Origin of the sequence: Salinisphaera sp. S4-8 (genome assembly GCF_040361235.1) — a bacterium.
Taxonomy (GTDB): Bacteria; Pseudomonadota; Gammaproteobacteria; order Nevskiales; family Salinisphaeraceae; genus Salinisphaera.
This window is the reverse complement of record NZ_APNF01000010.1, coordinates 1-57,671: the sequence shown is the minus strand read 5'-3', so window position 1 is coordinate 57,671 and position 57,671 is coordinate 1. Positions and strand designations below refer to the sequence as shown.

The window sequence follows — 57,671 nt, the reverse complement described above, 5'->3', positions numbered from 1 at the left end:
CGGACAGCGCATGCAATGCAGCGCGCGTGGCACCGATTGCACAGGCACTGATCGTGGATTGATCGCGCACGGCGCAGCCCTTGTCCTGCGGGCGTTTGCGGCCGTCATGCGCAGCCTGTCCACAGGCTTGTCCCAAGATTATGTGGGTAAAACCGACGCCGGGACGTGGGTGCGGGGCGGTATGCAGACGGGCACGCCGCGCCCGATTCGCTGCGCTGACTGCACAGCGGCGGCTTGATCAATTATTGCGCAAAAGGCTTGAATCGCCCGCGCCTTGGGCCGTTCACGCAACTGCAAACGGGTTGTCCACAGGGTTGTCAAAAGCCGGTGTGCACAAAGCGCCCCGACATGCGCGCCGGCCTCAGCCGCCCAGAGGCCAGATCCAGGGCACGAGCGCAATCGTGACCAAGCCGACCAGCAGTGTCAGCGGTGCGCCCAGGCGGAGAAAGTCGGTAAAACGATAGCCGCCGGGGCCATAGACCATCAGATTGGTTTGATAACCGATCGGGGTGAGAAAGCTTGCCGAGGCGGCCACGACGACCACGATGGCATAGGGCATGGGCGACTGCGACGCGCCCTGGGCCAGGGTGACCGCGATCGGAAACATGATCACCGCAGCGGCGTTGTTGGTCACGATCGAAGAGATCAACACCGTACTCACGAACAGGCCGGTGAGCGCGGCATAGCTGGAGCTGCCGGCCAGACCGACAAAGCCATGTGCGATGGCTTCGGCCAGACCGGTTTGCTGTACGGCTGCGCCGATGCCGATGGCCGCGCCGATCGCGACCAGCAACGGCCAGTCCAGCATCTTGCGCGCCGAGCTCAGCGAACAGCAACCTGTGAGCACCATCAGCACCGCGCCGGCCAGAGCGCCGTGCAGGATATCGACAATGCCGATCGCCACCGCGATCACCAGCAGGGCCAGGATCGCGATCGCGGCGTAGGCACGCTGGTGCTGGGGTGGGTGTGAATCCTCGATTGTGCTGACCAGGAAGAAATCCCGCGAGTGACGCTGCTGGGCGGCAAACGAAGGCCGTGCTTCGAGCAACAGCGTATCGCCCGGCTGGAGCACGATATCGCCGATCTTGCGCTTGATACGGGCGCCGTCACGGGCCACCGCGAGCACCACCGCATTGTACTGGCCACGAAAGCCGCCCTCGCGAATGGTCTTGCCGACCAGCGGGCAGCTGTGCGAAACCACGGCTTCGATGAGCACGCGCGCACGCCGTGGCGTATCGAGTTTGAATATCTGTTCGGTCGCCGGCACCAGACCACGGGTCTTGTGCAGATGCACCACAGAATCCACGATGCCCACGAACACCAGCCGGTCCTCGCCCTGTAGCGGTTCACGCGGCGATACCGCCGGCATGATATGACCGTCGCGCTCGATCTCGGCCAGATACATGCCCGGTAGCTGGCGCAGCCCGGCTTCTTCGATGGTCTGGCCTTCCAGTGGCCCGCCGGCGGCGACCATCATCTCCACGCTGTATTCGCGCGGGTTGTCCATGCGATCGAGCGCGGGCGTACGATCGGGCAGCAACCAGCGCCCGGCGCCGATCATCAAGGCCGAGCCCAGCACGGTAATCGGCACGCCGACCCAGGCCAGTTCGAACATGCCCAGCCCGTCGTCCAGACCCTGTTGTACGAGCAGGCTATTGATCAACAGATTGGTGCTGGTGCCGATCAGCGTACAGGTGCCGCCGAGAATCGCGGCGAAGCTCAATGGCATCATCAGCTGCGATACGGCCATGCCGTGCTTGCGACACCAGTCCGATACGGCCGGTATGAGCGCGGCCACCACCGGCGTGTTGTTCAAAAACGCGCTCAATACCGCAGTGGGCGCGATCAGCTGGGTCTGGGCATGGGCGATCGAGCGCGGTTTCTTGAGCACCCGCGCGGCCAGCATCTGGGTGGCGCCGGTATCACGCAAACCCGCGACCACGACATACAGCGCAGCGATGGTGATCACCCCCGGATTGGCAAAGCCGGCAAACGCGGATTCGGTATCGATCACGCCGGACAGCAGCAGGGCGATGAGTGCGGCCACCAGCACGGCGTCGACCGCGATCGCGGTCAGCGCAAGGCAGGCGAATGCTGCGACCAGCACGGCGAGCGTGAACAGGGCGGCTAACGACATGACCAGTCTTGCCCGATGGGTTGTCGGTCGGCGCGGTTATAGGCGCGTTTAGCGGGCGCGTACAAACTCGATGGCATGGTGCGAAGGCGCGTCAGCTCAAGCGATCAGTCAGTCGCGATGTCGTGTGCTTCACGGCGCCAGCGATCGAAGCCGCCGTCCATATGCGCGACCTCGGTCAGCCCCATATCCAGCAGCGTGGCCGTCGCCAGGGCCGACCGCCAGCCCTTGTTGCAATACAGGATGAGGGTTTCGGCCTCGGCGAGTACGGGCTTGTGGTACGGGCTGTCCGGGTCGATCCAGAATTCGAGCATGCCGCGCGGTACATGCAGCGAATCCGGAATATAGCCCTCGCGCTTGCGTTCGCGCACGTCGCGCAGATCGACCAGCAGCACGCCCTCATCGTGTCGTCGGGCGGCCACGTCGTCCGGCGACAGGCTGGTCACGCGTTGCTGCGCACGGGCGACCAAGGTGTGCACGCTGGTCTGGATGGGCATGCTCGATATCCGTTAAGTAACTGCGCGTCGGTTATATCATGCAGCCCGGTTTCATGTGCGATGCGCGCCAGCGCGCCAGTCGTGGCGACCGCGAGCCACGGACTGCGGTTCGCGGGTTGGCATGTGTCGATGCGCAAGCGGCGATATCATAGCCGCAAACCGAATTGCACCGTGGCTACGGCGGGGTACGAAACGCGTATCGTGCGCATGATGACCGCCGGCCATGCTCGGGCTTGATACAAAAAAACGCCAGGATTGCTTGATGTCGAAACACAGCGAGAAACGTTCGCTCTATATTCCCTATGCCGGCCCGACGCTGCTGGAAATGCCGCTGCTCAACAAGGGCAATGCATTCGATGCCGACGAGCGGGTGGCCTTCAACCTCATCGGTTTGTTGCCGCAGAACGTGGAGACGATCGAAGAGCAGGTCGAGCGCGCCTATCGCCAGTATCAGACCTGTAGCAACGATCTGGACAAGCATATCTATCTGCGCGGCATCCAGGACGACAACGAGACCATGTTCTTTCGTTTGCTCGAAGAACATCTCGAAGAGATGATGCCGATCATCTATACGCCCACGGTCGGGCGTGCCTGCGAGAAGTTTTCCGAGATCTATCGCAACCACCGCGGGCTGTTCGTGAGTTATCCGGATCGCCACCGTATCGACGACATCATCCGTAGCGCGACCAAGGACAACGTCAAGGTGATCGTGGTCACCGACGGCGAGCGTATTCTGGGGCTGGGCGATCAGGGCATCGGCGGCATGGGCATTCCCATCGGCAAGCTGTCGCTGTATACGGCCTGCGGCGGCATCAGCCCGGCCTATACGCTGCCCGTGGTGCTGGATGTGGGCACCAACAATCAGGATCTGCTGGACGACCCCATGTACATGGGCTGGCGTCACGAGCGTATTTCAGATGCCGAATACGCCGAGTTCGTGGATCTGTTCGTGCAGGCGATCAAGCGCCGCTGGCCGGGGGTGCTGCTGCAGTTCGAGGATTTCGCCCAGGCCAATGCCATGCCGCTACTCAAGCGCTATCGCGATCAGCTGTGCTGTTTCAATGACGATATCCAGGGCACGGCCGCCGTGGTCGTGGGCTCTTTGCTGGCGGCCTGCAAGGCCAAGAACGAATCCATCGCCGATCAAACCATCGCCTTCGTCGGCGCGGGTTCGGCCGGCTGCGGCATTGCCGAACAGATCGTGGTCGCCATGACCGATGCCGGTCTTGAAGAACGCCAGGCCCGTGAGCGCATCTACATGATCGATCGCGATGGGCTGATTACCGATGCCATGAGCGGCCTCTACGATTTTCAGCGCCGTCTTGCCCAGCGCCAGTCTAAGGTCGACGACTGGGACGATACGACCGAAACCGATCCGTTGCTCACGGTCATCGACAACGCCCGGCCGACGGTGCTCATCGGCGTGTCTGGCCAGCGCGGACTGTTCTCGCAGCAGGTCATCGAAACCATGCATCGGCATTGTTCGAATCCGCTGGTCATGCCGTTGTCGAACCCCACCTGGAAGGTCGAGGCCACACCCCAGGAAATCCTCGACTGGACCGACGGCCAGGCGCTGGTCGCCACCGGCAGTCCCTTCGACCCGGTGACCGTCGGCGACGAGCAGCGCCCGATCGCCCAGTGCAACAATGCCTATATCTTTCCCGGCATCGGTCTGGGGGTAATCGCCACCGGCGCGGCGCATGTTACCGACAGCATGCTCATGGCGGCCTCCCGCGCGCTTGCTGAGAGTTCGCCGCTGGGCACGACCGGCGAGGGCGCATTGTTGCCGCCGCTGTCCGAGGTGCGCGAGCTGAGCCAGTCGATCGCCTTCGCCGTGGCCAAGCAGGCCCAGGCCGATGGCGTAGCGCTCAAATCCAGCGACGATACGATCAAGGAACGTGTCGAGCGCCATTTCTGGTATCCGCGTTATCGTCGCTATCGGCGCGCGGCGTTCTAGCGCTAACCCATCGTTTCGGACGGCTTCGACCAAAGTCGGGGCCGCCGGAACTGCGCCTGCGAAAAGCCGCACACGGGCGTTTGGCGTTTTACTGGCCTGGTTTCTGGGCTGTCTGGCTACCGTTGTCTTGTTCTATTGCGTGATTCGTCGCTTAATCGAGCGATAACCACAGGCACGCACGACGTGCCGGCGATGCCGTATTTGCGGTGCGGCAAGGAGAGCGAAGATGACCAGCGCCCAGCCCAGCTATGCGCATGGCGCGTATGGCAACCTCCTGTCGGGCCAGACCATCGGCCAGGCATTCGATACAGCGGCCGCCGCCTGGCCCGATCGACTGGCACTGGTCAGCCGGCACCAGTCGATTCGCCTGACCTATGCCCAACTCAAGCAGCAGGTGGATCGCTATGCGGCTGCCTTCGTCGCCCTCGGGCTGGCGCCGGGGGATCGGATCGGCATCTGGTCGCACAATTGTGCCGAATGGCTGATCACGCAATATGCCACTGCCAAGGCGGGGCTGGTCCTGGTGAATATCAATCCGGCCTATCGGCGCGCCGAGGTGGAATACGCCCTCAACAAGGTCGGTTGCCGTGCGCTGGTGGTCATGCCGCAGCATTCCAGCAGCGATTATCTGGGCATGCTCGCCGGCCTTGCACCGGAACTGGCCGACTGTGCGCCGGGTGCGTTGCGAAGCGCGGCCTTGCCCTGCCTGGAAATCGTCATCCGGCTGGGCGACGAACACACGCCCGGCATGCTCAATTTCAACGATCTGCCCGATCGGGTGGGTGCGGCGGATACGGCCCGTGTCGACGAACTGGCCGGCCTGCTGCAAGCCGACGACGCGATCAATATCCAGTTCACCAGCGGCACCACCGGCCAACCCAAGGGCGCAACGCTATCGCACCACAATATTCTCAATAACGGCCTGTTCGTGGGCGAGGGCATGGGTCTGACCGCCGACGATCGCGTGGCTGTGCCGGTGCCGTTGTATCACTGTTTCGGCATGGTCATGGGCAATCTCGGCGCGCTCACCCACGGCGCGGCGGTAGTCTATCCGGCGCCGTCCTTCGAGCCGGGGGCCACACTCGAGGCCGTCGCGGCCGAGCGCTGCACGGCCCTGTACGGCGTGCCGACGATGTTCATCGCCGAAATGGGTGTTGCGGATTTCGTCGACTACGATCTGTCCTGCCTGCGTACCGGCATCATGGCCGGCTCGCCCTGCCCACAGGCGGTCATGCAGCGCGTGATCGACGAAATGCATATGCAGGACGTGATCATCTGCTACGGCATGACCGAAACCTCGCCGGTGAGTTGCCAGACCGCCATGGACGACGACATGCAGGCGCGCGTATCCACGGTCGGGCGCGTGTTGCCGCATCTGGAAATCAAGATCGTGGATATCGACGGGCGGGTAGTGGCCCGCGGCGAGCCGGGCGAATACTGCACGCGGGGGTATAGCGTGATGCTCGCTTACTGGGACGACGCCACGCGCACCGCCGAAGCGATCGACGCGGCCCGCTGGATGCATACCGGCGATCTGGCGGTGATGGACGAGGCCGGCTATTGTCGTATCGTCGGCCGGCTAAAGGATATGGTCATTCGCGGCGGCGAGAATATCTATCCGCGCGAGATCGAGGAATATCTGTATCGTCATCCGGCGGTCGCCGATGTGCAGGTCGTGGGCGTGCCCGACGAACGCTTCGGCGAGGAACTGTGTGCCTGGGTTCAACTGGCCGCCGGGCAGACACTCGACGAAGGCGCGCTGCGCGCGTTCTGCGAGGGCGAGATCGCGCACTACAAGATCCCGCGCTATATCCGGTTCGTCGAGAGCTTTCCGTTGACGGTGACCGGCAAGGTACAGAAATACCGTATGCGCGAGTACATGATCGACGAACTGGGCCTGGCTTAGCCACCGGGCCCGCCGGCGAATCGTCTCGTCGCGGTGGGCGCGGCTTTCGGGCTCGCTCGCGCGCCTGGGTGCGGTTTATACGCCCAGGCGCGCGCGCGGATTGAAATCCAGCTCGTGGGCCATGCGTTCGTAGACTGCCCGTGCCTTGTCGCTGTCGGCCGGGGGCAGGGCGATACGCAGGACCGCATAGAGATCGCCCGGTGTCTTGCCCGGCATGCCGCGCCCGCGCAGGCGCAGCCGTTTGCCGTCACGCGAGTTCGGCGGAATCCGTAGATCCACCGCGCCGGCCGGCGTGGGTGCCTTGACCGTGGCGCCGAGCGCGGCCTCCCAGGGGGCGACCGGCAGTTCCAGAATCAGGTCGGAGCCGTCCAGGGTATATAGCGGATGCGGCTTGAAGCCGATTTCCAGCAACAGATCGCCCGGTGTATCCGCGGTATTGCCCGATTTGGCCTGGCCGGCCAGACGCAGCTGCTGGCCTTCGCGTACACCCTTGGGAATGGTGACATTGAGCGAACGCGAGCGCTCGACCGTCTGGCCGAGTTCGTTTACCTCGGGCGAGCGCAGCGTGACCCGCCGGCGCCCGCCGGTGAAGGCGTCTTCCAGATCGAGTTCCACGCGGGCGATATGATCCTGGCCCCGGCGCGGGCCGAAGCCTTGTCCGAAACCCTGACCGAAGCCATGGCTGCGACGTGTGCCGCCGGTGGACCGTGCGCCGGCAAAACCGCGCCCGAACAGCGATTCGAAGAAATCGCTGAACGTCGAGCCGTCCGCGCCCGGGTCGGCATGCGCGCTGCCGCTGAAATCGAAGCCGTGATCCCAGCCCGGCGGCGGTTGAAAGCCGGTTTGTGCACGCGCGCGCTCGGGGTCGATACGATCGTAGGCTGCGCGTTTTTCCGGATCCTTGAGCACTTCGTAGGCTTCATTGGCCTCCTTGAAGCGGTCGTCGGCGTCCGCTTCCTTGCTCACGTCCGGATGATACTTGCGCGCCATGCGCCGATACGCCTTCTTGATATCGTCTTCCGAGGCGTCGCGTTCTAGCCCGAGAATCTTGTAATAGTCCTTGTATTCCAATAGTGCTCTCCGCTGGGCCATTGTCTGTCGGGCCCATGCCAACAATGTATGGGCACGCGCGCGCCCTTCAATTGACCCGGATCATGATCGGCGGCCGATCACACCCGTTTGGCCAATGCAGTTTCGACGCCGGTACGAAAAAGCCGCAGCATGGCGATGCCCAACTTAAAAATACGCGCCCGCACCCGGGCCTTCATCGGTTTTTTGCCGGATTGAGTTCGTCGATTCGGCCGGGCTTAATGGCGTAGCTGCAGCAAAGCCCGCGAAAACGCGCTCCGGCCTACGGTTTCGATATCGCCTCGATACTCAAACATCGGCCGAGAGCGCCGACGAATTCAATCGCGGCGTGGCCAGCCGGGCGCTGCGTCGATGGGGCGCAGGGGCTGACGGCTGGTGGCCTGGCGCGCGCGTGTGGCCCGGCTGTATGTCAATGACGATGAAAAAGCCGTATCGTGGCTGGCAGTCGCAGCGCTCATGCGCGGTCTCGGCCGTGTGTCTTCCCGCCATCCTTGCCGGTTTCCATGATCGATTATCTCAACGGTGTCGCCGAAGCCCATGCCGTGGATCCGCTGCTGTTCGTGCTGATCTATCTGGTGAGCACCGTGCCGTTTCTACTGGTCAGTGGCTGGCTGTTTCACCATATCCGCAAGCAACGCCCGCTGGCACTGCTCACCTTTATCTGGGCGCTGTGCTATACCGCGCCGTATCTGTACGTGCTCGCGGTCGGGCGTGATCTGCCGATCTGGGTCTATGCGATGGTCGCGTTGCTGATTGGCGGCGGGCTATGGCTGGCCGCGCGCGGGCTCATGCGCCGGCTGCGCCGCGCCGAGCGCGCCGACAACAGTCCCTAGATTTATAGCCGTTGCCGGCCGTTGCTGCTGCGAATTCGGAAAACGGCTTCTTCGGCTGTTTGCACACGGCGCTGACTGAGCATGCCCTGGCCGCCCAGGCCGCTGCCTTCGGCCACGCATTCGATATCGGCCCAGCCGCCGAACAGTGTTTCGACCTCATCCGCGCTTACCGCGAACGGCGGGCCCTTCATCTGGCTCTGATCGTAGTCGAGGGTGATCAACAAACCCGGCGCGTTGGCCGCGAGCAGGCCGCGCAGATGCGCGACGTAATCGACGCGCATCGACTCGGGCAGGGCGATGAGCGCAGCGCGGTCGTAAAACCCGTCGAAAAGCCCGATCGTGTCGGGGCTGGCGGCAAAGAAGTCGCCCACCAGCAATTCGATGCTGCCGCTACCGTAGTCGCTGCGATAACGCTCGAACGCGCCCAGGCGCTCCTGTGTCGCCGCCAGGTTCTGCTCGGCCAGAAAATCGCGCGCGGCAATCGCACTGAGTTCGATGCCGGTGACCCGATGACCGCGCGCGGCGAGCGTGCATAGATCGGGGGTCTTGCCGCACAGCGGCACGAGCACGCGTGCGCGCTCGGCCAGTTCCAGGCTCGGCCACCAGCTTGCCAGCGCGGGATGGCCCTCCGGCTGATGGAAATTGATCTGTTGCTGCGACCAGCGTTCGTGCCAGAAATCGGCTTTCATGGTGTGCTCGAATGCCCTTGATCACTCAATGCGCGGCATCGAGTTCCGGGTAATGGCGAAACAGGCCGTTCTCATTAAAAGCCATTCGTCGCGACGAGTCGAGATAGGCAGCCAGGGCCGGGCGTTGTGCGACCGCACGCATGAGCGCGCCGATACGCGGCGTGGCGTTGTCGTGCCGGGCCATGGCCTTGGGAAAGGCATAGTGCAGACCGGTGACGACCTGAAACAGGCTCAGATCGGCTGTGGTGCAGGCCTCGCCCACCAGCCAGCGATCGCCGGTCGGGTTGTTTGCCAGCACCTGTTCGAAGTATTGCAGGAACTTCGGCAGGCGCTGCTTGAGAAACAGTCCGCTGCGGCGCGCGGCTTCGGCTTTCTGGTCTTCGTAATACAGACCCGGGCCGAGCGGGTGGTGCGTATCGTGAATTTCGGCCACGAAATCGGTGAGCGTGAGTTGCAGGCTGTGGCACCACAGACGCTCGGCTTCGTCTGTCGGCGCCAGGCCCAGGCGCGGGCCAAGAAACTGCAGGATATTGGCGACATGCGAGACCTCGATATCGCCGGCGCGCAGATAGGGCGGGGCAAAGGGCGCGCGTGGGTTTTCCTCGAAATCCAGGCCCTGGTCGACATGCTCCACGCCGTCGTCGGCATCGTAGGCGATATCGATATAGTCGGCGCCCGCGTCTGCGAGCGCCAGCCGCACGAATTCGCCGCGACCGGGAATACCGGGCCAGTAGTAGAGTTCGTAGCGCATGAGGGAAAGCCTTGTGGTGGGTACGCTCGTATCGCAGCAAAGCGCTTCGTTGCGGTCAACCGTGTCTTGTCCCCTGTATCAAACGCGCCGCGTGCGCAGCGCCAGGCCCCGTGAGGCAGCAGACCTGCGGTTGTCGGCTCCGAACAAGAAAAACGGTCCGCGAATGCACGCTAATAAACGCGGATGCAAGGCAGCGCTTGATGATGCGAACAGGTCAGCGGGCGGCGCAAAGGCACAGCGACAGCCTTAGTGTGCTCTGTGTCGTGTCTTCGCGTTCATTCGCGGACAACCTGCTGGCTTGAGGAAAATCGGCTAGCTTTCGTCGCTGATCAAGAAGCCATTCATCCGCAGATCGACGCAGATCACACAGATCAAAGACGATAAACTGCGGTCGTTCGCTGTGACCTGCACCCCGCCTTTCCTAATCTGTGTAATCTGTGTAATCTGTGTAATCTGCGAAATCTGCGGTTCCGCTTGATGATCGAAGCCGTTAGACGCCCGATTATCGAAATCCGCATACCGTGTGCTGCGTATCCGGATGGTCTTTGGCATGCGGCGCGAACAGCAGGCCGAGCGCGTCTCGAGCGCTGCGTCTTTTGCCTTATTCGCGTGTATTCGCGTTCATTTGCGGACAATCGGCTATGCTTGAGCATGGCCGCGGATGCGTCTACAACAGACTCGGCTGAATCGCTTCTTCGCGGCCGTCGACGAAGCCAGACAGGCCCACGCCCACCAGTCGATAGCGGGTGTCCGGTGCGCCATCCACGCGCTCGCGTAGGGCACAGGCAATTTCGGCCACCTCGGCGGCCGAGGTCGGGCGGCTGGGTGGGGTGAAGCTGCGGGTCAGGATCTGAAAATCGGTGGTCTTGAGCTTGAGTACCACGGTACGCGCCACGCGTGGCTGCTTGCGCTGGTGGTTGGCCCAGGTCTTGTCGGCGAGACGCTGAATATGCTCGACGAGTTCGTCCAGGCGCAGATCCTCGCGCAGCGTATCTTCGCTGGATACCTGGGCGGCATCGCGTTTGGGTTGGACCGGGCGTTCGTCGATACCGCGGGCAAGTTCGTAGAGCCGCCGGCCCCAGCGGCCGTAGCGTTCGACCAGTTCCGCCTGTTCGAACACGCGCAGATCGCCCACCGTGTGTACATCGAGCGCGGCGAGTTTCTCCTTCATCTTCGGGCCCACGCCCGGCACCTTGCCGATCGGCAGCGGCAGCAGAAAGGCGTCGACCTGGCGCGGTTTGACCACGAACTGGCCGTTGGGCTTGCGCCAGTCCGAGGCGATCTTGGCCAGGAACTTGTTGGGCGCGATACCCGCGGAGGCGGTCAGCCCGGTTGCTTCCAATATTTCGGCCCGGATCACGCGCGCGGCTTCGGTGGCCGAGGGCATGTGGGTATGGGTGACGGTGACATCGAGATAGGCCTCGTCGAGCGACAGCGGTTCTACCAGATCGGTATGGCGCAGAAAGATTTCGCGAATCTGGCGCGAAATCGCGCGATAGCGATCGAAATGCGGATCCACGAAAATCGCCTGCGGACACAGGCGTTCGGCGCGCACCGCCGGCATGGCCGAACGTACGCCGAATACGCGCGCTTCATAGCTCGCTGCCGTGACCACCGAACGCAGGCCGCGCTTGGCCACGACCACGGGTTTGCCGAGCAGGGACGGGTCGTCGCGCTGCTCGACCGACGCATAAAAGGCGTCCATATCGACATGCACGATCTTGCGCGGGCTGTCGCTCATCGGTTGCCTGCCGTGCTCAAGTTCGCATCGCGGCCGAAATCGGCCGCCTGGCGCGCTACCATAGGCGGCTTTCGCGCGGCGCGCCTGTGCCTGGTCATCGTTTCAACGGTTTGAATATGGATCGTCCCCGTCATTTTACCCTGCGTTTCTCCTGTCCGGATCGGGTCGGCATCGTTGCCCGCGTCGCCAGTTTCTTTGCCGATCACGGCGGCTGGATTCTGCGTTCGAGCCAGCACTCCGACGAAGACAGCCAGCGGTTTTTCATGCGCGTGGAAGTGCGTGCAGATTCGCTGGATCTGGATGAGGCCGGGCTGTGCGAACAGTTCGAACCCATCGGCCGTGCCTTCGATATGGACTGGCAGATCAGCGACAGCGCAGTAAAAAAGCGGGTGGTGATTCTGGTATCCAAACAGATGCACTGCCTCTACGACCTGCTCGAACGCTGGCAGTCGCGGGAACTGGATATCGAGATTCCCTGTGTGATTTCAAACCACGACGATGCGCGCGGACTGGTCGAGTGGCACGGCCTGCGCTATCACCACGTGCCCATCGACGAGAACAACAAGCCCGAAGCCTGGGCCGAGATCGAGCGCCTGTTCGTCGAGGCGGGCGGTGAAACCATGGTGCTCGCCCGTTTCATGCAGATATTGCCGGCTGATCTGTGCGATCGCTTTCCCGGGCGTATTCTCAATATCCACCACAGTTTTCTGCCCAGCTTCGTGGGCGCCCAGCCCTATCGGCAGGCCTACCAGCGCGGTGTGAAGCAGGTCGGGGCGACCTGCCACTACGTGACCCCGGAACTCGACCAGGGCCCGATCATCGACCAGGACGTCACCCGGGTCGATCATGGCGATACGGTTCGCGATCTGGTGCGCTACGGCAAGGACATCGAAAAAGCCGTGCTCGCCCGCGGGCTGCGCCACCACCTGGAAGATCGGGTGCTCATCAGCGGCCGGCGCACGGTCGTTCTGTAACCGCGCGCCGACTGGCTGGGGCCGTTGCTAGGCGCGCTTGTCGGCCTGTTTAAGCGGTTCGCGGCCGACATAGTTTTCGAAGGCAATGGGGGCTGAGAGCAACTCGTCGGGAATGGCAAAGGCGTCGATATAGGCGAGTGCGTCGGGGCGGATTTCGCCCAGCATCTTGCCGCGCAGATTGCGTAGCGCCTTGTACTTGCCCGACGAAATATAGCCGTAAGTCAGATACCACTCGGCGTGCTGGAGCAGGGTATCGATCGCGGCGAGTTGACGCATGCGTTCCAGGGCATCCTTTTCCGGGCCGTCGGCCAGCGGCGCGAGGGCCTCGGCGAAGGTCGCGGCAATGTGGTGATGCATGTCGGCATGGGCGAACGCCATCATGTGATCCTGAATATCGCTGAACGCCATGAACGGTTCCATGTCGTCCTGCTGAATACGCTTGTACAGCCGGCGTGCGGCGGCCACCAGCAGGTTGTGCTTGCGCAGTTTGAACAGCTCGAGATGGAAATCGGCACTGCGCAGGTGGTCTTCGTCGGTCTTGCGCGCGGTCAGCGGGTTGATATCGATCAGCTCGGTCTTGGCCATGCCGCCGAGCTCGCGTATCAGCGTGAGCGCCAGATTCTGTTCGAAGCCCTTGGCAAAGCTGGCCAGTCGGTTTTTCGATACCAGGTTCAGCAGAACCGTATTGTCGCCTTCGAAGGTTGCGAACACGTCGATATCGCGGCGAATGGTGGCAATCTGGTTTTCGGCCAGAAAGCCCAGCCCGCCACAGCATTCACGCGCGGTCTGGGTGGCATCGATGGCATGCCAGGAGGCCATGGATTTCACCCCGGCGGCCAGGGTTTCCACCTCGCGCGTGGTTTCGTCGGTGCGATCGCGAAAGCGCGCGATCAGATCGAAGGCCGCGAAATGCATGGCATAGGTATGCGCGATCGCCGGGAAAAGCCGCATCTGATGGGCCTTGTAGTCGATGATGCGCAGCTCGCTGCCGTCTTCGCCGCCGAACTGGCGGCGCACGGTGGCATAGCGGGTCGCGATCGCCAGTGATTTCTTGGCCGCGGTGACCGAGGCCGCACCCACGCTGATTCGCCCGCCGACCAACGTGCCGAGCATGGTGAAAAAACGCTTGTTGCTGCCTGCGATAGGGCTGTCGTAGGTGCCGTCCTCGGCCACGCTGGCATAGCGATCGAGCAGGTTTTCGCGCGGGATGCGGACGTTGTCGAAATACAGCCGGCCGTTGTCGACGCCGTCCAGGCCCATCTTGGTGCCGCAATCCTCGATGCGTACGCCCGGCGCGGGTTCGCCGTCGTCGTTTCGAATGGGCACGATGAACGCATGCACGCCGTAGTTTTCGCCGCCGGTGGCCAGCTGGGCGAACAGGGTCACGGCATGACCGTCGCGCGCGGCATTGCCGATCCACTCCTTGCGCGCCGACATGGTGGGCGTATTGATCACGAATTCGTCGGTGTCCGGGTCGAAGGTGGCGGTGGTCTCCACCTCCTGCACGTTCGAGCCGTGCCCGGATTCGGTCATCGCAAAACCGCCAAGCAGCTTGGCGGAGGCGATATCGGGCAGATATTTCTTGTGGTGATCGTCGTTGCCCAGAAAGATGATGCTGCCGCCGAACAGACCGAACTGCACACCGAATTTCACCACCAGGCTCAGATCGAACATCGCCAGCGCCTGGAATACATGGATGAAACCGGCCATATCGCCTTCGCCGCCCACGCTCTCAGGCATGGCGCCGATGGCGATATCCTGTTTTTCGGTGGCCATGTGTTTGAGCCAGCGCAGCACGGTCGCGCGCTGGCTTTCTTCGGATTCGCCGGTGCTGTAGGTAAAGATGTCGTCGGCCAGCGCGTCGCGTACCTGTTGCCATTTCTCGGCGTAGTCGCCTTCCAGCATGGCCTGCAGTTTGGCGGCATCGAAGCTGGGTTCGGGCTCGTTGAGGCTCTGGTCCACCGGCTCGCCGGCATCCTGGAAGATCTCGGCCGATACGCCCATGCCGCTGACACCGTATTCGCGTGCATAGTCGGCCACGGCTTCGTTGAATGCGGCGTCGGCGCTATCGCCCATGGCATCGCTCATCGCCGTCAGCGAAGGCTGGCGTCGGCCCACCTGTTCGCGAATACGGCGGCGCAGACGAGCCAGTTCGGGGGCGGTGGGCGGGTTGTCGGGGTCGAGCCATAGCTCGAGTGTCTTTTGCGTATCGTCATCGCGCGCCGGCAGCTGTTCGGCGATCGATTTGATATGCCGGGACTCGGGTTCGGCCAGGGTGCCGTCCGTCCATGCGATATAAATGACCGGCAGCAGCGGCTGGAGGTGGGCGTTTTCGACAAGGGCCTCGGTACGATCGGACATGCGCGTTCTTCGATTGGGCTGGTACCTGTTTGTACCAAATTCATGGCTTTTTCGATGCACCGCACGAACGCGGCCAGCAGGTGGCGTCTTCGCTAAGGCCTGTTTCAGGCACGAATGCCGGCAAAAGTACGGGTTTCTACGCTTTACATCGTGCGCGCCCGGCCGACACAGTGATAAGCGGTGCTAACACGACGGATATTCGTCAAGGGCGTTATTTTTCAAGGTGGCAACTGCGGGACGATTAAACGGCAGCGCTGGCGCGTGCGGTGTCGCAGGCGTCTACCGTTGTTGGTGTGGCCGCCGGACGGTTTTCTATGAGCGCTGACCTCGAATTGGCCCATGTTGGCCGTTTCGTCGACGGGATTGGGCATCACGCCTATGCCTGTCTGGACGCACGCGGGCGTGTGCTCGGCGCTACCCGCAAGGTTTGTAAAATCGCCGGGCTCAATCAGAGCGCGCTTAAGGGCGCGCTGTTCATGCAGGCGTTGCCGCCCGTGGCCGATGGCCGCGAAAGCCTGAATATGTCGTTGCTGAGCGCGCTGCAAAAGCCCGGTCAGACGACCACCCACCTGGACTGCCGACAGGGGCAGCAAGGGCAGCCGATCTGGCTCGAGGTGACCGTCGAACGGCTCGACGGCGCGGTGCCCGCGGGCATCGTCTACGGCATGAGCGTGATCGACGTCAGCGAACGCGAGCAGGTGGAAGCGCATCTGCGCGAAAGTCTGCATATGCTCAATGTGGCCGAAGAAACCGCCGAAATGGGCCACTGGCGCCTGGATCTCGCGACGCAACAAACGCAGTGGTCGAAGGGCGTTTATCTCATCCACGGCTTCGAGCAAGGCGCCAGTGCAGGCCTGGAAGAGGCGCTCGACGCCTATATTCCCGAAGATCGCGAGCGCGTCGCCGCGATTCTCGAACGGGCGATTGCCGCGCGCGAGGGTTTCGACTTTCGGGCCACGCTGCAACGCCCGAATGGCGACCGTCGCGTGGTGACCGTCAAGGGCCATCCCGAGCTCGATGACGACGGCCAAGCGCTCGCGCTGTTTGGCGTGATACGCGACATGACCGCCGAAAGCCTGGCCACCCGCGAGCTTGTGGCCGCGCGCGATGAAGCTGCCAATGCGGCGCAGGCGAACATGATGCTGCTGGCCACCATGAGCCACGAAATCCGCACGCCCTTGAGCGGTATCGTGGGCATGCTCGAGTCGCTACGCAACGGTCGTGCCGTACAAAGCCCCGAGCAGACACTCAAGACCGTCGAATCCGCCTCGCGTACGCTGATGACGGTACTCAACGACGTGCTCGATCACGCCAAGATCGAAAGCGGCGAATTGCAGATTGAACACGTGGTGTTCGATCTGGCCGAAGTGGCCCACGGTACGCTCGATCTGTTCGAAGCCAGCGCCGCCGAAAAGCAGCTGAAGCTGGTTCGCGATGTCGACGGGCCGCTGCAAGTCGTGGGCGACCCGACCCGCATCCAGCAAATCATATCCAACTTCCTGAGCAACGCGATCAAGTTCACCGCCGAAGGCGAAGTACGCCTTGACCTGCACTACGCGGCCGGCGTATGCAATATCGAAGTGAACGATAGCGGCATTGGCATGGACCAGGCCTCGCTGGCGCATATATTCAAGCCCTTTACCCAGGCCAGTGCTTCAACCACACGCCATTTTGGCGGTTCCGGGCTCGGGCTTTCCATCTGCCAGCGGCTGGCTGCCGCGATGGGCGGGCGTGTGGGTGCCGACAGCGTACTGGGTCAGGGCAGCCGCTTCTGGCTACGCTTGCCGCTATCCAGAATCGAGCGCGAGGTGTCGTCCGGCTCGCCTCGCATGATCGACGAACCTGCCGAACTGCCGCGTGTCGACGGGGAGCCGCCGGTGGTATTGATCGTCGACGATACGCTCACCAATTGCCTGATCGCCGAAACCCACCTGCGAGGCCTGGGTGCGCAGGTTGAAACCGCGAGCAACGGCCTCGAAGCCCTGCAAAGGGTATGCACACAGGAGGTCGACGCAGTGCTCATGGACAACGCCATGCCAGTGCTTGGCGGTACGGTCACCAGCGATCTGATCCGTTTGATGCCGTTCCCGGTCTGCAGCGTGCCGATCGTCGGCGTCTCCGCCGACGCAGAGCCTGCCGTCGATGACCAGGGCCGCATGCGCATGAATGCGGTTTTGGAAAAGCCTTTGCGCGCGCAAACGCTCGTGGCTGCGCTCGCACCGGTGGTTCGCGACTGGCAATGGCGCAAAAGTGCCGGCACGCGGACCTTGCTTGACGACGCGCTGGACAGCCAGGTCTGGCAGCATTTTCACGATCTGCAGCAGGCGGTGAGCGCGCTCGACATCGACCGCGCACGTACGAGCGCCCAGCAACTCGAAGTGCTCGCCGACAACGGCGGCGTGCCAAACCTGGTCGAGTTCGCTCAATTTCTGCAAGGCTGTCTGGATCGGCTCAGTCCGGAACTGTGCGTAATGCTCGTCGACAGCATGCAAGGATTGCTTGAGCGCATCACGGTACCTGGCCAGCGAGCGCCGTTCCCCGACTCGAAAACCGGCCAGCAGTCATGACAGAAACGAGCACGAACGACCGAATCGCTGTTCTCGAACGGCGTCTGCGCAGAGCGACGGCGGCGCGCGAGGAGGCGGAGGCCATTCTGGAACGCCGCGCTCGCGAACTGCTCTATCTCAACGAAAAACTCGCCGCGCGCGAAGACGAACTGCTGCGCCGGCTCGACGACGAAAACCGGCATCTGCTTTATGCCCAGCGCACCGCTCAGATTGCGACCTTTCACCGCGGCCGCGGCCAATCGCTTTTCACCTCGCCGGAATTCAATCGGCTACTGGGGCTACCCACTAACCAGCGGCCCAGCGAACAGTCGTTGCTGGAGGTCATCCACCCGCTCGACCGCGAGCGCGTGATCCGCGAAGAACGGTCTTTCTATGAAAGCGCGCCGGCGGGCACCGAGTTGTCGTACGACTGTCGGATTCTCCGCAACGGCACTACCTGCTGGCTACGCTGGGTAATGCGGCGTGAAAACGACGCCGAGGGACATTTTTCTTCCCTATTCGGCAGTGTGCAGGATATTACCGGCCAGCGCCGGGCTGATCGCCACGCCCGCGCCATGGCGCTGATCGCCGATCGCCGGGTCAAGCAACTCACCCGCATGAGCGCAGAACTGGCCGCCAGCCAGCAGGAAACCGAAAAAGCCTATCGCGCCAAGAGCGAGTTCCTGGCGATGATGAGCCACGATATACGTACGCCGCTCAATGGCCTGCTGGGCATGACCGAGATGCTCGCGCTCGGCGATCTGAACCCGGCGCAGCGCGAACGCCTGGACGTGGCCCACGATGCCGCCACCCAGCTGCATCGCCAGATCGAGGAAATCGTGGCCATGGCCCGTGGTGAGCATGGCCGGCTGGCCTATGTGCCACAGCCCGTCGCGATCAAGCGCAGCCTGGAAAGTCTGGTGCGCTTCTGGCGTGTGGGCCGACCCGAGGTGGGCGCACGGCTGCGTCTGAAGCTATCGGATACGCTGCCCGAGGTCATCGCCAGCGATCCGACCCGGCTGCGCCAGCTGCTGGATGCCTTTATCGAGCGCCTGCGTAGCAGCGACGGTGAAATCGTCATTCGAGCCGGCGCCGATGCGCAGCAGGTGCGTATTGCCGTGGCTGCGGCCGCAGCCGCTCAAGTGGGGCGGGCACGGGATCGGCGTAGCTCGGACCGCAAGATTATCGAGCGCCTGGCGGAATCGATGGATGCGGCGATCGAGGTCGAAACGGATGCGCGGCGCATTCGCTATGTGCTGATTCTCACATCAGCGGCGGTACCCACGGCATCGGCTGCGCAGCCATACTCGGCCGAGCAAGAGATCGCCTCTGGTACGGCCATGGCGCCGTTGACCTGCCAGGGCCGGCGCCCGGTGGTACTCGTGGCCGACGATGTCGAGATCAACCGCTTCGTGCTCGTGCAGATGCTCGATGCGATGGGCTGCGATGTGGATACAGCTGAAGATGGTCGTGAAGCGGTGGAGAAGGCGGGCGAGCGCCGTTACGACGCCATTCTCATGGACATTCGCATGCCGCGTATGTCGGGCACCGAGGCCATGCAGATGCTGCGTGCCGATAGTGCCGGCGAGCGACTGCCCATTGTCGCTGTCACCGCCCATGCCGATGCCGCCGAACTTGCCGAACTGGTGGCCGAGGGCTTCGACGAGGCGCTGGCCAAACCGGTACGCAGCGCCCAGGTCGCGGCGACGCTCCGGGCCCTGTTCGAACAGGCCCAGACCCCACCCCAGCCAGCGGGTGACGAACAGCCCATAGCGCAACCGCAACCCGCGCAGCCGACATCAGCGGATGCCCAATCCGAGACGGGCACGAATAGCAACAGCGAGATCGACAACACGCATTTTCTGTCGATTTTCGAGCCCCTGCCGCAGACGCGGCGACAGATGTTGCTGGATGTCGCGGTGGCCGATTTGCAACGACTCGGCGGCGCGATCGCACAGGCGCTGGAGCAGGACGATGCCCAGGCGCTGGATCATGCCAGCCACAGTCTCAAGGGCGTGGCCGGTAATTTCGGCGCCTTCGTGCTGATGGACAGTATCGCCGAGTTTCGCGATGCGGACATGGCGCAGGCCAAGGTGTTGCTCGGCCCGCTACAGGCGCGGATTCAGGCCGTGATCGACGAGGCCCGTGCGTTGTTCGTTGCCCGCGGTCTGTAAGATTGATCCGGCCCTACAAGCGCTGAACCGGTCCGCTGTGTGCAGTGCCATGGAAGAATAAACGCTGGCGCCTGTCTGTCTTTTGTTGTTCATGGTTTTGCAGCCGCTGGCTGCGGCGCGCATTGTTTTGTATACGCGCGTTCAACCCCAAAAGTCATCTGCGTTTTTGCGGGTTGATAAGCGACCGGTCGCGATATCCAAACCCCATCGCGACCGGCCGTCGCTTTTCAATACGCGCCCCGGCGGCTGAGCACGGCCGGTACGGTACGAAACATCAGCGCGATGTCGTGCAGCACGCTCTTCTGGCCCAGGTAGTCGATATCCAGCGCGACCTGGCCCTCGAACGGGATTTCGGCGCGCCCGGAAACCTGCCAGGTGCAGGTGATACCCGGCTTGCCGCCCAGACGGCCCCAGCTGCGACCGGCATAGGTCACCACTTCCTCGGCCAGGGCCGGGCGCGGGCCGACGATCGACATATCGCCCTTGAGCACGTTCAACAGCTGCGGCAGTTCATCCAGCGAGGTCTTGCGGATGAAGGCACCGACGCGGGTGATACGCGGGTCGCTTTTCATCTTGAAGCACTCGCGCTCGCTCTGGCTCAGCAGCTCGGCGCGACGCGCTTCCGCGTCCTGCACCATGGAGCGAAACTTGAGCATCATGAACGGCTTGCCGTTGGCACCGATCCGGCGCTGCTTGAACAGCGCCGGACCGCCATCTTCGCGGCGAATGGCATAGGCCACACCGAGCAGCACCGGCGCCAGTACCAGCACCGCGGCCAGCGCGATACTGAAATCCAGCACCCGCTTGATGCCGGCATAGACGTTGGTGCGGGCGCCGCGTTCGGCCACGGCCACCGCGAAGGCGTAGGCAAGGAACGCGAAGTTGCCCCACAGATAACGCTTGGCCAGACGGCGCGGCTCCTGGGCCAGGCGCCAGGCCCATTCGCAGCCGACTTTGCGCACCAGCTGCGGCGCACGCACGACGTTGCCGGCATAGTAGTCGAACAGTCCGCCCACGCCGAGTTTGACCGGCACATCCAGGGCGTCACGATGGCTGGCGATCCATTCTTCCTGTAGCGGTACGCCAAAGCCGACGAACAGCAGCGCCGGGCGTGCGCGGTTGATGCGGGCGATGACCTGATCCTGTTCGGCTTCGGAAAAATAGCCGTGCTGGGTACCGGCCACGATCAGGCCCGGATAGCGACGCTGCATTTCGGCCGCCGCACGTTCGGCGGTGCCCGGGCTGCCGCCAAGGAGGTAGATGGCCAGGCCCTGTTTGGCCGCGCGTTCGCACAGAGCCGGGAACAGATCGGTGCCGTTGAGGTTGTCGCCGAACTGCTTGCCGGCCATACGGGCGGCAATGCGCATACCCGAGCCGTCGGGCAGCAGCAGGTCGCTTTCGGCCAGACGCTGGCGGTAGGCACGGTTGCGTACGGCGACATTCACACAGTGCGCATTGAGGATGAGGAAGTTCACGACCGTGGGGTGCTTGGCCGCGGCACGGGCGACGATGTGATCGGCGGCCGCGGTGAACGCGGCATCGACCAGATTCAGGCCGAACAGTTCGACCGTCTAGAGCGCGGTATCACGCAGCGCGGCCGCCTGGGTGAGGCTGGTCAGGGCGTCGAAACCGTCATCGGAAAAGCGCTTGTACATGGTGGGTCTCCGGCAGTGTGTTTGGGTGTGGACGACCCTTGACTGCCAGAAACCGTGCCAATTTTATAAATAGTTAAAAATCAATAGTTTGTAAATTTCAGCCGTAAGCGCCTGGCAATCCGCGATATGCATCGCAGACTGCGAAAAAATTGCGAAATGCGCAGAATTTCGCGACCTGACCGCGACCAAAAGCGCGATTTTTTGTTAAGTGATTGATAGCTAATGAAATAAAAAATTGGCGCGCTTATTGAATAGGTCCGGCCATGTCTTGCCCGGATCACCCCATGAATATCGCATCGCTCGCCCAACGTTTTCGTCATGCCCAGCGCTCGACGCTCGCTCGCGGATTGGCGGCATTCGGCAGTGCCGAAATACTGACCCGTGTCGTACGGATTGCAGCGATCGTGGTCATCGCGCGCCAGGTCTCGCCCACGGTCATGGGCGCGGCCGCACTCGCACTGAGTCTGTTCGAGCTGGTGCGCGTGCTGGCGAACGCGGGTATTGGTCAGTGCATCATTGCCGAATCCGACGCCGGGCTGGCGGCGGCCTGTAATACCGCGCATCGGCTGTTCTGGGCCTGGTTCGGTTGTGTGGCCATCGTTCAACTGCTTGTGGCGGCCGTGCTCTATGCCGTTTTCGACATGACCGATATCGCCGCCATGCTGGCTGTGCTCAGCGGGGTGTATCTGTTCATGCCGGCCGGGCTGGTGCAGGTATTTCTGCTCATGCGCGAACAACGCTTTGGCCTGCTTGCGCGTATCCGTGCTACCCAGGCGATTTGCGACCACGTATTCACGCTCTTGCTGGTGCTGGCCTGGCCCAGCGCCTGGGCGATCGTGCTGCCCAAGTTGCTGACCGCGCCGCTATGGCTGGTGCTGGTGCGCCGTAATCGCAGCTGGCGTGCGCAGCCGCAGGCGGGGCGGGCGCCGGCCCGTGCGTTCCTTGGCTTCGGGCTGGGTGTGCTCGTCAGTGATCTGGCCACGGTGGCCCGCGCGCAGATCGACAAGCTCGTCGTCGGCGCGCTGTTCGGCGTGGAAGCGCTGGGTATTTATTACTTCGCGTTCAACGCCGGGCTGGGGATCACGACTTCGTTCGTCATGGCCCTGGGCAATGTGCTGTTTCCCTATATCTGTGCGGTGCCCGTGTGGGCCGAGCGCCAGCGCCGCTGTCGCCAGGGTCTTGCCGTGGCGGTGGTGGTCTTCATGCCGGTGCTACTGGCTCAGGTCGGACTGGCCCATATCTATGTACCGCTGATCTTCGGTTCGCAATGGGTCGATGCCGCGCCGCTGGTGTCGGTGCTGGGGCTGGGCGCGATACCGATGATTTTCGCCGCGCTTGGCGCGCTGAGTCTGTTCGCGCCCTTCGGTCTGATGGCCGCGGCGAGCGCCTATGTCGCCGGTCTGGCCGTGGTGATGATCCCGGCCGCGCTGTATTACCTGATCCAAAGCCCTGTCTGTGAACACCCCGCCACCTCGAATGGGAGCTATGCATGAACACGCCACGTTTTTCTGTCGTCGTCCCGGTTTACAACGCCGAGGATTCGCTGATTGCAACGGTCGAAAGCGTGCTCGCGCAAAGCGAGCGCAATTTCGAACTCTGGCTCATCGACGATGGCTCCAGCGACGGTAGCCTCGCGATCATGCGCGCACTGGCCGCCCACGACCGGCGTATTCATGTGCGTACCCAGCGCAATGCCGGGGTGTCGCACACCCGCAATCTGGGCGTGCGCCTGGCCCGTGGTCAGTTCGTGGCGTTTCTCGATGCCGACGATATCTGGCACCCGGACAAGCTCGCCACGCACTGGCAGTTTCATCTGGACCATCCGCAAGTGCGTTGCAGCTATGCTCAGATCGCGTTTCTGCAGCAAGGCGAAGCCGGTCTGCGCGATGCGCGGACCCACTCGACGGTGCCGGCCGGACGTCTGTCACTGGCCCGGGTGCTGGGCGAAAATCCGGTCTGCACGAGTTCGAATATCGTGATCGATCGGCAGTGCTTCGAGCGGATCGGTGGTTTCGATACCGCGATGCAGTATGCCGAAGATCAGGAATGGCTGGCCCGGGCGGTCAGCGCCGGGCTGACCATTGTCGGCATCAATTCGCTGCTCGTGGGCTATCGCATGTCGCCGGGCGGGCTGTCCTCGAAGCTGGATGCCATGTATGCCGGCTGGAAGCGCCTGGTATCGCGATACAGCGCCCAGTTCGATGGCGCCTCGGCGCAGGCGCTGTATTGTCGATACCTGGCCCGGCGTGCCCTGCGTGCGGGCGCCTCTTCGCGTCAGTCGTTGCGTTTTGCGCTGGCCGGGCTGTGCGCGAGCCCGCGTGCATTTTGCGACGACCTGCGACGTGGCGTGCTGACGTTGATCGGCGCGCTGGCCAGCCCGTTTCTGCCGCCGCGTCTGCGCACCCGGCTGTTCGCGTGAGCGCGCGCAAAACGCACGCGTTCGACGACAGTCTTGGCATTGTGGGAAGGAATCCGAAACTGCGATGCAAAATGAAAAAATCGCCATCGCAGTTTCGGATTTATGAGTTTGAAATTTAGCTAACTAATTGAAAAATAAAGAATAGGGAAATTGGCCCGCTTTTTGAGTTGATACCGGTACGAATTGTCATTCGACACCACCAACCAGCAAAGCGAGAAGGGCCATGAAACATCCGATCATTTCCGTCGTCATGCCGGTCTACAACACCGAAGCCTATGTCGGCGAAGCCATTACCTCGGTTCTGAAACAGACATTCGAAGACTTCGAACTCATCATCGTCGACGACGGCGGCAACGATGCCAGCATGGCGATCTGCCGCGAGTTCACCGACGAACGCATTCGTATCATCAGCCAGGAAAACCGCGGCCTGGCCGGCGCGCGCAATACCGGCATCGCCGCCGCTCGTGGCCAGTACATTGCGCTGCTGGACTCCGACGACCGCTGGGACCCCTCCAAGCTGGCGCTGCACTTCATCCATCTGAGCGCCAGCCCTGAAATCGACGTCAGTTATGCCGGTTCGCGCCTGATTGACGCCGCAGGCAAGGCGCTGCGGGTCGAACAGCGTCCGCGCCTGAAAAACGTCAAGGCGCACCACATCCTCACCCGCAACCCGGTCGGCAATGGCTCCGCGGCGGTCATTCGCCGCTCGGCGCTGGATCGGGTGGCGTTCGTGCATCCGCAGGAGCGTACGCGGGTGTGCTGGTTCGACGAGAGCTTTCGCCAGTCCGAGGACATCGAACTGTGGGTTCGTATGGCCGGCGGCTACAGCTGTCGCTTTGAAGGCATCGAAGGCCTGCTCACCGACTACCGCATCATCGACGGCGGCCTGTCCGCGAACGTGATTCGGCAATACGAAAGCTGGCAGCGCGCCATCAAGAAGGCACACCGCTATGCGCCGCGTCTGCTGGCCCGCCACGGCCGACGTGCCGCGGCCTATCAGCTGCGCTATCTGGCCCGCCGCGCGATCCAGCTGGGCGACGGCGCCTTTGCCGTAGCGCTGGTGCGTCAGGCGCTGGCGACCAGCCCGATGATCGCGATCCAGGAGCCGGCCAAGACGATGGTCACCATCGCCGCATCGCTGGCAGCGCGCTGGCTGCCCGCGCCCGTGTTCATGACCCTGGTCAACCGCCGTCTGCACACGAGTATCCCGGCATGAAAAAGCTTCGCGTTGTTCATCTTGTAGACGATTTCGCCGCGGGCGGGGTTGCCCAGGCGCTATCGATCTACGGCCGGCCGGAACTGGCCGATATCGCCTGCTCGCGTGTCGAGCAGGTCGATCCCAATAGCTGGCAGGCGCCGTATCTCAATACCGACATGATCGTGCCCCACTTCCCGCCGCGCTGGCGCAGTCTGGCTTTCCTGTACAGCCTGCGTCGGCGTAACCCGAACGCGCGGCTGGTGCATGTCGAACACAGCTATACGCGTGCCTGGGAGCGGGCGAACGTGCCGCATCAGTGGCGGTTTCGGCTGATGTTGCGCTGGTCGCTGCGTCACTTCGATCAGGTCGTGGCGGTGTCCCACGGGCAGGCCGACTGGCTTGAATCGATTGGCGTCGTACCCGGGCAACGCCTGCGCGTGATCGCCCCGTACAGCGATATCGATCCGTTGCTCGAATGCCCGCGTACGCCGCGCGCGCCCAACGCCCCGATTGTGATCGGCGCGTTCGGACGCTTTGCCGAGGTGAAAGGCTTCGAACGCCTTATCGATGTCTTCGCGCGGCTCGATCCGGCACGGTTCGTTTTGCGTATCGGCGGCTTCGGCCCGCTCGAGGATGCGCTCAAGGCGCGTGCCCAAGGCATGGCCCATGTCGAGTTCGTCGGCCCGGTCATCGACCGTGCGGCCTTCCTGTCGGCCTGCGACATGCTTGCGGTACCGTCGCGCTGGGAATCGTTCGGTCTGGTGGCCGCCGAAGCACGCGCGGCCGGCTGTCCGATTCTGGTATCGAATGTGGACGGGCTGCCCGAACAGGCGCGCGGGCGCGGCTATGTCTTCGATTTCGACGATACCAAGGCCGTTGCTGACGCCATCGCGGCGGTCAATCGCAGCGAGATCATGTTGATGGGCGCGCTGGCGCGCCAATCGGTACGCAGCCTGAGCGTGAGCCGGTTCAAGGCCTGGCGCGAGATCTTCGAAGCCGCGGCGCCCGCCGCGGCTGGCTAGATGCCCGCGCGGCAGCCGCGCCGCGCGGGTCGTGATCATGATTAATCGGCCACCAAAACAGCTGTCCGGGTTCGGTGGCTTTCAAGGTCTTGGAACAGTTTCGATGCTTACATCCTGTTTCCAAGGGGGCTTGGCCGCTAGACACGGCCCGTAGACGCGAATAATCGACGGCGCATTCGCCTGTCGTGACGCCCCCGGCGGCGCGCCGTAGGCCTGCGAGGCCCGGCGGGCGGCGATACCCACCAGAAACAGCGCCGGCCAGTAAAGGTAGGCAAGAATCTCCAGATTCTCGCCGAAGCTGTAGAGCGTCAATAACAACAGCATGGACAGCGCCACGCGCCCGACCGGATCGCGCAACGACAGACGCCCCGCCATCCAGAAGCTGGCAACCATCGGTATGATCAGCGCCACCGCGCCGGTCAGCCCCTTGACGAACAGCAGGCCGAACCAGGTGTGGTGGCTGCCGATGGGCATGTATTCCACCAGATGTGGCCCGCGTTCGACGATGCCGTGGCCGAACCAGGGCGCTTCGTTACGCCAGCGATCGGTCGCAATCCGGCCTAACGCGGCGCGTACGCGGCTGGAATCCGCGCGTGCACTGGTGAACTTGTAGATGGCGTGATCGGCCAGCGCCTGCAACTGCGGGGCGAGCATGCCCAGCCCCAGCACGGCGGGTGCGGCGGCAAACCACACCCAGGCTTCGCGTAGCCGGCTCACGCCATAGGCGGTGGGCCCGACGATGGCAAGCGCGACCAGCGCCAGGCGCGACTGCGACAACAGCGCCAGCATCAGCCCGGCGACAATGCCGATGGCTTTCCATTTGAGATTCTTTTCCTCGATCGCGCACAGGATATGCACGACCGCGATCATGCCGGCCGCCGGTGACCAGGGCGCGAAGAACTGCCAGCGCGGCGTACCGGCGCCGGGCTCGATGGTATACAGAATCACGGCGAAATATTCGGGCCCGGAGCCGCCCACGATCTTGAGCGGCGAGACATAGAGCAGCCCGGGCAGGCCGATGAACGGCGCGACCAGAAAGAATGGAATCACGATCAGCGTTTGCAGCCCCAGCCGGCAGATCGCGCGATAGATCACCTCCGGGCGTACCTGCAATACCGCGCCGGCGAAGGGAAACAGCGCCATCAGCGCCCAGCCCTTGGCCCAGCCAATCGAGGATTTGATCGTCTTGGGCAGGCCCAGTTCGTTTTGCAGATGGCCGACGATGAGGATGATCAGCATTGCGGCCATGCCCCACAGCCACAGATGAATCGCCGGGTGTAGCGGGGGTGGGCGCTCTGCTGGCGCCTGATTGGGTGCCGTGTAAATGGCGATGAAGGCCAGCATCGCCAGCCCCCAACCCAGTACGGGGCCAGCGATATACAGGCCGCCGACGATCCAGAGCAGCCAAGTGCTCTGGATCGTCCCCGAGATCAGCTTTTCGGCAGGGCTAGCTGGAGTAGCGGCTGGCGCAGCCATAGCATCAGGAACCCGACCAGCACGAACAGGCTGGCAGCCACGCCGCCGGCCAGTGCCAGCACGGTCGAGGGCGAAGAGGGCGCCTGGGGCAATGACGGGCTTTCAAAGGTCTGAACCAGCGGGTAGGAGGAAAACGGATCGGCCTTGTTGGTATCCAGGCGTGCCAGCGCGGACGACATGACCGCTTCGGCCACGCGCTGCGCGCGTAGCAGCTCGGAGAGCTTGGCGGCCTGGGTAACGAGTTCGTGGGCATTCTTGCTGTACTCGTCCATCTGGCGACGGGTCTCGAGCAAACGGGCCTGGGCTGCAGCCGACTCGCCATCGGCGACGATCAGCTGCTCGAAAATCCGCTCGCGACCATCGCTGGTCGATATATCCACGAACCGTAGCAGTATTTTTTCTTCCAGGCCCGTGAGATCGCGCCCGCGAACGAGCATGGCCTTGCGCAACGCGCTGCGTTCGGCGCGCAGTTCGGCCACGTTCATGTGCCGATCGCCCAGGGTGGCGCTGGCTTCGGTCCATTGGGTATGCACGCTGGCGTACTGGTCGATCAGCGATTGGAACATGGGATCGGTTTTGAGTACGAGCGCAAGGCTTGCGTTTTCCACCGACGTTTTCAGAACCTTGGCCAGGCGTGCCTTGGCGGCCACGCCGTGTTCGATTTCGACCAGCAGTTCACGCTCGCGGGCACGCAGTTCGTCCACGATCTGGATACGGCTGTTGAACTGATCCATCGTGGCCAGACCGCTATCGCCCTGGAACTCCAGCAGGTCGAGCTGGGCCGCGCGGGCCTTGGCCTCGAGGTTTTCGAGCTGTTCCCGATCAGCGGCTTCGCGCTTGGACTGCTCGTCGTCGCGCAGTACATCCAGACATTCCAGAAACGCCTGACGCAGCGCGTCGAGCCGGGCCTGGGCATGTTCCGGCGTCGGCCCGTTCATCGAGACCAGGATCAGGTTCGTCTGATCGACAAGCTTGATCGTGGGCGGCGCCAGCTGGCCGGGCTCACCGAGGATATCGGCCGCGCGGCGCAGGGTGCTGTCGGCGCTGAGCAGGCGCTTGTAGTTTTCGGTCGGGCTCAGCGAGCTACTGGCAAATGCCGAGCTGCTCTGGGCCGAGGCCTGGCCGATGGATTCCAGGTTCAGCGAGCCACCGATGCCCGAGCCGGGCAGGATCAGGGTCATGCTGCTCTTGAAGTTGAGTGGCGCGACGGCCAGATACACGAACACCAGGGCCCATACGATCGCCAGGATCGGCAGGATGGTCAGCAGGTAACGCTTGTAGCGTCCCGGCGACGGCAGGCCGTAGCGGATGAAGTGCCAGATGCGCAGCAGGATGCGGTTTTGCATTTTGGGTGTGCTGTTGTGGTGGTGATCGGTATGGGTATCGTTCACTTCATGAGGTCGTGAATGACCAGCCCCGCGGCGGCAGAGCCGAAGGCTTCGCCGACAAAGGCCAGCGCGTCACGGGCGTTCATCCAGAGGCTGTCGTAGCAGGCCAGGGCGTCGCCGGGCATCAGATACGGGTCGATATCGTCGCGATGCGCGCTGCGCACCAGTTCCTCGACGCTGCGCTGGATGACCACGCTGCGCCCGTTGATCGGGTTGCGAGAAATCAGCACCGCGCTGCGGCCGGCATTCATGGCCGAGCCACCCACACAGTTGGCCGATACCGGTGCCTGCAGAAAACGGGTGCCGTAGGGCAGGCTGGTGGCGTCCTTGCTGATCGCCGAGGAAGCGTTGCTGGCCGCCGGGCGCGACAGGTTCGACATGTACACCCGAATGCCCGGCGTGGTGAGCACGGTCGGGCGCATCAGCTCGGGCTGAAAGCAGGCGCGGCTGGGGATGAATACATGATCGTTGGCGGCCAGGTCCACACTGCGGCTGTCGGTGCCCGCGAGTACCCCCGACAGATCGATACGCGCCCAGCGGCCGTTGCGGGTGAGGTAGACATGGGCCAGATCGGCGTCGGGGCGCAGGCCGCCGGCCGCGCGGATGGCCGTCGACAGGGTACGGACATTGTTCGCGTCGCCGCTGGCCTCGCCTTCGCGCTGGCCGACGCGGTCCTTGCTGGCGCGCTCGCCCACGCGCACGGAGCCCGGGTGAAACACCGCGCCGTTCACCGATACAAACACACCGCCGCTTTCGATGAGCAGCACGCTGGCCACCCGCTCGAGCGCACGCACGAAACCGGCCTGGATAAGCTCGCGCGAGACCAGCGCCTCCACGTCGGCCACGCTACGCCCGACCGCGCGCACCGGCGCCAGTCCGGGCAGATTGATACGCCCGTCCTCGTCGATGACGAATACGCCCGAGAGCCGGTCCTGATCACCGATGACCTCGATACGCAGCCGATCGCCGGGGGCGAGCACGCTGGGCATGGCCATGAGTTCGGTGAGCGCGATTTCCTGGCCGATCGGGTAGTCGCCCGGGCGGGTGTGTTCAACGCACACGGTCTGCTGCGCCTCGGCCGGGGTGTGCTCGGGCATCCAGCGCGCATCGTCCACGTTATGCGGCGTGCGACCGCTGGCACAGGCGCTCAGCACAATCGGCAGGGCCAGGGTCAAAGCGAAGCGGATGGCGGCAGTTGTCATGTTCGTCTCGTTTTGCGAAGTGGCGTTCGAGCGCTACATGTCAAAAAGCGGGCCAACCCGCAGAGCCTTTATTTTCCGTTGCAAACCGGCATTTCGTCGCTTTTTACACATTGCATTTTTGCAATCCGCAACGCGCGCGCATTGCATTGTGCGAATTTATCGCCGATAACCGCCTGAAAACGGGGTTTTCGCGCTGGCACGCCGCTTGCTCTGGGGCATCTGTACGTGATGCAACAGAGGGCCATCGCCGTGAAAGGACTAATATTTGTCGAGTTGATGAACTTCATGGAAGAACAGTTCGGATACCAGCTGACCGACGAGGTCGTCGATGCTGCCGCCATCCCCGACGATGCGGCCTTTACCACCATCGGCCGCTATCCGAGTGAATACGCCACCCGGCTGATTACTGCGGCCGCCGACTGTACGAACGTATCGGCGACCGAGTTGTGCCGGGCGTTCGGGCGCTATCTGTTCACCCGTTTTGAAATACGCTTTCCGCACATGATCCAGTGCTACCCGAGCGCGCGTTCGCTACTCTGCCATGTCGAGGCGCATATCCATGAAGAGGTGCGCGCCTTGTATCCGGATGCGAAGCCGCCATCGGTGACCACCCTCGAGGTCGACGGCGCGATGCATGTGATCTATCAATCCGATCGGCCGTTCGCGCAGATCGCGTTCGGGCTGGTGGATCAGTGCATTGTCTCCTATGGTGAACACAGCACGGTCGAGTGGTGCGAAGACAATTCCGATTCGCATGCCCGATTCGTCATTCGCTCTATTGAAAGGACTGCAGCATGAACTCGTCTCTACGCGTGCTGATCGTCGAGGACACCGCCTCGCTGGCAATGACCTTTGCCGGCCAGCTGGAAGCTGTCGGCTGTGAGGTCGATGTGGTCGGCGATGGCAGCGAAGCGAGGCGCCTGGTCGAACATGCACGCCAGCCCTATGACGTCATCCTGCTCGATCTGAAGCTGCCCGACTGCGATGGCCTGCAGCTGCTGGAAATGGCGCCGGAATTCGTCGAACAATCGAGCGTGGTGGTGATTACCGCCGATGGTTCGATCAACCGCGCGATCCAGGCCATGCGCCTGGGCGCCTACGACTTCCTGGTCAAGCCGGTCGCCCCCGAACGTCTGGCCACCACGGTCAACCGGGCCGGCGAACGGCGCATGCTCGAACGCGAGGTCAGCGTGGCGCGGCGCCTGAATAGGCGCGAGCGGTTTCACGGTTTCGTCGGGGCCTCCGATGCCATGCAGGCGGTCTACCGCGCGATCGAGAACGTCGCCAACTCCAAGGCCACGGTGTTCGTGACCGGCGAAAGTGGCACGGGCAAGGAAGTCACGGCCGAGGCGATTCATCAGATCAGCGATCGCAGCAGCGGCAATTTCGTGGCTATTAACTGCGGCGCGATCCCCGAGAACCTGCTCGAGTCGGAATTGTTCGGGCATGTGAAGGGGGCGTTCACCGGCGCCTTGGAAAACCGCATCGGCGCGGCCAAGGAGGCCGATGGCGGCACGCTCTTTCTCGACGAAATCTGCGAAATGGAGCTCAAGCTTCAGGTCAAGCTGCTGCGTTTTCTCCAGACCGGGATGATCCAGCGCGTCGGCAGCAGCCGGCCGGAAGCGGTCAATGTCCGCGTGGTTTGTGCCACCAATCGCGACCCCGCGGCCGAAGTGGCGGCCGGACGTTTTCGCGAGGATTTGTTCTATCGCCTGTCGGTGCTGCCCATCGAGCTGCCACCGCTGCGTCAGCGCGGCGACGATATCGCACTTTTGGCGCAGAGCTTTCTCGATCGCTTCGCTGCCGAGGAGAACAAGCAGTTCGATACCCTCACGAATGAACTCGTTGCCCAGTTAAAGCGTCACAGCTGGCCCGGCAACGTGCGCGAATTGCAGAACGCGATACGTCGTGCCGTGGTCATGAGTGCCGGTCCGCAGCTGTCCCTGCCCGCCAATGTGGGCGGTGAGCCTGCCCGCGCGGCGATGACGACCCAGACCACGCAGCCCGCCGAGGCCGCCGATACGGACACGCCGCTACCGCCGTCCGGCTTTGACGGCATGACCCTCGAAGAAATCGAACGCTGGGCGATCGAACGCGCGATCGAGCGCTGTGGCGGCAGTATTCCGGCCGCTGCGAGAGTGCTGGATACCAGCCCGTCCACGCTGTATCGCAAGCGCGAGCGCTGGGCGGATCGAAGCGATACGCCGGTTTCCGGCTAGTCGCGGATTGTATCGGGGCAAGCGGCCTGCGTGCGGGCCGCGCACGCCTCGACAGGGGCCAGGCGATAGCCGCCGTTGTGGTCGGCGGCTTGTTCGCCGACGTCAGCGCTCGCTGTCGCGGTAGCCCTGCGGGTTGTGTGATTGCCAGCGCCAGGCATCGGCCATGATGTCGTCGATGCCGCGGCTGCAGTGCCAATCGAGTTCGGCTTCGGCCTTGCGCGGGTCGGCCCAGCATTGGGCGATATCACCCGGGCGCCGGCCCACGATTCGGTAGGGCACGGGGCGCTGGCTGACGCGTTCGAATGCCTGTACCGCTTCAAGTACCGAATAGCCCTTGCCGGTGCCCAGATTCCAGATATGCAGGCCCGAGGCGCGGGCGATGGCGTTTGCCGCCTTCAGATGGCCCTCGGCCAGATCCATGACATGGATATAGTCGCGTACGCCGGTACCGTCCGGGGTCGCGTAGTCGTTGCCATAGATCGACAGCTGTTCCAGTCGGCCCACGGCCACCTGCGAGACATAGGGCAACAGATTGTTGGGAATGCCATTCGGATCTTCGCCGATCTCGCCGCTTTCATGGGCGCCGGCCGGGTTGAAATAGCGCAGAATGGCGATCGACCAGTCCGGGTTGGCGGCGTACAGATCCTGCAGGATCCATTCGATCATCAGCTTGGAGCTGCCGTAGGGGTTGGTCGGCCGCCCGGTGGGCGCGGCTTCGGTCAACGGCATCTCGTCGGATTCGGCATATACCGTCGCCGACGAGCTGAACACCAGCGTACGCACATCCGCGGCACGCATGGCCTGGCACAGCGACAACGTGCCGCCGACGTTGTTTTCGTAGTAGGCCAGCGGTTTTTCGGTACTCTCGCCGACCGCCTTGAGCCCGGCGAAATGAATCACTGCATCGACCGCATGTTCGGTGAGTGCCTGTTCGAGGCGTGTGGTATCGCGGATGTCGGCTTCGATGAAGGTCAGCGACCGCCCGCTCAACCGCTCCACGCGCCTGAGCGATTCCGGCGACGAATTCGACAGATTGTCGTAGACCACGACGTCGTATCCGGCCTCCAGCAGCACGAGCGCGGTATGGGAGCCGATATAGCCGGCGCCGCCGGTCAGAAGCATCACCATGGTCGAATTCCTGTCAGGTTCGGATAGGTTCGGCGCCAGCGCCGGGTTTTCGGTCGCCCAGCACTCGCGGCGACAGGCGGCCGGGACCGATCCCGACCGCCTTATCCGTCTTTATCGGCCGAGCAGCCCGGAAAAGAACTGGTGGGCATTTTCCTGCAGGTGATCGACATCGTAGCCGCCTTCCTGAATCACGCACACGGGCATGTCCAGTTCGGCCATGGCGCGGCCGATACGGGCAAAGCCTTCGCTGGTGACCGCGACCTTGGCCTGCGGGTCGTTTTCGTAGATATCGAAGCCCAGCGGCAGAACCAGCACATCGGCATCGAATAGCTTGATCGCGGCGACCGCCTCGTCGAGCTTTTCGAAGAAGGTTTCTTCCGGTGAGCCGTGCGGCATGGGCAGGTTGATGTTGTAGCCGTAGCCCGCGCCCGCGCCGCGTTCGTCGGCATGGCCGGTGACCACCGGGTAGAAATTGGTCGGATCGCCGTGGATGGAGATATAGAGCACGTCGTTGCGCTCCCAGAAGATCTCCTGAATACCCTGACCGTGGTGCATGTCGGGATCGAGAACCGCTACGCGCTGGAATTTCTCGCGCAGGGCCTCGGCCGCAATGGCGGCGTTGTTGAGATAGCAAAAGCCGCCCGCGCCGTCGCGCCGTGCATGATGGCCCGGCGGCCGACACAGGCCGTAGGCAAAGCGCTCGCCATTGAGGATATCGTCGGCGGCGGTCAAGGCCGTCTGGGCCGAGGCGTAGGCCGCTTTCCAGGTGCCTTCGCCGATCGGGCAACTGCCGTCGGCCTGGTAGCGGGCCGATTCGGCCAGAATGCCTTTGAGCGGGTTGGGCGAGCGCACGAAGATGTTCGACATCACCTCGTTGCCCCAGTCGTCGGGGATCTCCATCCAGCGCCGGTGCGCGGATTCGAGAAAGCGCAGATAGCCCAGATCGTGCACCTGCGAGATGGGCGCCATGCCGTGGTCGACCGGTGTGCCCACATCGATGTTCAGGCCTTCGAGGGCGGCAACCAGCGGTGGCGTGCGCGCCGGAACTTCCTGGGGCTCGCGCATCTGACCGCGGGTCAGATAGCTGCGGGGAATATGCTCGTTCTGGGTCGGGTCGAAATAGGCTTTCACGGCAACGGTTTCCGTCTGGTCGAAATGAAAGGGCGCAGTGATCGTTGCACTACACGGGATTGCAACATACGCCGGCTACGCCTGCGACTGCAATGCGTAATCGCTGTTTTTGCGCGGCGGGCAGACACAAAAAAGCCGGCGAGCGTGCCCGCCGGCTTGTTGCGTGGCTAACCTGTGCGACTACTTACCGCGCGGCACGGTCTGGACTTCGACGAATTCCATGATGCCTTCGTCGCCACCTTCACGGCCGATGCCCGACTGCTTCATGCCGCCGAAGGGCGCATGCGGTGCCGGGCCGGTGCCGGTGTTCCAGCCGCAGTGGCCGAAGTGCAGGCCGCGGATGGTCTTCTCGGCGCGTTTTTCGTCCGAGGTGAACACGTACGCGGCCAGGCCGAATTCCGTGGTGTTGCCCAGCTCCACGACTTCGTCTTCGTCGTCGAATTCGATCATGGGCACCAGCGGGCCGAAGGTTTCTTCCTTGCAGCAGGCCATGTCGTGGGTCACGCCGGTGACCACGGTCGGCGTATAGAACAGGTTCTTGTCGGCATCCAGTTCGTCCGGGTGCTTGCCGGCGACCAGCTTGGCGCCTTTCGAGAGCGCATCGGCGACATGATTCTGGACCTTCTCGAAGCCGGCCTTGTTGATCAGCGGGCCGACATCGATGTCTTCGTCCATGCCGTCGCCGACCTTGAGTGCCTTGACCTTCTCGACCAGCTTGTCGGTGAACTCTTCGTACACGCCCGATTGCACATAGATCCGATTGGCGCAGACACAGGTCTGGCCGCCGCCGCGGAACTTGTTGCCCACCAGCTGGGTGGTGGCATGGTCGATATCGGCATCGTCGAAGACGATGAACGGGGCGTTGCCGCCGAGTTCCAGACCGAGCTTCTTGACCTGATCCTTGCTCTGTTCGATGAGCAGCTTGCCGACTTCGGTGGAGCCGGTGAACGAGATCATGGTCACGTCGGGCGAGGACATGAGCTCGCCGCCGATCTGGCTGGAGGAGCCCATCACCAGGTTGACATAGCCCTTGGGCAGTTCCAGGCGCTCATGAAAGAGCTGGAACATGGCGATCATGGTCAGCGGGGTTTCGCTGGCGGGCTTGATCACGCTCGGGCAGTCGGCCGCGATCGCCGGGGCGATCTTCTTGGCGATCATGCCGATCGGGAAGTTCCAGGGCGTGATCAGGCCGACCACGCCGACCGGGCGGTGATGAACCGTCCAGGTGCAATCCTTGGCTTTCTCCTCGAGCTCGTCGGGCTTGAGGATGTCGATGTTCTTGGCGCAATAGTCGAAAAAGCCGGCGGCGTATTCGACTTCGCCCTGGGCTTCCTTCCACGGCTTGCCGTGTTCGAGACACAGAATACGCCCGATCTCTTCCTTTTCATCGATCAGGGCATCGCGAATATCCTCGAGCCATTCGCGCCGGGTTTCCAGATCGTTGGGTTTGAGCGCGCCCTTGGCGGCTTCGATGGCGCGCTGGGTTTCGGCGCTGCCCATCTTGGGCATCTCGGCCAGCACCTTGCCATTGGCAGGATTGAGGACCTCGACGGTTTCGCCGGAGTCGGCCTCGACCCACTGGCCATCGATATAACCGGAAATATGCTTTAGCAGATAGGATTCGATCATGAGTGTCCTCGGTCCTGTCGTAACGACTTGAGTCTATGAATCTGGGCAGCCCCGCCAGCGCGGCCTGCTGACAATGCCTGTCAATATCTAGCAGTGATCGGGGCGTGATCACGGCTTTTAAAGGCGAAATGCCATTTTCGCGGCTCACGCGCCACCCGGCGCATAGCCATGCTTTTTGCTGACCTGGTTGAACAATGCCTCGCCGCGCTGCCAGCGCGTGAGGTTGTCGAGAAACTGATCGATCAGCGCATCGCGCCAACCGATGAAATCGCCCGCCATGTGCGCCGACATGAGTACATTGTCCATGCCCCATAGCGGGTGATCGGCGGGCAGCGGTTCCTGTTCGAAAACATCCAGCGCGGCGCCGGCGATCTGTTGGTTGACCAGTGCATCCACCAGATCGTCGGTGACCACGATCGGCCCGCGGCCGATGTTGATGAAACGCGCGTGTCTGGCCATGGCCGCGAAGCGCCGTGCATCGAACCAGTGTTCCGTGGCCTCGGTTAAGGGCGCGGCCACGACCACGTAATCGGCATCCGGCAGATGGGTGTCGATATCGTCGGCGGCATGGACGGCCGAAAATACGTCGTCGGCATCGCGGGCGCGCCGGGCGATGCCGGTGACTTCCATGCCCACGGCCTTGCACAGGCGCCCGATCTCGCGCCCGATCGAGCCTGCGCCGGCCACCAGTACGCGTTTGCCGTGCACGCTTTCGGTATCGCGGTGCACCCAGCGGCGCTGTTGCTGGTAGGCGATATTGGCGCGCGTGTCCTTGGCGAACATCAGAATCGCGCCGAGCACGTATTCGGCGATATTGCGATCGAATATGCCCTGGGCATTGGTGACCGGGATATCGGATTCGATCAGCGCATCGAACATCAACTGGTCCACGCCTGCGCTTGCGGCATGTACCCAGCGCAGATTGCGCGCGGCCGGCCAGGCGGCTTCGAGCGCTTCGGTACGAAAATCGGTGACCAGCAGGATATCGCTGTCCGGCAGGGCGTCGCGCAGGCTCGATTCATCGTGGGCGACACGAATATCGGCGCGCGCGTGCAGCCGTTCGATCGACGCCGGCCCCTCGGGTGTATCGCTTAAGACGGTGATCCGAGGTCGCGGTTCGTCGGCTTCGACGGCGTGCTCGGTGCGGGTATTGGCGGGGTTGTCGTGGCTCATGCAGGAGAAGGCGCTACCGTGTTCACGAACCGCGCGATTTCAATGATCATGCCGCACGGTACCCAGAGCTCGCGCCAAGCGTCAATAGCCGGCGCAAATCCCGGCGCACGCTTGTCTTGACCGGGTTTGCAAGACCTGACTACGCTCGCGCTAACGGCCACGTCGGCCGCCGCCATCCCGCGTCAAGAGGCACCCATGGTCGCGAATCTGAAGAAAAGCAGCGAAATCCTATCCGCAGACCCCGATCAGCGTTATGTACGTGACCGTCTGGTCTGGAACCCGGCCATGCATGCCATCCCGATTTCGGGCATCCGGCGCATGGTCAATCGCGCCGCCGAGCTCGACGATGTGGTGCATCTGTCCATTGGTCAGCCCGACTTCGCTACGCCGCGGCATATCATCGATGCGCATATCCACGCGCTGGAAGCCGGCCAGACCGGCTACACCATGGATGCCGGCCTGCCGGAACTGCTTACCGCGCTCAAGGAGTACTACAACGCGCGCTATCGCAGCACGCTCACCGAAGACAATTTCCTGATCACCACGGGCGCGACCGAAGGCATCTATCTGCTGATCACGGCCATGGCCGCGCCCGGGCGTGAGTTCATCATCGCCGACCCGACGTTTTTGCTGTATGCGCCGTTGATTCGCATGAACGGCGGTCAGGTGCGCACGGTGCCGACCAAGGCCAGCGAAGGCCACCAGATCGACCCCGAGCGCATAATCAACATGATCGGGCCGAACACGCACGCCATCATCCTCAATTCGCCGAGTAACCCCACGGGTACGGTGTATCCGCGCGAAACCGTGGAATGGCTGTGTCAGGAAGCCGCCTATCGCGGCGTGGAGATTCTCTCCGACGAGGTCTACGACAACCTCATTCTCGACGATATCGACTATCCGAGCGTGCTCTCCTGTGCCACCGATCTCGACGGCGTGGCCGTGGTGTCGAGTTTCTCGAAGACCTATGCCATGCCCGGCCTGCGCGTGGGTTGGATCGTGGCTGACCAGAACACCATTCGTACCCTGCGCCGCTATCACATGTTCACGACCACGGTCGCCAGTACGCCGGCACAGTGGGCCGGCGTCGCCGCACTCGTAGGCGATCAGAGCTGTGTCGACGAGATGGTGCGCGAATACTCGCGCCGGCGTGACCGGGTGGTGGATCTGGTTGCCGATACGCCGGGGCTGACCGGCTACTGGCCACAGGGCGCGTTCTATATCGCGCCGTCTTTGCCGCACGGGGTGGATGGCGGCAACCTGTGCATGCGCATGCTCGAGGAAACCGGCGTGTGCGTCATCCCGGGCGATGCCTTCGGCGAAGAGTCGAACAGCCTGATGCGCATCAGCTATTCCACCTCCATGGAGAAGATCGAGGAAGCCTTCGAACGCCTCCAGCCCTGGATGGCGCGCCAGCCCGAGATGCGCGGGCATAACTAGCGCCGTGGTGCGCGCCCTGTTGCAGTCGCGGCAGGGCGCGCATTGCTGTTCGCTTTAGCCGCGCTTTAGCTCGCGGCCGCGCAGGTGGCCGCGGGCGCGCCGGCCTGGCGGGCCTCGTCGGGCATATCGCGGGTGTAGCTCACCCGTACCGGATAAACCTTGCCGTTTTCATCGTGCATGTTGCCGATGCCGCGGTATTCGAGCAGGCGTTTGCTGTCGGCGTCGTAGGTCAGCTTGAGCGAATCCACGAAGAAGTTGACCAGGAACATGTCCAGCTCGGCGGTGAAGACCACGGCCGGCTTGCCTTCGAAAGTGGTGGTGCCGGTCTGGCGCGCACGCAGATCGATGACGGCTTGCCGTCCGGCCGCCGCGAACTTGAAGGGCACGGTCTTACCCGCGGTCAGCTTGTCGAATTGCTGGCGCACCAATCGATCGAAGCCGGAATCGGCGGCCATCGGCGGCTCGATGGTGAAATCCTTGGTCTGTTCTTCTGCATCGGCGGATTCGCGCCGGAACATGGTCCAGCGATCGCCGTTGTGGCGAATGCCTTCCACATAGCCATCGGCCGGGATCTCGAGCCGGTAGGTGGGGACGGTGTCGCTCGCCTTGAATGCCAGATGCTTGGTGGCGATCGTGTCGCCGGTGCGCCCGACATAGGTCACGTCCCAGCTGCGCAACGTATCGCCGGCAAAGTGTTGCTCGTGATGTTCGGTATAACGGTATTCGTTGCTGTCGAGCGTGTAGCCGTAGCCGTTGAAACAGCGGGTTTCGTCGGCGGCGATGGCCGTGCTGGTCACGGTGAGTGTGGCCGTGCCAATGACGAACGCGAGCGCGGGCAAAAGCGGTTTATCGTGCACGTGATTGTCTCCTCAGGCGGCCGGCTGGCGTTGCGGTACGAACAGATAATGGGCGATGCCCCATTCGTTGCCGTCGTTGTAGCCGAACAGTTCCGCGACTGCCATGAAGAACATGCGCCAGCGCTGGAACCAGCGCTCGGCGTCGGCATCGCCATAGGTTTCGCGAAATATCGCCATGATCGGTTTTTCGGCCGCGTCCATGCGTGCCAGCCAGCTGTTGGCCGTATCGCGATAGTGGTTGCCCGATAGCCACCAGTGCTTGCGCAGGCGCATGTCTTCCTGGAAGTGGGCGAACAGATGCTCGCTGGGCATGATGCCGCCGGTAAAGAAATGGCGTGCCATCCAGTCGTAGTCGCCGTCGTTCTCGAAGGCGTAGGCCAGCAGCTTGTGCGCGAATACGTGCACGAACAGGCGACCGTCGTCGACCAGCCAGCGGCTGATGCGCGCGAACAGTTCGCGGTAGTTGCGCATGTGTTCGAACATTTCCACCGACACGACGCGGTCGAAACGTTGTGTGCCCGGGTCGAAATCGTTGATGTCGCAGGTTTGGACGCGCAGGTTGTCCAGCCCGCGCTGTTGCGCCATAGCCTCGATCGCCTCGCGCTGCGCGTTGGAATTGGAAACCGCGAGAATCTCTGCGCTGGGAAAGCGCTTGGCCGCCCACAGCGCGAACGAACCCCAGCCGCACCCCAGGTCCAGAATCTGCTGGCCGTCATGCAGGCGCGCGCGTTCGGCATAGAGGGCGAGCATGGCGTGCTCGGCCTGATCAAGCGTCTTGATCCCCGCTTCGAACAGGCAGCCGCTGTATTTGCGATGCGCGCCCAGCACATGTTCGAAGAATGCCGGCGGCAGTTCGTAGTGCTGGGCGTTGGCGTCCTTAGTGTGCTGGGCGATCGGGCCGGTGCAGGCCCGGTCGATGAAGCGCCGCATGTGATTGCTGCGCCATTCCGGGTCGCGGGCCTCGCGGCTGCTCAATCGACTGCCGATGAGCCGGCGCATGCCCGCGCGGGCAATCGGATCGGGCACGAGGCCGCGCTCACACCAATCTATGGCCAGACTACTCAAACCTGCCTCCCTCGTTTTGTGTATTTATCGTTTTGGTGGCCATGGAATAAACGCGCTCGTGCGCCGGACGTATTCGTCGTGGCCTTCGCGTTTTTCCGATGCCTTCTTGTTTTCGATAGTGGGAATCCCCGAAACCCTGAGCAAAAGCCACGCCATGATCACTGGACTGGCCAGTGTCGCCCACCAATATGGCGCACCGATTGCAAGCACTACGTACGTTACCCAGTGCAGCGATTCGAAAAAATAGTTCGGATGTCGAGAGTAGCGCCAAAGCCCCTCGGCGCATACCTTGCCGCGATTTTCGGGCTGTTGCTTGAAGCGATGCAGTTGGGCATCGGCCGTGCCTTCGCCGACCACGGCGACGAACCACACCGCAATCGCGGCCAGGGCGATCCCCAGCGACGGCGCTTCGGGCATATAGGCAATGACCAGAAACGGAATCGAGAGTATCGAGGCCGCCACGGCCTGAAACAGGAAAAAGCCCAGCATGTACAGATCAGCCTTGGCGCCCCAGGCTTCACGCGCGGCGGCATAGCGTGAATCCTCGGGCGCGCCGCGCATGCGTTTGGCCAGGTAGCCGGCCAGGCGTAGCGCCCAGGTCAGCGCGAGCGCGGCCATGAGAATACGCGCCGCGGCCGGCGCATCGCCGAGCAGGGCGTACTCGGCAGCGATCAGGCCAACCGCGGCCGACCAGACCACATCCACGAGCCCGGCATTGCGGGTGAATAGCTGGATGATCCACACCAGGGTGAGCAATATCGCGGCGGTGGCCAAGCCCACGCCGAACGCCGCCAGTGCACTCATGCGGTCTCCTTTGTCGTGATCATGAACAGGGCCGAACCCGCGTGTGCGGGTAGGGCCTGCCTGTCAGGTTACGTCGACGATCGGCAGGGCGATGCGCCCCGTGACGCGAATACGACCCGGGATCGCCGAGAAACTGGCCAGATACTGTGGATGATAGCCGTATACCAGCAGCCCCAGCCGATCGCCTGCGTGCAGCCGATGGCTGACGCCGTTGAGATCAAGCGAGCGCGGCCCGGCGCCACGGATCGGCCGTACTTGCTTGTTGAGCAAAACGGTGGCGCCCAGGCCCGCGCGTTGTACGCCGATGCCTACGAAAGCGATCGGGTCGCGGTCGTCGCCACTGATATCGATTTCGATCTGCGGGATACCGGCGATCGCCTGATTTTCGGACTCGATGGTCATGAGTTCGATAAACGTGCCGCCGCTGGCCAGTTCGTCGAGATGATCGGAGGGCAGGGCATTGACCAGACGGGCGACCAGAGCGGTTTCGTCGCCGCTGGCGGGTTTGTCGCGATCAAATACGCGCTTGAGCGCGATCCAGGCATTGCCGGCCGTGCCGGTGGCCAGCGACCACAGCCGCGACACGCTCTGCCGTCGCACGATCCCGAGCAGCAGATCCAGTCCGCCGGTGGTGGCATCGCCGGCGAATTCCACCGTGGGGCCATGCTCGCCGGTGCCCACGGGCAGTTCGTCGAAGAACAGGCTGGTTTCGTCGTCGAGCACGATCATGTTGCGTGGCACCGACTGCGTGGGTGTCACGCCCTTGAGCTTCCAGTCGAGGTAGGCCAGTTCCAGGACCGCCGTCTCCACGTATTCGTCGTCGATACGCAGGCTGGCATCGGTCTGGTAGGCGATACGGTCGATATCCTGCAGAAACGGCAGGCTGTGGCCGTACTGCATGGCGATCAGATGCACATCATTGCCGGCCGCGCGCAGCGCCTTGGCATTGGCCGCGGCTTCGTTGAGGTTGAATAGCGTATCGCCCACGCCCTGTACAAGCAGCACGTCCACCTTCGGCGTGCGGCGTGTTTCGCAGGGTTCGCGTTGGCCATCGCGCGCGATATGCCCGTCGTAGAACGAGGCGGGGCTGCTGTTGTACAACCGGTCGCGCACGGTCTGGGACAGGCCACGCCCGGTCAGCGTCGAGGCCAGTCCTTCCGCCAGCGCCCGATAGAGCAGCGGGTCCAGACGCACACCCGATGTGGGCACACCGAGTGCCACCAGCGCCGCGCCCCAGGCCGTCTTGACGACATTATCCGGCGCCAGGCTGTAGCCGAGGTCGTACCAGGTCGCGGTGGGCACCAGCGCATCGAAGCGGTTGTCGATACAGGCGCCGATGAGCTGAAAACCGCCGCCATAGGAGAGTCCCAGGCCGCCGATGACGGGGTCGCCGTCGCGCCGGGCGAGGCGCTCGCGTTCGGGCATCTCGTTGTCTGCCCAGTCGAGAATGGCGCTGATATCCGCGCCTTCGACTTCGGGGTTCATGATCTCGACCTTGCCGCCGGACTCGCCGAACCCACGCTGGTCGAAACTGATGACGAAATAGCCGCTGGCGGCGGCACGGCGCGCGGCTTCGGTGGAGGGCAGAATCCCGCCGGACAGCACCTCGTAAACCGATCGTTCGTAACGATTGTTCAGGCGCGCGCCGCCAAAGCCGTGGCCGTGCAGAACCAGCGGCGCGGTCTCACCGGCGGCAAGGTCCGGCTGCATGACCGTGATCGCGATTTCCACGCCATCATCGGGATTGGTGACGATCGCGTTGTAGTCGCGGGCTTCGAGCGTGGTCGAACGCATGGTCATTTATTCCGGTGCGTCGCCGGGCACATGGATCGCGGCGAGCGCCTCGCGTAGCGCCGACGGGATCGCCTCGGCGCGATTAGTTTCGCGGTTGACGAATACATGTACGAAATCGCCGTGCGCGCTGGGGGTATCCGCGCCGGCCTGAAAGATACCGATGCCATAGGTCGTCGAGCGGTTGCCCAGATGCTTAACCATCAGCCCGGCTTCGAGCTGTTCCGGGAAGGCGACCGGTGCGTGGTACTGACAGCGTGATTCCACCACGAAACCCACCACCGGGGCGTTGTGGATATCCAGCCCGCCCTCTTCGATGAGATAGCGATTGGCCGCGGTATCGAAATACGAGTAGTAGGTCACGTTATTCACGTGGCCATAGACATCGTTATCCATCCAGCGGGTGGGCATGGCGCAGAACCATCGATAGTCGCTGCGGGTGGGGCGTGGGGCTTGCGGCATGGTGTTCGGACTCTCGATGCGCTCGGGCGGACAAAAAGAAGCCGGGCTTAGCCCGGCTTCGATCGGCGGTGCTGCGGTCTTACGACTGCACTTTCCAGGTGCCGTCGCTCTGGCGACAGGCCGTACCGCGTACTTTTTCCGGCTGGCCGTCGACATTGGCGTTCATGGTGAACTCGCGACAGGGCTGGTTGCCGTTGTTGTAGGTCCGCGTGGGCGTGACGGAATAGTTAGCGTTGGTGTCCGGATTGGTCCAGCTCGAGGTGTTGCCGGTCTGGTTGCTTTCCAGCGCACTGCCGAACTGCTGGCGGTCGCGTTGTCCGAAGTTGTCGCCGATACGACGCCCAAGTGCGGCGCCCGCCAGCGTACCCACAACGGTGGCGATGGTGGTGCCACGGCCGCTGCCGATCTGCGAACCGGCCGCGCCGCCGGCGATACCGCCGATCACGGTGCCGGTGTCGCCGGAACTCCAGTTGGCACAGCCGCTCATGGCGACGGTGAGCGCCAGCGCACTCAGAAAGCTAACGGTCTTGGTCATGGGGTGTTCTCCACTGTGGCCCGTTACGTACAGGCCGTTTTCGCTAAAAATGCGTGCCGATCAGTGTAACCAAAACCGGAGGTATGGGCAGGCCGGGTTCATTGCCGGCCGGAATTTTCTATATGCTGTCCCGCGTTAATTAAAACCCCATTTCAGGAGAACGCCATGCGGGCATGGTTGGTAGAAGAACCCGGTGCGCCGGAAGCGCTCGAACTCAAGACCATCGATGCGCCCGAGCCGGGGCCGGACGAAATCCTTGTTGACGTGCGCGCGGTCGGTATCAATCAGGCCGATGTGCTGCAGCGTAAGGGCGGCTACCCGCCGCCGAATGGCTTCGATGTACGCCGGCCCGGGCTGGAATATGCCGGCGAGGTCGCTGCCGTGGGCGATCGCGTGACCACGCGCCAGGTCGGTGATCGAGTGATGGGGCTGATCGGCGGCGGCTCCTATGCCGAGCAGCTGGTCGTGCACGAACGCGAAGCGCTCACGATCCCGGCCCACTACGATTTCGAGCAGGCCGCGGCCATGCCGGAAGCGTTTCTGACCGCCTATCGCGGGCTGTTTCTGGTCGGCGAACTCGCACCGGGACAGTGGGCGCTGGTACGCGGTGCCACCTCGAGCGTGGGCCAGGCAGGCCTGCACCTCATTCAGGCGCTGGGCGCACGCAGTATTGCCACCAGCCGCAAGCAGGCGCGCCTGGACGAAATGGAGCAGCGCTTCAAGGCGCTTGGCTTCGACAAGGCCTATGACCTGGGTCTGGAAGACGGCGACGACGGCGTGGCCAAAGCCGTACAGGAACAAACCGGCGGCGCCCATCTGGTGCTGGATTTCGTGGGCGGTTCGGCATTGGCCGACAACCTCGACGCGCTGCGCCCGGAAGGCCGCCAGGTACAGATCGGGCTCATCGGTGGGCGCAAGAGCGAAATCGATATGGGCAAGCTGCTCATGCGTCGGCTCAGTCTGGTGGCGATGACCATGCGCAGCCTGCCACTGGAGCGCAAGATCATGGTTGCGCAGATCTTCAATGATCGTCTGCTGCCGCTATTCGAAGCCGGCAAGCTCAAGCCGATGGTCGATCGCGCCTTCGCCTTCGAAGAGGCGGTCGAAGCCCATCAGCTGATGGAGTCCGGCGAGCATGCCGGCAAGCTGGTGCTCGTGCGCAGTTAGACGCTATCGCCAGTGCGTCGGCCCGTATTCATTCGTCGCGGCCGACGCGCTCGCACAGCGCCTGTGCGCAATCGGCGACCACCAGGTCGAATTCACCATCGATATTCACACGGACGGCCTCGGCATCGGTCGGTGCTTCGAGCGTATCGAACTGGCTGCGCAGCATGTCGGGCGAGAAGAAATGCGCGCGCTGTTGCATACGCGCGAGGATGACGTCGTAACTGCCCTCCAGAAACGCGAACATCAGCGCCGGATCGCCGCGGCGCAGGTGCTCGCGGTAGACGCGCTTGAGTGCCGAGCATCCCAGTAGTAGCGAGGTGTCGCGCCGGCGGTAGTCGGCAATGATCTCGGCCAGCGTATCCAGCCAGCCGGCACGGTCTTCGTCAGTCAGCGGTATGCCCTGGCGCATTTTCTCGACGTTGGCCGGCGGGTGGTAGGTATCGCCGTCGATATAGGTGATGCCCAGACGCTCGGTCAGTGCCGCACCCAGCGTCGACTTGCCGCTACCGGACACGCCCATGAGCACGATACGCCGTGTACACGGCAGAGCCAGCGGCGTGGTCGTCGATTGGGGGTTATCCACCGGAATACACCTAGACCACCGAGGTCATGCCGCCATCCACGAGGATGTTCTGCCCGCACACGAAGTTCGAGGCGTTCGAACACAGATACACCAGCGTGCCGATGAGTTCGTCGAGCTGGCCCCAGCGCGCCGCAGGGGTACGTTTTTCGATCCAGGCATTGAAGTCGTCGTCCTGCCAGAGGGCGGTGTTCATATCGGTCTGGAAATAACCTGGCGACAGGCAATTGACCTGAATACCGTGGCCGGCCAGATCCGCGGCCATGCCCTGGGTGAGCAGGGCAACGCCGCCCTTGCTGGCGCCGTAGGGCGCGATGGTCTGGCGTGCCAGCTTCGACTGCACCGACCCGATATTCACGATCTTGCCCGAGCCGCGCTCGATCATCGCAGCGGCCAGCGCGTGCGATACATAGAACGCACTGGACAGATTGCTGGCGATGACGGCGTCCCAGTCCGACGGATCGAATTCCGCGAAGGGCGCACGCCGCTGCAAACCGGCGTTGTTGACGAGAATATTCGGCACGCCGTGCGTGTCGGTCAGGCGCCGAATGCCATCGGCGACGGCATTCGCATCGGTCACATCGAATGTGATGCTGCCTGCGGGGGCGGCGCCTGCGGCGCGCATGGCCTCGGTTTGTTCGGCCAGGCGCGCTTCATCGCGCCCGTGCAGGATCACACGCGCGCCGCGCTCGGCCAGGCCCAACGCCATACGCGCGCCGAGCCCGCGCGAGGAGCCGGTGATCAGCGCGAGGCGATCGCTCAGATCGAATAGCGAATCGGTCATGCAAAGCTCCGGTGGATCGAGCGCGCTCGCGAATGAAACATCAGCAGCGTCTAAAACAGCGCGTACAACAGGTACGTGAAAATGAATGCCAGAATCGACTCCAGCGCCTGCTGCACGGTCCAGGTCTTGAGCGTGGTCTTGACGTCCATGCCCATGAGCCGGCCAACCAGCCAGAAGCCCGAGTCGTTGACGTGGCCGGCGAACACCGAACCGGCGGCTGTGGCCAGCGTAATCGCGACCACCTGCATGGCGGAATAGTCACCGGCGGCAACCGCGGGTGCCATCAGCCCGGCAGCGGTGACCAGCGCGACCGTGGCCGAGCCTTGCGCCAGACGCACGATTGCTGCGACCAGATAGGCCGCGACGATCACCGGCAGCCCGAGCTCGCCGAGTGAATCGGCCAGCGCGTCGCCGATGCCCGAGGTTTCGAGCACGCCGCCAAACATGCCGCCCGCGCCGGTGATGAGCACTACCGAGCAGATCGGCCCGAGCGAACGATCGAGGATCTTTTCCAGCGCGCTGCCGTGCTCGCCGCGGCGCCAGCCAAGCACATAAGCGGCAACCAGCACGGCAATCAGCAGTGCAACCGGGGTCTCGCCGAACAGCACGATCACGTTGAACCACTGCGCGTCGTCGTTCACCCAGCCGAGCGAAGCCGCGAACATGAGGCTGGTATTGGCAAAGATCAGTACCAATGGCAGCAGCAACAGGGCGATGACGGTGTGCACCGCGGGAGGCGTGGTGACGTTGTCGTCGTCCTCGGCGCCGAACAGGCCCGCGCCGGTCACGCCGAAGGGATGGCGCGCGGCGGCGAAGCGCCCCCACAGATAGCCGGATAGATACCAAAGCGGAAACGCCATCACGACACCGACGAACAACACCAGACCCGGATTGGCGCCATAGGCCTCGATCGCGGTGACCGGCCCCGGGTGGGGCGGCACGAATACATGCATCACCGAAAACGCCGCCGCAGCCGGCAGACCGTAGAGCAACACCGGACCGTTCAGCCGACGCGCCACGGCAAAGATGATGGGCAGCATGACCACCAGCCCCGCGTCGAAGAATATGGGAAAGCCCATGAACAACGACGCCAGGCCCAGGGCGAACGGCGCGCGTCGTTCGCCAAAGAACGCCACCATGCGTTCGGCCAGCACCGTGGCTCCGCCCGAGTGTTCCACCAGCTTGCCCAGCATGGCGCCGAAGCCCACCAGTAGTGCGACCGAGCCCAGCGTTTCGCCAAAGCTGCCCACCAGCACGTCCACGATGGCACCCGGCGGAATACCGGTAGCGAAGGCTGTGACCAGACTGACGATGGTCAGTGCGAGAAACGCATGGACATTGAAACGGATGACCAGTACCAGCAATAGCGCCACGGCGGCGACCGCGATCGCGAGCAGCGGGCCTGCGGAAAGCGTTTGTGTCCAGTCGTCCATAAGCAGCGTCTTCGGGACATGCAGCGCGAACGCGGCTGGGGGCGTTGCCTGCACTGGCCAGCTTCACAGATCGACTGTCTGGCTAATATGCGACCAAGGTCGGTGGCCGGTTGTCACAGTGGCCCGGCACGCTAAATGCATTGTGTACGCATGCCCCGATAGGCTCTGAAGAGTACAGTGATCGCATATGGCTGAATTCGTACCCGTAGACCCGTTCGACCTCATCATTTTCGGTGGCACGGGGGATCTCGCACAGCGCAAGCTGCTGCCGGCGTTGTTTCATCGCGATGGCGATGGTCAGTTCAGCGACGACAGCCGCATCGTGGCGGTCTCGCGTGGCGAGATCGATAGCGAGGCCTATCGGCAATGGGTACGCGAAACGCTGGAAGCGCAGCTATCCGCGAAGGAACTCAAGGAAAATGTCTGGCAGCGTTTTGCCGCGCGTTTGCACCATGTCGCGCTGGATATGCAGGCCGAAACGGGCTGGGACGATCTGGGAGCAGCGCTCGATGCCGACGCCAAACGCAGTCGCGTGTTTTATCTGGCCACGGCCCCGTCGCTGTTCGGCACGGTTGCCCAGCGGCTTCACGATGCCGGTCTGACCAATGAGCGCTCGCGTATCGTGCTGGAAAAACCGGTCGGCCACGATTTCGATTCCGCGCGCGAGATCAACGATGCCGTAGGCGCGGTCTTCGCCGAATCCCAGATCTATCGCATCGATCATTATCTGGGCAAGGAAACCGTACAGAACGTGTTGGCCCTGCGTTTTGGCAACTCCCTGTTCGAGCCGCTATGGGCACGCGGCGCGGTCGATCATGTGCAGATCACCGTGGCCGAGCATCTGGGTGTGGGGCAGCGCTTCGATTTCTATAATCGCACCGGCGCGCTGCGCGACATGGTGCAGAACCATATGCTGCAGCTGCTGTGCATGGTGGCCATGGAGCCGCCGGCGAGCATGCACCACGACGATATCCGCAACGAAAAGATCAAGGTGCTGCGCGCACTCAAGCCGATTACCCGCGAGGTGGTCAATCGCGTGACCGTGCGCGGGCGTTATACCGCCGGCATCGTCGGCGGCGAGCCGGTACCCGGCTATCGTGAAGAAGGCGAAAACCCCGAGATCAAAAACGCGGCACAGGACACCGAAACCTTCGTCGCCATCAAGGCCGAAATCGACAACTGGCGCTGGAACGGCACGCCGTTCTATCTGCGTACCGGCAAGCGCATGGCGCGCAAGCTTTCCGAGATCGTGTTTCAGTTCAAGCCGGTGCCGCATTCGATCTTCGGCGAGCAGCCGCTCACGCCCAATCGGCTCGTGCTCAGCCTGCAGCCGGAAGAGGGCGTCCAGCTCACGCTGATGACCAAGGAACCGGGGCCGGGCGGTTTTCGCATGCGCTCGTTGCCGCTCAACCTGAATTTTCCGGATGCGTTCGCGGTGACCTATCCGGACGCCTACGAACGGTTGCTCATGGAAGTGCTGCGCGGCAATCCCGCGCTGTTCATGCGCCGCGACGAAATCGAAACCGCCTGGCGCTGGATCGATCGCATCATCGACAGCTGGCATACGCGCGGCGTGCGTACCCATGAATACATGGCCGGTAGCTGGGGGCCGACGGATTCCTTCGTGCTGCTCGATCGCGACGACCGCCGCTGGGCGCAACCGGAATAGCCATGCCGAGTTTCCATGAATTTGCCGACCGCGGCGCCTGTGCCCAGGCGCTTGCCGATGCGCTGGCGGCCCAGCTGCGCGAGGGTATTGCCAATAACGGCCGGGCCACGCTGGTGCTCAGCGGTGGCTCGTCGCCGATCGATCTGTTCGAACGGCTCGCGCTGATCGAACTGGACTGGTCGCGAGTGACCGTGCTGCCCAGCGACGAACGCTGGGTCGCGCCCGATCAGCCGGAAAGCAACGAGGCCGCGCTGCGCGAACATCTGCTTTATGGCCCCGGCAACGCCGCCCGGCTGTTTGGCCTGTATCGCGACAAACCGACACCGGATGCGGCCCAGTCCGCGCTCAACGCCGAGCTGGCCCGGCTGCCACGCTCCTTCGATGCCGTCGTGCTCGGCATGGGCGAGGATGGCCATACCGCCTCGCTTTTTCCCGATGCGTCGAATATCGAAGCCTGTATGACCAGCAATGCCGAATGCGTCGTGCCGGCACGCGAGGACGACGGCCCCGCGCGGATCAGCCTGAGCCTGAATCGGCTGCTTGCCACGCGTTCGTTGTATCTGCTGTTCTTCGGCGATGCCAAGCGCCGCGTGTACGACATGGCCTGTCAGGCGGGGCCGGCGGTCGAATACCCTGTACGGGGCGTAATTCATCAGGATCATGTACCCGTGGAGGTGTACTGGTCCTAAACGCGGACATACGGTCCGCTGGAGCGACGAGCCATGAGTCTGCACCCGGTTATCGAAGACGTAACCCAACGCGTGATCGCGCGCAGCCGCGATACCCGCGCGGCCTATCTGGCCAAGATCGACCACGCCCAGAGCGTGGGCCCGCACCGCGGCAAGCTCTCCTGCGGCAATCTCGCCCACGGCTTCGCTGTCGAGGACAAGCCGGGCAAGGACGCACTGGCCGGTCAGAAGCGCCCGAATGTGGGCATCGTCTCGGCCTACAATGAAATGCTTTCGGCGCACCAGCCGCTGGGCGATTTTCCGCCGATCATCAAGCAGGCGGCCTGGGATGCCGGCGGCGTGGCCCAGTTCGCCGGTGGCGTGCCGGCGATGTGCGATGGCGTGACCCAGGGCCAGCCGGGCATGGAGTTGTCGCTGTTCTCGCGCGACACCATCGCCATGGCCACGGCCGTGGCACTGACGCATAACATGTTCGACGGCGCCCTGTGTCTGGGCGTATGCGACAAGATCGTGCCGGGGCTGATGATCGGCGCGTTGTCGTTCGGCCATCTGCCGGTGATCTTCGTACCCGGCGGGCCGATGACCTCCGGCTTGTCGAACAAGATCAAATCCGAGGTGCGCCAGCGCTTTGCCGCTGGCGAGATCGGCCGCGATGAATTGCTCAAGGCCGAGTCGATGTCCTATCACTCGCCGGGTACCTGTACGTTCTACGGCACTGCCAATTCCAATCAGCTGTTAATGGAATTCATGGGGCTGCATTTGCCCGGGTCGTCGTTCGTGAACCCGAACACACCGCTGCGCGATGCGCTCACGCGGGCCGCCGCGAAGCGCGTGGTCGCGATTACCGAGCTGTCCGAGGATTACCGCCCGATCGGGCGCATCGTGGATGAAAAGGCCATTATCAACGGCATCGTCGGCCTGCTGGCCTCCGGTGGTTCCACCAACCACACCATGCATATCGTGGCCATGGCACGCGCGGCCGGTGTGAAGATCGACTGGACCGATTTCGCCGAGATTTCGGCCGTGGTTCCGCTCATGGCGCGGGTCTATCCCAACGGTGTGGCTGATGTGAACCATTTCGCTGCGGCTGGCGGTATTCAATTCATGATCCGCGAACTGCTCGCCGCCGGTTTGCTGCACGAGGATGTCTCGACCGTGGTCGGCGACGGGCTGCATCGCTATACGCAGGAGCCGTTTCTCGACCGCGACGAACTGGTCTGGCGCGAGGGCGCCGAGGAAAGCCACGATACCGACGTGCTACGCGGCGTGGCCGAGCCGTTCGCGGCCACCGGCGGGTTGCGTGTACTCACAGGCAATCTCGGACGCGGCATCATCAAGATATCGGCGGTCGAGAAACAGCACCGCACGATTCATGCGCCGGCTAAAGTCTTTCCCAGTCAGGAGCACGTGCTGGCGGCCTATCAGGCCGGCGAGCTCGAACGCGACACGGCCATCGTCGTTATCAATCAGGGCCCGCGTGGCAATGGCATGCCCGAGCTGCACAAGCTCACGCCATCGCTCGGCGTGCTGCAGGACAAGGGTTATCAGGTCGCGCTGATTACCGACGGGCGCATGTCCGGCGCCTCCGGCAAGATTCCCGCCGCCATCCAGATCACGCCCGAAGCACGGCTGGGCGGCTTGATCGGCCGTATTCGCGATGGCGACATGATCGCGCTGGATGCCGAAGCCGGCACGCTGCGTGTCGAAGTCGACGACGCCGAACTCGAAGCCCGCGAACCTACGACGTTCGACGATCAGCCCGAAAGCGAATTCGGCTTCGGCCGCGAACTGTTCGCGGTATTTCGGCGCAACGTCGGCTCGGCCGAAGAGGGCGCCTGTGCGCTGCTCGACGCCCAGCCGGCCGATACCGAAACCCGCACCACGGTCACCGAACCGGAGCCGGCGGAATGAAATACGCTCAGACCCGTCAGGTCATGGCGATCGCGCCGGTGATCCCGGTGGTGGTCGTGCCCGATGCCCAATCAGGCGTTGAAATCGCTCGTGCGCTGGTGGCCGGCGGTATTGGCGTGATTGAAGTGACCCTGCGCACCGAGGCCGGGCTGGCTGCGATCGACGCGATTGCGAATGAAGTGGACGATATCTACGTAGGCGCCGGCACGGTCTGGACCGCTGAACAGGCCGAGCGGGCGATTGATGCCGGGGCCGAATTCATGGTCTCGCCCGGTATTGCGGACGAAGTGAATGCGGTAGCGCAGACGCGCGATATTGCCTATCTGCCGGGCGCGCAGACGGTGAGCGAAATCGCCCATCTCAAACGGCAGGGCGTGACGGCAACGAAACTGTTCCCGGCGTCCGTCGTCGGCGGGCCGGCCGCGATAAAGGCCTTTGCCAGCGTGTTTCCCGATCTGGTCTTCTGCCCGACCGGCGGCATCAAGGAAGACACCGCGGCGGACTATCTGGCGTTGGATTGTGTGCCCTGTGTCGGCGGTAGCTGGCTAGTTTCTGCAGAGGCCGTGGCGGCCGGTGATTGGGCGAGCGTTCAGGCGGCGGCAGAGCGGGCCTCCGCCTTGTCTGGTGCTTGAGTGCTGAAAGCTACGCGGTTCAAACCGTTCGTCTTCTGAATGAACTGTGCGGGTGAATTTGCGCTTGGGGTTTCGCACTGCTGTGCGAGGTACTTCTCTTTGCTTGTCCAAAGAGAAGTACCCAAGAGAAAAGACACCCTATCTTGCGTCGGCGCTACGCGCCGATGCCCTGCGCGGCTCCGGCCGAACGCGGGCCGGCCGGAAACTCGCTTCGCTCAAACATCCGGCCCGCTTTATCCGCGTTTGGCCTCCACTGCTCGGCGCTACGCCCAAGGGGCCCGAATACAGGCAAGCGTCGCTATCGCTCGCTCAAAGCCATGTCTTTTGTAGGTCGGATTAGCCGAAGGCGTAATCCGACAAGAACGTAGCCGCGCGCCCTGATTTCGGTTGGTGGCCGCATCGACTCACCGCTACGGGTTACGTGCGGTATTGGCCCCGTGTGAAGCGAACGAGAAGCGCAGGGCCGAAGGGTTTCCGGCGCACGGCGCCGGTGCGCGCAGCCTGTCTGAGGATCGCTAAAGCGATCCGAGTTCTGCGTGCATCCCTTCGGCGCGAGAACTTGTTATTGCATTGGCAATGGTTCGGCGCCTTGCGCGCCGACGCGTAACCCGGGTGTCTTTTCCTTTGCCTACGTTCGTTTGGACAAGCAAACGAAAGTGGGGCGGGTCGCGCAGCAGCGCGAAACCTCGGGTGAGCCAAACTCGTGAGTGCCGAAGGCCTAAGGTGCTAGATTCCTTCGTGATCTGAATCGACTATGCAGGCGAATTCAGGCTTGAGGCTTCACTCGACGCAGGCCCGCAACAGCCCAATCACTCCAAACCTACAACTCCAACGCCCGCCACATATACCAACTGCCCACCGACCGATAAGGCCGCCAGATCTCGCACTCGCGCTCCAGCTGTTTCGGCTTGGGCAATTCGTCGCGTCCGTAGGTCATCGCATAGCCCTTGCGTACGCCCAGATCGTGAATGGGCATCACGTCCGGCCGGCCGAGGTGGAACAACAACAGCATTTCCACTGTCCAGCGGCCAATGCCGCGGATGGCGGAGTAGCGCTCGATGAGCTCGGCGTCTTCGTAATCGTCCAGGCGTGATTCGTCGGGCAGTTCGCCGGCCAGTTGAGCCGCTGCAAGCGCTTGCAGGCTGAGCATCTTGTTTTGCGACAAACCCGCCCCGCGCAGCGTGGCATCATCAGCTGCAGCAATGCGTTCGGCACCCGGCGTATCGCCACCGCCCAGCGCCGTCAGCACGCGCCGGTGGATGGTGCCGGCTGCCTTGCCGGAGAGCTGTTGGTAGACGATGGCCCGCATCAGGGCATGAAATGCGTCGGGCGCGGCGACGGTTTGCGGCGCATACGGGCCGACACGTGCCATGAGTTCGCCCAGCACCGGGTCCACGGCGGCGAGTTCGCGTACGGCATGGGTTGCGTCGAAGGCGAGCGGGGTCGGCCGGCCCGTGGTGTAGGCCGTGCCAACCGTATTATCGGGCGAATCCGCCATCAGATACCCAGCAACGCTTTATCGATCGGCGTATCGCCGGCGAGCATTTCGTAATGCCGGCCGATGGTGTTGGGCGAATCGAGCGTGAGCAGCAGCGCCCGGGCCACATCTTCGCGGGCGACCTCGCCATAGCGATTCAGATCCTTGGCGATATCGGCGGTGCCGGTGCCCTCGTCGTCGGTCAGTCGGCCTGGGCGCACGATGGTGTATTCCAGGTCCGAGGCGCGCAGATGATCGTCCGCGGCCTTCTTGGCTTCGAAATAGTGACGCATCTTCTCGGGGCCGTTTTCCGGCGTATCCGCGTTCATCGACGACACCAGAATGAACCGACGGATACCCGCACGCTCAGCCTGGTCGATGATGGAAATCGCGCCGTTGCGATCCACGTCCTGTGTCTTCTCCGGGCCGGTGTGGGCACCCGAACCCGCGGTGAATATCACGGCGTCGCAGCCGACGAGTGCTTCGCTGATATTACCCTCGATATCCGCGACCACGACGTCCGTGGCGCCCAGCGCCTGCATTTCCTCACGCTGGGATTCGTCGCGAATCATCGCCCGGGCGGTGTGCTCACTCTTGGCCATTTGGCGTACCAGGCGCTGACCGATCTTGCCGTGCGATCCAACAATCAATACATGCATGGGACTGTTCCGTTGACGTGCGTCCGCCGTCACACGGCGAGCGCTTGAATTTGTCACTTCACTGTACAACCTTAGGTTGTGACGACGATTTACAACCAGCCGCGACCGCGGCGAAGGACACGCGATGATCGATCTCTACACCTGGACCACGCCCAACGGACACAAGATTCACATCATGCTGGAAGAAGTGGGGCTGGAATATAAGGCCCACCCGATCAACATCGGCAAGGGCGATCAGTTCGGCGAGGAATTCCTCAAGATCAGCCCGAATAACAAGATCCCCGCGATGGTCGATCAGGACGGCCCCAACGGCAAGCCGTACGCCATGTTCGAATCCGGCGCCATGCTGATCTATCTGGCCGAGAAAACCGGCCGCCTGTTGCCCACCGATACCGTCAAGCGTCATGACGTCATGCAGTGGCTCATGTTCCAGATGGCCAGCGTCGGCCCGATGCTCGGCCAGGCGCATCACTTCAACAAGTACGCGCCGGAGAAGATCGAATACGCCATCAAGCGCTACGAGAACGAAGCCAATCGCATCTACGGCGTTATGGATCGCCGCCTGAAAGACTTCAAATTCCTCGCCGGTAACGACTACTCCATCGCTGATATCGCGACCTGGCCGTGGCTGCGCAGTGCCGAGACGCAGGGCGTGAATATCGACGACTACCCGAATGTCCGCCGCTGGTTCGAAATGATCGGCGACCGCGAGAACGTGAAGAAAGGGCTACAGGTGCTCGCCGATCACCATACGGATTTCAGCCAGGACAAAAATGCGATGGAGAATATGTTCGGGAACAAGCAGTACGAGAAGCGGTAGTTACCGGCTCAGCGACCGCTGAGTCTTTCCAGGCACAGCGTCACTCATACTCCAAGCCCGCCGAGCGCGGGCTTTTTCATGAGTGGCATACGTGCGATATTCGAGATCGAGTAACGAACGGCCCGCTGTCGAAAGAGCGTGTCGGTAATTTACGAAGCGAATATGTGTCGATCTAATATGCATGATCGGGCTAAGTAATTGAATCAGATAAGGCCGCTGCGGCGCTAGGTAGACCAAGCTGTAGCGTGTTAGGTAGACAAATGTCGTCGAATTGGCGTTAGCCATCAGATGATAGATGCAACGAGAATTCATGGCCTCAAATAAATCGTATGAGCAGCCGCGCCCTTCAATACCCGCAAATGTCCGCCGATCAGTGGAAGTCGAGTCTGGGCACTGTTGCGCGATAAAAGGCTGTGGTGAACACACATACCTGGAAATTCACCACATTGATCAAAATCGGGACCACAACAATCAAGAGAACCTCATTCTTCTTTGCGACAAGCACCACAAGATGGCCCATGCGGACATTATCGACAGAAAGGCGCTGAGGCAATATAAGGAGTTGCTTGTCGATTCTCACGCAACGCTGATTGCGCGAAAATTTGAAGAGCTAAAAGCTCTTATCATTCAAGAAAAGGCAGAAGTTCCCGAGCCGGAACCGTCGCGGGTACAACCCCCGGACGATAGGGTCGTAAAGCAGGCAGCCAATAGGGCGGATATTCTGAACTTTGCCTTGTATCATGTGGCGATAGCTCACTTCGAGAACGAACACCGCATCTATTTCGAACACCAAGTTCAATTTTCGCAAGGCGATACTTCGCTAAAGCTAGATGCCCTTCGACAAGATGACGACTTGCCTGAGGACGTTGTTCTGGACGTTCATTATCTGCGCAAGCCTTATATGGATGCGCCAGCTTACGGCCCTTGGCTCGCCAAAAAGTTAGAAATTTACGAACTCCTTACCGGCCGACCAGCGCGTGGTGTGTTGATAGTAGTCGTAGGGCGTGAACGTATGCTGGAGGGAAGCTATTTAGACATGACGAGGCAGGGCGTTGAGTCATGTGGCGGAACGGTCACGCTCCAAGTATATAGCTGTGAGCAGGTAGGGTTTCACCCTGGGGCAATCAGTGCCTCAATGTTCGCGTCGAATCTCAAGAAAGAGAATGCGAGCGATGAAGGGCACGATGGCTAACAAATCGCTGCAGTTGACCGCCGAAAGCGCTGCGGCGCTTCGGTCGGCAACTGAGCTTTGGCGTTGGGTAACTGCGTGGTTTGGTTTTGGCTCATCGAGTTGGCAGCTAAACATCCGCCGAATCGGCTTCGCTATTGTGCAGCCCGCCCGGCGAAGTAAAACGGGCGACCGGTCATTACGTCTCCGCTCGAATCTGGGCGTTTTTCGGCAAAGTCAGCCTTCGCAGACGCAGCAGGTTTTGGCCCCTTCGTTCCGAGAATAAAAACGGGCCTCGTTCGATGCTCAGAGTAGGCGGCGGTCTCGGCGGTTTCGTTTCAGCTTTGCTATCTTCGGGGCGTGGAGCATTTATCGGAGTTACTGTCAAATCTGGTGTATGAGGAAAGAAGCTAGGCGGCTTTCCTGCTGAGTTGTC

The 57,671-nt window shown here is 62.8% G+C and carries 47 protein-coding genes; 21 read left to right on the top strand and 26 right to left on the bottom strand.

The genetic code is table 11. The features are described from left to right. Positions 1–361: 361 nt before the first annotated feature. Entirely contained in the window at positions 362–2,137 is a 1,776-nt protein-coding gene (locus S4A8_RS14725) for an SLC13 family permease (protein WP_353220702.1), read from the bottom strand. Between the two features lie 104 nt (positions 2,138–2,241). Further along, positions 2,242–2,631: a rhodanese-like domain-containing protein gene (locus S4A8_RS14720; RefSeq protein WP_353179840.1), complete on the bottom strand. Its 390-nt coding sequence runs from the start codon at positions 2,629–2,631 to the stop codon at positions 2,242–2,244. 262 nt (positions 2,632–2,893) lie between these two features. On the opposite strand from S4A8_RS14720, the gene S4A8_RS14715 reads away from it, so the two are divergent. Together S4A8_RS14715 and S4A8_RS14710 are read left to right on the top strand one after the other, a co-directional pair. Further along, positions 2,894–4,588, top strand: a complete 1,695-nt coding sequence (locus S4A8_RS14715) for an NAD-dependent malic enzyme (protein ID WP_353179842.1) — start codon at positions 2,894–2,896, stop codon at positions 4,586–4,588. Positions 4,589–4,814: 226 nt separating this feature from the next. Beyond that, entirely contained in the window at positions 4,815–6,494 is a 1,680-nt protein-coding gene (locus S4A8_RS14710) for an AMP-binding protein (RefSeq protein ID WP_353179844.1), read from the top strand. Between the two features lie 75 nt (positions 6,495–6,569). On the opposite strand, the gene S4A8_RS14705 is transcribed toward S4A8_RS14710, so the two are convergent. Beyond that, complete coding sequence (locus tag S4A8_RS14705) at positions 6,570–7,565, bottom strand: DnaJ C-terminal domain-containing protein (protein WP_353179846.1); 996 nt, start codon at positions 7,563–7,565, stop codon at positions 6,570–6,572. A gap of 521 nt (positions 7,566–8,086) precedes the next feature. Here S4A8_RS14705 and S4A8_RS14700 point away from each other — a divergent pair. Further along, on the top strand, positions 8,087–8,416 hold the full coding sequence (locus S4A8_RS14700) for a hypothetical protein (protein ID WP_353179849.1): 330 nt from the start codon (positions 8,087–8,089) through the stop codon (positions 8,414–8,416). Positions 8,417–8,418: 2 nt separating this feature from the next. Here S4A8_RS14700 and tmpT read toward each other — a convergent pair whose 3' ends face one another. From tmpT to dinB, 3 genes are all read right to left on the bottom strand, one after another. Beyond that, complete coding sequence (tmpT, locus tag S4A8_RS14695; RefSeq protein ID WP_353220701.1) at positions 8,419–9,105, bottom strand: thiopurine S-methyltransferase; 687 nt, start codon at positions 9,103–9,105, stop codon at positions 8,419–8,421. Positions 9,106–9,130: 25 nt separating this feature from the next. Continuing rightward, positions 9,131–9,856 (bottom strand): glutathione S-transferase, encoded by a 726-nt coding sequence (locus tag S4A8_RS14690; protein WP_353220700.1) that lies wholly within the window; start codon positions 9,854–9,856, stop codon positions 9,131–9,133. 667 nt (positions 9,857–10,523) lie between these two features. Next, the gene (gene dinB / locus S4A8_RS14685) at positions 10,524–11,597 is read right to left on the bottom strand and encodes a DNA polymerase IV (protein ID WP_353220699.1); all 1,074 of its coding nucleotides are present in this window, start codon (positions 11,595–11,597) and stop codon (positions 10,524–10,526) included. A 116-nt stretch (positions 11,598–11,713) separates the two neighbouring features. Here dinB and purU point away from each other — a divergent pair, with 116 nt between their 5' ends. Further along, entirely contained in the window at positions 11,714–12,571 is an 858-nt protein-coding gene (purU, locus tag S4A8_RS14680) for a formyltetrahydrofolate deformylase (protein ID WP_353179856.1), read from the top strand. A gap of 27 nt (positions 12,572–12,598) precedes the next feature. Here the strand turns inward: purU and S4A8_RS14675 are convergent, their stop codons facing one another. Continuing rightward, positions 12,599–14,932, bottom strand: coding sequence for an acyl-CoA dehydrogenase family protein (locus S4A8_RS14675; RefSeq protein ID WP_353220698.1), 2,334 nt, complete (start codon positions 14,930–14,932; stop codon positions 12,599–12,601). Between the two features lie 314 nt (positions 14,933–15,246). On the opposite strand from S4A8_RS14675, the gene S4A8_RS14670 reads away from it, so the two are divergent. Together S4A8_RS14670 and S4A8_RS14665 are read left to right on the top strand one after the other, a co-directional pair. Next, positions 15,247–17,499: an ATP-binding protein gene (locus S4A8_RS14670; protein ID WP_353220697.1), complete on the top strand. Its 2,253-nt coding sequence runs from the start codon at positions 15,247–15,249 to the stop codon at positions 17,497–17,499. After that, positions 17,496–19,652, top strand: coding sequence for a response regulator (locus tag S4A8_RS14665; RefSeq protein WP_353220696.1), 2,157 nt, complete (start codon positions 17,496–17,498; stop codon positions 19,650–19,652). The genes S4A8_RS14670 and S4A8_RS14665 overlap by 4 nt, the downstream gene beginning before the upstream one ends. Before the next feature lie 227 nt (positions 19,653–19,879). Here S4A8_RS14665 and S4A8_RS14660 read toward each other — a convergent pair whose 3' ends face one another. Further along, on the bottom strand, positions 19,880–21,214 hold the full coding sequence (locus tag S4A8_RS14660) for a WecB/TagA/CpsF family glycosyltransferase (RefSeq protein WP_502950748.1): 1,335 nt from the start codon (positions 21,212–21,214) through the stop codon (positions 19,880–19,882). On the opposite strand from S4A8_RS14660, the gene S4A8_RS14655 reads away from it, so the two are divergent. The 5 genes from S4A8_RS14655 to S4A8_RS14635 all read left to right on the top strand — a co-directional run bounded on the left by S4A8_RS14655 (position 21,101) and on the right by S4A8_RS14635 (position 25,946). Next, positions 21,101–21,349, top strand: coding sequence for a hypothetical protein (locus tag S4A8_RS14655; RefSeq protein ID WP_353220694.1), 249 nt, complete (start codon positions 21,101–21,103; stop codon positions 21,347–21,349). The genes S4A8_RS14660 and S4A8_RS14655 overlap by 114 nt on opposite strands. A 242-nt stretch (positions 21,350–21,591) precedes the next feature. Then, positions 21,592–22,800, top strand: a complete 1,209-nt coding sequence (locus S4A8_RS14650; protein ID WP_353220693.1) for an oligosaccharide flippase family protein — start codon at positions 21,592–21,594, stop codon at positions 22,798–22,800. Continuing rightward, the gene (locus S4A8_RS14645; RefSeq protein WP_353179866.1) at positions 22,797–23,726 is read left to right on the top strand and encodes a glycosyltransferase family 2 protein; all 930 of its coding nucleotides are present in this window, start codon (positions 22,797–22,799) and stop codon (positions 23,724–23,726) included. The genes S4A8_RS14650 and S4A8_RS14645 overlap by 4 nt, the downstream gene beginning before the upstream one ends. Positions 23,727–23,949: 223 nt before the next feature. Then, positions 23,950–24,942, top strand: coding sequence for a glycosyltransferase (locus tag S4A8_RS14640; protein ID WP_353179868.1), 993 nt, complete (start codon positions 23,950–23,952; stop codon positions 24,940–24,942). After that, positions 24,939–25,946: a glycosyltransferase family 4 protein gene (locus S4A8_RS14635; RefSeq protein ID WP_353179869.1), complete on the top strand. Its 1,008-nt coding sequence runs from the start codon at positions 24,939–24,941 to the stop codon at positions 25,944–25,946. The genes S4A8_RS14640 and S4A8_RS14635 overlap by 4 nt, the downstream gene beginning before the upstream one ends. An 81-nt stretch (positions 25,947–26,027) precedes the next feature. On the opposite strand, the gene S4A8_RS14630 is transcribed toward S4A8_RS14635, so the two are convergent. From S4A8_RS14630 to S4A8_RS14620, 3 genes are read right to left on the bottom strand one after another with little or no spacing between them, the layout of a single operon-like run. Further along, complete coding sequence (locus tag S4A8_RS14630) at positions 26,028–27,422, bottom strand: O-antigen ligase family protein (RefSeq protein ID WP_353220692.1); 1,395 nt, start codon at positions 27,420–27,422, stop codon at positions 26,028–26,030. Then, complete coding sequence (locus S4A8_RS14625; RefSeq protein WP_353220691.1) at positions 27,377–28,813, bottom strand: GumC family protein; 1,437 nt, start codon at positions 28,811–28,813, stop codon at positions 27,377–27,379. The genes S4A8_RS14630 and S4A8_RS14625 overlap by 46 nt, the downstream gene beginning before the upstream one ends. Beyond that, complete coding sequence (locus S4A8_RS14620; protein ID WP_353220690.1) at positions 28,810–30,012, bottom strand: polysaccharide biosynthesis/export family protein; 1,203 nt, start codon at positions 30,010–30,012, stop codon at positions 28,810–28,812. Before S4A8_RS14620 ends, S4A8_RS14625 begins: the two co-directional genes overlap by 4 nt. Before the next feature lie 249 nt (positions 30,013–30,261). On the opposite strand from S4A8_RS14620, the gene S4A8_RS14615 reads away from it, so the two are divergent. Beyond that, positions 30,262–30,810, top strand: a complete 549-nt coding sequence (locus S4A8_RS14615) for a heme NO-binding domain-containing protein (RefSeq protein ID WP_353179877.1) — start codon at positions 30,262–30,264, stop codon at positions 30,808–30,810. Continuing rightward, on the top strand, positions 30,807–32,231 hold the full coding sequence (locus tag S4A8_RS14610; RefSeq protein WP_353220689.1) for a sigma-54-dependent transcriptional regulator: 1,425 nt from the start codon (positions 30,807–30,809) through the stop codon (positions 32,229–32,231). Before S4A8_RS14615 ends, S4A8_RS14610 begins: the two co-directional genes overlap by 4 nt. A 102-nt stretch (positions 32,232–32,333) precedes the next feature. Here the strand turns inward: S4A8_RS14610 and galE are convergent, their stop codons facing one another. The 4 genes from galE to S4A8_RS14590 all read right to left on the bottom strand — a co-directional run bounded on the left by galE (position 32,334) and on the right by S4A8_RS14590 (position 37,292). Then, positions 32,334–33,359 carry a UDP-glucose 4-epimerase GalE gene (gene galE / locus S4A8_RS14605; protein WP_353220688.1) on the bottom strand — a complete coding sequence of 342 codons (1,026 nt, stop codon included), beginning with the start codon at positions 33,357–33,359 and terminating at the stop codon, positions 32,334–32,336. Between the two features lie 111 nt (positions 33,360–33,470). Beyond that, positions 33,471–34,490, bottom strand: a complete 1,020-nt coding sequence (locus S4A8_RS14600) for a histone deacetylase family protein (protein WP_353220687.1) — start codon at positions 34,488–34,490, stop codon at positions 33,471–33,473. 180 nt (positions 34,491–34,670) lie between these two features. Further along, positions 34,671–36,119, bottom strand: a complete 1,449-nt coding sequence (locus S4A8_RS14595) for an NAD-dependent succinate-semialdehyde dehydrogenase (RefSeq protein WP_353220686.1) — start codon at positions 36,117–36,119, stop codon at positions 34,671–34,673. Positions 36,120–36,263: 144 nt separating this feature from the next. Then, positions 36,264–37,292 (bottom strand): D-2-hydroxyacid dehydrogenase, encoded by a 1,029-nt coding sequence (locus tag S4A8_RS14590; RefSeq protein ID WP_353220685.1) that lies wholly within the window; start codon positions 37,290–37,292, stop codon positions 36,264–36,266. Between the two features lie 195 nt (positions 37,293–37,487). Here S4A8_RS14590 and S4A8_RS14585 point away from each other — a divergent pair, with 195 nt between their 5' ends. Next, positions 37,488–38,732 carry a pyridoxal phosphate-dependent aminotransferase gene (locus S4A8_RS14585; protein WP_353179888.1) on the top strand — a complete coding sequence of 415 codons (1,245 nt, stop codon included), beginning with the start codon at positions 37,488–37,490 and terminating at the stop codon, positions 38,730–38,732. 65 nt (positions 38,733–38,797) lie between these two features. On the opposite strand, the gene S4A8_RS14580 is transcribed toward S4A8_RS14585, so the two are convergent. The 6 genes from S4A8_RS14580 to S4A8_RS14555 form a co-directional block, all read right to left on the bottom strand. Beyond that, a complete protein-coding gene (locus S4A8_RS14580) occupies positions 38,798–39,589 on the bottom strand; it encodes a hypothetical protein (protein WP_353220684.1) in 792 nt (263 codons plus the stop codon). A gap of 12 nt (positions 39,590–39,601) precedes the next feature. Then, positions 39,602–40,654, bottom strand: a complete 1,053-nt coding sequence (locus S4A8_RS14575) for an SAM-dependent methyltransferase (RefSeq protein ID WP_353179892.1) — start codon at positions 40,652–40,654, stop codon at positions 39,602–39,604. 24 nt (positions 40,655–40,678) lie between these two features. Continuing rightward, positions 40,679–41,458, bottom strand: coding sequence for a DUF1295 domain-containing protein (locus S4A8_RS14570; protein ID WP_353220683.1), 780 nt, complete (start codon positions 41,456–41,458; stop codon positions 40,679–40,681). Between the two features lie 63 nt (positions 41,459–41,521). Beyond that, positions 41,522–43,258 carry a CocE/NonD family hydrolase gene (locus S4A8_RS14565; protein ID WP_353220682.1) on the bottom strand — a complete coding sequence of 579 codons (1,737 nt, stop codon included), beginning with the start codon at positions 43,256–43,258 and terminating at the stop codon, positions 41,522–41,524. After that, positions 43,259–43,711, bottom strand: a complete 453-nt coding sequence (locus S4A8_RS14560; RefSeq protein WP_353220681.1) for an acyl-CoA thioesterase — start codon at positions 43,709–43,711, stop codon at positions 43,259–43,261. It lies immediately after the preceding gene. 79 nt (positions 43,712–43,790) lie between these two features. Continuing rightward, on the bottom strand, positions 43,791–44,246 hold the full coding sequence (locus S4A8_RS14555; RefSeq protein WP_353220680.1) for an RT0821/Lpp0805 family surface protein: 456 nt from the start codon (positions 44,244–44,246) through the stop codon (positions 43,791–43,793). Between the two features lie 165 nt (positions 44,247–44,411). On the opposite strand from S4A8_RS14555, the gene S4A8_RS14550 reads away from it, so the two are divergent. Then, a complete protein-coding gene (locus S4A8_RS14550; RefSeq protein WP_353220679.1) occupies positions 44,412–45,413 on the top strand; it encodes an NAD(P)H-quinone oxidoreductase in 1,002 nt (333 codons plus the stop codon). Between the two features lie 28 nt (positions 45,414–45,441). Here the strand turns inward: S4A8_RS14550 and S4A8_RS14545 are convergent, their stop codons facing one another. Genes S4A8_RS14545 through S4A8_RS14535 form a run of 3 tightly spaced genes read right to left on the bottom strand, consistent with a single transcriptional unit; the run spans position 45,442 to position 48,210 of the window. Next, positions 45,442–45,996 (bottom strand): gluconokinase, encoded by a 555-nt coding sequence (locus S4A8_RS14545; protein WP_353179901.1) that lies wholly within the window; start codon positions 45,994–45,996, stop codon positions 45,442–45,444. Between the two features lie 10 nt (positions 45,997–46,006). After that, positions 46,007–46,777: an SDR family oxidoreductase gene (locus S4A8_RS14540; RefSeq protein WP_353220678.1), complete on the bottom strand. Its 771-nt coding sequence runs from the start codon at positions 46,775–46,777 to the stop codon at positions 46,007–46,009. Between the two features lie 50 nt (positions 46,778–46,827). Next, the gene (locus tag S4A8_RS14535) at positions 46,828–48,210 is read right to left on the bottom strand and encodes a GntP family permease (protein ID WP_353220677.1); all 1,383 of its coding nucleotides are present in this window, start codon (positions 48,208–48,210) and stop codon (positions 46,828–46,830) included. 187 nt (positions 48,211–48,397) lie between these two features. On the opposite strand from S4A8_RS14535, the gene zwf reads away from it, so the two are divergent. From zwf to S4A8_RS14515, 4 genes are read left to right on the top strand one after another with little or no spacing between them, the layout of a single operon-like run. Then, positions 48,398–49,879 carry a glucose-6-phosphate dehydrogenase gene (gene zwf / locus S4A8_RS14530; protein WP_353220676.1) on the top strand — a complete coding sequence of 494 codons (1,482 nt, stop codon included), beginning with the start codon at positions 48,398–48,400 and terminating at the stop codon, positions 49,877–49,879. 2 nt (positions 49,880–49,881) lie between these two features. After that, positions 49,882–50,568 carry a 6-phosphogluconolactonase gene (gene pgl, locus S4A8_RS14525; protein WP_353220675.1) on the top strand — a complete coding sequence of 229 codons (687 nt, stop codon included), beginning with the start codon at positions 49,882–49,884 and terminating at the stop codon, positions 50,566–50,568. Positions 50,569–50,601: 33 nt separating this feature from the next. Next, on the top strand, positions 50,602–52,479 hold the full coding sequence (gene edd, locus S4A8_RS14520; protein WP_353220674.1) for a phosphogluconate dehydratase: 1,878 nt from the start codon (positions 50,602–50,604) through the stop codon (positions 52,477–52,479). A 23-nt stretch (positions 52,480–52,502) separates the two neighbouring features. Then, entirely contained in the window at positions 52,503–53,111 is a 609-nt protein-coding gene (locus S4A8_RS14515) for a bifunctional 4-hydroxy-2-oxoglutarate aldolase/2-dehydro-3-deoxy-phosphogluconate aldolase (RefSeq protein WP_353220673.1), read from the top strand. 820 nt (positions 53,112–53,931) lie between these two features. On the opposite strand, the gene S4A8_RS14510 is transcribed toward S4A8_RS14515, so the two are convergent. Both S4A8_RS14510 and S4A8_RS14505 read right to left on the bottom strand, forming a co-directional pair. Further along, on the bottom strand, positions 53,932–54,609 hold the full coding sequence (locus S4A8_RS14510; RefSeq protein ID WP_353220672.1) for a DNA-3-methyladenine glycosylase family protein: 678 nt from the start codon (positions 54,607–54,609) through the stop codon (positions 53,932–53,934). Then, the gene (locus S4A8_RS14505) at positions 54,609–55,247 is read right to left on the bottom strand and encodes an SDR family oxidoreductase (protein WP_353220671.1); all 639 of its coding nucleotides are present in this window, start codon (positions 55,245–55,247) and stop codon (positions 54,609–54,611) included. Before S4A8_RS14505 ends, S4A8_RS14510 begins: the two co-directional genes overlap by 1 nt. A 124-nt stretch (positions 55,248–55,371) precedes the next feature. On the opposite strand from S4A8_RS14505, the gene S4A8_RS14500 reads away from it, so the two are divergent. Together S4A8_RS14500 and S4A8_RS14495 are read left to right on the top strand one after the other, a co-directional pair. After that, the gene (locus S4A8_RS14500; protein WP_353220670.1) at positions 55,372–56,067 is read left to right on the top strand and encodes a glutathione binding-like protein; all 696 of its coding nucleotides are present in this window, start codon (positions 55,372–55,374) and stop codon (positions 56,065–56,067) included. A 310-nt stretch (positions 56,068–56,377) separates the two neighbouring features. After that, positions 56,378–57,259, top strand: a complete 882-nt coding sequence (locus S4A8_RS14495) for an HNH endonuclease signature motif containing protein (RefSeq protein ID WP_353220669.1) — start codon at positions 56,378–56,380, stop codon at positions 57,257–57,259. The last annotated feature ends 412 nt before the right edge of the window (positions 57,260–57,671 follow it).

Bases quoted from the DNA above. Each gene is read 5' to 3' on its own strand.
- S4A8_RS14500 (WP_353220670.1), top strand. From the start codon at position 55,372: ATGATCGATCTCTACACCTGGACCACGCCCAACGGACACAAGATTCAC.
- S4A8_RS14710 (WP_353179844.1), top strand. From the start codon at position 4,815: ATGACCAGCGCCCAGCCCAGCTATGCGCATGGCGCGTATGGCAACCTC.
- S4A8_RS14555 (WP_353220680.1), bottom strand. From the start codon at position 44,246: ATGACCAAGACCGTTAGCTTTCTGAGTGCGCTGGCGCTCACCGTCGCC.
- S4A8_RS14675 (WP_353220698.1), bottom strand. From the start codon at position 14,932: ATGTCCGATCGTACCGAGGCCCTTGTCGAAAACGCCCACCTCCAGCCG.
- S4A8_RS14720 (WP_353179840.1), bottom strand. From the start codon at position 2,631: ATGCCCATCCAGACCAGCGTGCACACCTTGGTCGCCCGTGCGCAGCAA.
- S4A8_RS14515 (WP_353220673.1), top strand. From the start codon at position 52,503: ATGGCGATCGCGCCGGTGATCCCGGTGGTGGTCGTGCCCGATGCCCAA.
- S4A8_RS14670 (WP_353220697.1), top strand. From the start codon at position 15,247: ATGAGCGCTGACCTCGAATTGGCCCATGTTGGCCGTTTCGTCGACGGG.
- S4A8_RS14550 (WP_353220679.1), top strand. From the start codon at position 44,412: ATGCGGGCATGGTTGGTAGAAGAACCCGGTGCGCCGGAAGCGCTCGAA.
- S4A8_RS14690 (WP_353220700.1), bottom strand. From the start codon at position 9,856: ATGCGCTACGAACTCTACTACTGGCCCGGTATTCCCGGTCGCGGCGAA.
- dinB (WP_353220699.1), bottom strand. From the start codon at position 11,597: ATGAGCGACAGCCCGCGCAAGATCGTGCATGTCGATATGGACGCCTTT.
- S4A8_RS14610 (WP_353220689.1), top strand. From the start codon at position 30,807: ATGAACTCGTCTCTACGCGTGCTGATCGTCGAGGACACCGCCTCGCTG.
- S4A8_RS14635 (WP_353179869.1), top strand. From the start codon at position 24,939: ATGAAAAAGCTTCGCGTTGTTCATCTTGTAGACGATTTCGCCGCGGGC.
- S4A8_RS14700 (WP_353179849.1), top strand. From the start codon at position 8,087: ATGATCGATTATCTCAACGGTGTCGCCGAAGCCCATGCCGTGGATCCG.
- S4A8_RS14540 (WP_353220678.1), bottom strand. From the start codon at position 46,777: ATGACCGATTCGCTATTCGATCTGAGCGATCGCCTCGCGCTGATCACC.
- zwf (WP_353220676.1), top strand. From the start codon at position 48,398: ATGGCTGAATTCGTACCCGTAGACCCGTTCGACCTCATCATTTTCGGT.
- S4A8_RS14560 (WP_353220681.1), bottom strand. From the start codon at position 43,711: ATGCCGCAAGCCCCACGCCCCACCCGCAGCGACTATCGATGGTTCTGC.
- S4A8_RS14585 (WP_353179888.1), top strand. From the start codon at position 37,488: ATGGTCGCGAATCTGAAGAAAAGCAGCGAAATCCTATCCGCAGACCCC.
- S4A8_RS14640 (WP_353179868.1), top strand. From the start codon at position 23,950: ATGAAACATCCGATCATTTCCGTCGTCATGCCGGTCTACAACACCGAA.
- galE (WP_353220688.1), bottom strand. From the start codon at position 33,359: ATGGTGATGCTTCTGACCGGCGGCGCCGGCTATATCGGCTCCCATACC.
- S4A8_RS14650 (WP_353220693.1), top strand. From the start codon at position 21,592: ATGAATATCGCATCGCTCGCCCAACGTTTTCGTCATGCCCAGCGCTCG.
- S4A8_RS14715 (WP_353179842.1), top strand. From the start codon at position 2,894: ATGTCGAAACACAGCGAGAAACGTTCGCTCTATATTCCCTATGCCGGC.
- S4A8_RS14725 (WP_353220702.1), bottom strand. From the start codon at position 2,137: ATGTCGTTAGCCGCCCTGTTCACGCTCGCCGTGCTGGTCGCAGCATTC.
- S4A8_RS14570 (WP_353220683.1), bottom strand. From the start codon at position 41,458: ATGAGTGCACTGGCGGCGTTCGGCGTGGGCTTGGCCACCGCCGCGATA.
- S4A8_RS14505 (WP_353220671.1), bottom strand. From the start codon at position 55,247: ATGCATGTATTGATTGTTGGATCGCACGGCAAGATCGGTCAGCGCCTG.
- S4A8_RS14665 (WP_353220696.1), top strand. From the start codon at position 17,496: ATGACAGAAACGAGCACGAACGACCGAATCGCTGTTCTCGAACGGCGT.
- S4A8_RS14590 (WP_353220685.1), bottom strand. From the start codon at position 37,292: ATGAGCCACGACAACCCCGCCAATACCCGCACCGAGCACGCCGTCGAA.
- tmpT (WP_353220701.1), bottom strand. From the start codon at position 9,105: ATGAAAGCCGATTTCTGGCACGAACGCTGGTCGCAGCAACAGATCAAT.
- edd (WP_353220674.1), top strand. From the start codon at position 50,602: ATGAGTCTGCACCCGGTTATCGAAGACGTAACCCAACGCGTGATCGCG.
- S4A8_RS14565 (WP_353220682.1), bottom strand. From the start codon at position 43,258: ATGACCATGCGTTCGACCACGCTCGAAGCCCGCGACTACAACGCGATC.
- S4A8_RS14595 (WP_353220686.1), bottom strand. From the start codon at position 36,119: ATGATCGAATCCTATCTGCTAAAGCATATTTCCGGTTATATCGATGGC.
- purU (WP_353179856.1), top strand. From the start codon at position 11,714: ATGGATCGTCCCCGTCATTTTACCCTGCGTTTCTCCTGTCCGGATCGG.
- S4A8_RS14630 (WP_353220692.1), bottom strand. From the start codon at position 27,422: ATGGCTGCGCCAGCCGCTACTCCAGCTAGCCCTGCCGAAAAGCTGATC.
- S4A8_RS14620 (WP_353220690.1), bottom strand. From the start codon at position 30,012: ATGACAACTGCCGCCATCCGCTTCGCTTTGACCCTGGCCCTGCCGATT.
- S4A8_RS14645 (WP_353179866.1), top strand. From the start codon at position 22,797: ATGAACACGCCACGTTTTTCTGTCGTCGTCCCGGTTTACAACGCCGAG.
- pgl (WP_353220675.1), top strand. From the start codon at position 49,882: ATGCCGAGTTTCCATGAATTTGCCGACCGCGGCGCCTGTGCCCAGGCG.
- S4A8_RS14510 (WP_353220672.1), bottom strand. From the start codon at position 54,609: ATGGCGGATTCGCCCGATAATACGGTTGGCACGGCCTACACCACGGGC.
- S4A8_RS14495 (WP_353220669.1), top strand. From the start codon at position 56,378: ATGGCCTCAAATAAATCGTATGAGCAGCCGCGCCCTTCAATACCCGCA.
- S4A8_RS14535 (WP_353220677.1), bottom strand. From the start codon at position 48,210: ATGGACGACTGGACACAAACGCTTTCCGCAGGCCCGCTGCTCGCGATC.